This is a genomic window from Streptomyces sp. NPDC103540 (assembly GCF_055584445.1).
The window spans coordinates 55,107-104,215 of sequence record NZ_JBVJMA010000022.1; the positions used below are offsets into that span (position 1 = coordinate 55,107).

A 49,109-nucleotide genomic window follows, 5' to 3' on the forward strand; every position below is an offset into this window, starting at 1 on the left:
CGACGACACCGTCGGCGCCGACGAGGTCTACGACGCCGCCGTCCTGGAGATCCGCCTCATCACCGGCCTGCTCAAGAACGCCTCCTACACCGAGACCACCGGCCAGCGCCTGTTCGCCGCCGGGGCGGAAGCCTCCCGGCTCGCCGGATGGTGCGCGTACGACGCCGGCCGGCACGCTGCCGCCGAACGCCACTTCATCGCCTCCCTGCGCGCCTCCGCCTCTGCGAAGGACCCCACCCTCGGCGCGGTCACCCTCGCCTTCTGGGCCAACCTCCGCTACAACGCCAACGACCCGCACGGAGCCCTCCACCTCATCGACGGCGCGCTCGCCGACCGGCACAAGATCTCCTCCCCGCGGGTTGTGGCCATGCTCCACGCCCGAGCCGCCCGCGCCCACTCCAAGGCCGGACAGCCCACCCCGGCCTGGCGGCAGGTCGACGCCGCCTTCGACGCCTACAGCCGGGCCGACGTCCCCGAGGCGGACCTCGCGTCGATGTACTGGATCAACCACGGCGAACTCCACCAGGTCGCCGCCAGCTCCGCCCTCACCCTGGGCGAGCACCACCGCGCCCTGGAGAACTTCGACGCAGCCCGTACCCACGCCGACCCGTACAACACCGAACGCGAGACGCGCGGCACCGTCATCTATCAGGCCCGCCAGGCCGAAGCCCACCTCGCCCTCGGCGACGTCGACGCCGCCCTCGACGTCGGCCACCAGGTCATCACCGCCATGGGCGGCGTCGACTCCGCCCGCACCACCGCCACCCTCGCCGAACTCCGCGGCCAGCTCACCGGTCACCGGCACATCCGCGCCGTGGCCGACTTCCTCGACTACGCGGCCTGAGCACCCAACGGCACCCGGGCGGGGCTATTACGCCCCGGCGTCCCGCACGGCGCTGACCACGTCGCGGAAGTCGAGCACCTTCACGCCGTCGATCTCCTCGATGCTCCCGGAACCGAAGCGGACCCACATCGGGAAGGCGCCGGCGTCCCGGGCGAAAGCGAGCTTCTGCGCCGAGGACGGGTTCGGGGCCGAGTCGATCTCCACGACGATGTCCGGGATGGTGCTGGGCATCCAGATCACCACATCGAGACGTCCGTAGCGGCCCTTGCCGTCCGGCACCACCGGAAGCCGCAGCTCACGGTAGGTCCGCAGGTAGCGGGCGACCGGCTCGAACACCTCGTCGTCGGTCATGGAGATCACGGCCCGGGTGAGGCTGCGGGTGATCTCAGCGGTCGTGGGGGCCGGGTAGCCGTTCGCCCGGTTCGCCGCCACCCCCTCCGCGGCACCCTCGGCCCACTTTACGAGGGCCTCCTCCAGCAGGAACGAGAAGTTCTCCAGGTCCTCGGCGCGCACCGGCCGGGCTCCACGTCCGGTGAGCTGGTGGAGCCAGCCCTCGGCCCAGTGCGCCTGGTCGACAAGCCGCAGTACGCCCTCGGCCGCCGAGGCACGGCCGGCCTGCTCCTTGGTCGGCAGGTGGGGGTGCCGCAGTCAGGAGCCGCTGGCCGCATCGGACCGCGTCGGGTCCGAAGACGCCGATGACGAGTGCGATCTCGATCAACCACGTTGCAGCACTCTGCTGCATGTGTCCTCCCCTGTGTGAGGTGGTGTCGACGCCCGTCCCCTCCCCCACGGCGCCAGAGGCCGTTTCCATTGGGAGCGGCGGCGGTGCGCAGCAGCTCTTCTACAGGTGGGGAAGGTGCTCGCGTACGGGGCCGGCGAGCTCGGCGTAGAAGTCGGTGCGGTCTTGGGCCTGGAGGATCTGGGCGGCCACGGTCAACAGACCGGTGCGGGCCTCTGGCCGGTCCAGGATTGGGGCGAGCTCGGTTCGGATGTGGGCGGCGGTGGCGGGGACGAGCAGGGCGTACAGGTACAGGGTGGCGGCGTCGTAGCCGTACGGGGCGCGGCCCCAGCCTTCCCAGTCCAGGATGTGCGGGCCGCGGGTGATGTTGCCGTAGTGGAGGTCGCCGTGGGCGGTGCTCCAGGTGATGCGGGTGCCGGCCTGGTGGCCGGTGAACTGGGGGATGACGCGGCGGAGGTACTCCTCGCGTACGGCTTCGCGGTCCGCGGGCGGCGGGACGTCGGCGAGGGCGTCCAGGGCGGCGGTCATCTCCTTCCACCACGTCTCGGGCAGGCCGGGGTCTGCGTCGAGGACGGGGCGCGGGAAGATGATCGGGTCCGGGGCGAAGGCGTACAGCTCGGCCCGGTAGGCGTGCGTGTCGGTGGTCCAGTCCCGGATGCGGAACAGGCCGGGGCGCGGCACCGAGGCGGGCAGGGTGCGGGAGGCGGAAGGGCCGTCCCACAGCGTCCCGCCCTCGGTACCGGTCTCGGCGCAGACCAGGCGGAGCCAGTGGGGGCCGGCGGCCGCCGACACGGTTCGGCCCCGGTACCCCCACACCCGTCGGCCGGTGGCACGCAGGCCGAACTGGTCGGCGGCGTGCCGCTGGGCGGCCAGCATCCGGTCGACGCTGGCGGGGGCGGGGGCCTCGAACATGGCTGGTCCTACCTGTGGGAGACGGCGGCCGCATCCTTGGATACCAGCTCCGTGGCGAGGACCGCGACCTGTTCCACGGTCAGGCCGGGGCGCTCGGCCATACCCCCGAAGGAGAGGCGGGCGCCGGATGCCAGGGCCTCCAGCGCGGGGCGGACGGAGGGGTGGAGCTTCCATTCGTGTCCGGCGGCACGCAGTACGACGGCCTCGTCGGCTTCCTCCAGCGCAGCCCGGGCGGTGGTGAGGGCCAAGACCAGCTGCGGGTCGGCGGGGACGTCGCCGATGTGCGGCAGGGAGGGTGCCGGGCGGCCGGGATCGCGGGCATCCATGGAGTCGGCGAACTCGGCGACCACGTGGTCGTGGAGCGCCTCGGCGACCTCCTTGCGCAGCTGCTCGGCGTAGGCGGCGCGGTCGGCGGGGCCGGCCACGGTGGGCAGGTTCGCGCGCAGGGTGGGGGAGTGGAGGAGCTGTCCGGCCAGCCACACCAGGAGGTGGTGGCCGGTCGCCGGGGCCTCCGGCCACCCCTGCCCCTTCGTCCACTGCCTTCGACAGTACCGGGCGCCTCGGACATCAGGCTCCCGGCGGTCAGGTGCTCTGGGAAAACAGGTCGGCATGCCGGCGGCGGGCGGTCTCCCGGAGGATCGGGATCAGCTCGTGCCGGGATTGGCCAAGGCCTTTGATCCGGTGACAGTTCGGGCAGAGCGCGATCATGTCCACCGCCTCGTCGTCCCCGGTGGCTGCCAGGCCGCCGATGTGGTCGACATCGAGGAGCGGGCCACCCTGGTCGTTGACGTCACCCATGTCGGGGTTCGGGCAGCGAGGGTTCTCGCACAGGCCCTCACTCCGCATGATCACCGCGCGCCGGGCGGCAGCGATGCGTACCGGCTCGTCGCTGCTGCTGCGGCGCTGGCCCCTGTGCTTGGCCAGCTGTTGCTGGGCGGTCTCGACGAGTCGCCGGTACTGACGGGCGCGTTCGGCCTGCGTGACCGTCTGCTTCCGGGGTGTTGGCAAGCGGGCCTCGCCCGGAGTCTTCTGGGGCGGGAGGCCTGCGGCAGGGGCGGTCCCGCGGATGCGGGGGTCCGGGCCCAGGTCCGGCGGGTACGCGCCGTGCACACTCGGTGTCTTCTTCACCTGCCGGGCCGACGCTGCCGGTCGTCGCGCCGAAGCAGGCGGCTGCGCCGGTACGGTCCGCGGGGCAGCCAGGATCGATTCCACGCGGGCCTGCTCGGCCCGGGTCGTGCGCCGCGACCGCACGAAGGTGTCAACGGAGTCGGCGTTGTCCTGGGCGTCGTGACGGGAGCGGTGTTGCAGGGCCCGCACCTGGCTGCGGATGGTGCGGTCCCGCCAGAACGCGGCGTCCTCCCGCCCAATGTGCTCTTCGAGGCTGGGGGTGTTCCGGACGGCGTCTATCTGCGCCTGGTGGTAGAGAACTTCCCAGTCGTTGCCGTTGGGGCGGCTGACGTTCTCCGGTATCAGGGTGTTGACCGCGGCCTTGGACCAGCGCGCGGCGTACAGCTGCGCGGCGGTCACCCACTGCTTGCCGGGCTCGCCCACACCGGACCGCAGCAACAGGTCCTGGCCGGAACGGACCATGGGGGCACGGGGAGTCTTCTTCCGTGCCGGGGCCGCTGGTTTGACCTTGAGGAGGCGGATCTTGGCGGCGGCCTGCTCCGTGAGCTTGACGATCCGTACCCGGGCCTGGTGGCTGCGGAAGAAGCCGGCATGCCGGTAGATCCCGACGCGGGGCCCTAGGGACGGGTCGTCGAGGACGGCGAGGATCTGCGCCCGATGGTAGACCAGGGAACCGTCACCGGACACCCCATCGTGCACGAGAGCGTCGATCGGAGCCTGCTGCCAGCCCATCGCCCGTAGGTGTTCCCCCGTGAAGTAGTCGGCACCCGATGGTGGCCGCCGCACACGGTGGACGTCGGGCTCCGGCGCCTTCTTCCGCTTAGCCACGAGCACCCACCAGCAGGCCAGAACCAAGAAGTCGGGATATCAGGCACGGACAGCTCACAGACTGCTCCCCAGGGGCGGTAGACGAGTGGACGGGGCGCGGCAGGGCATGCTGCTGCGCCCCGTGATGATGCCGTGTCAGGCAGGTGTTGGGGTGGCGTAGTCCAGAGGTCGGGCTGAGGCGTCGTTGCCGCCCGGCCTTGTGCAGGGCCCGCGAGGGCATCGACACCGGACTGAACGTCGCCGGGGTCTCGCCTACCTAAGGGCTGTCCCGCAAGTGATCTCGGACGTGCTCCTCATCGGTCGTTGGCGTAGATCCGCTATCCGGTCAGGGTGAGGTTGTGTAGGCGGGCGATGCCGAGCATGGCGTGGTGGACGCCGTCGCCCTTCAGGCGGCAGTCGTGGAGGATCTTCCAGGTCTTCATGCGGGCAAGGGTGTGCTCGACTCGGGCGCGGACTTTGCGGTGGGAGGTGTTGTGGGCTTCCTTCCAGGCCGGTAGCTCGGTTTGGCCGGGTTCTCGGCGGTGCGGGATGATCAGACCGGTGCCGCGGTAGCCACCGTCGGCGATGACGGTGGTGTTGCCGACCGAGTTCTTAGCTCCGGATAGTTCCCATGCCTTGCAGTCGTTGCGGTTGCCGGGCAGCGGTCGGCCGACGGAGACGACAAGGCGTGAGTCGGCGTCGATGACGACCTGGTGGTTGGTCGAGTAGCGGTAGTTCTTGGACTGCTCCGCCACGCTGTGGTCCCGTGTCGGTACCAGGGTGCCGTCCACGATCAGCACCGTGTCTCTGCGGAAGCGGCTCCGCTGCCGCAGCGCGAGCAACGGCCCGAGCTGGCTCACGATCCGACCCGCGGCCGACTTCGAGACCCCGAACAAGGGAGCCAACTGTCGCAAGGTCAGGTTCGTCCGCCAGTACGCGGCAACCAGCAACACCCGGTCTTCCAGCGGCAGACTCCACGGACGACCCCGGCATGCAAGGGACGGTTCTCCGCGTCGCAGAACGGTGATCAGTTTGCCGAACTGCTTCGGAGTGAGCCCGGAGTACGGCGCTATCCATGACGGCTCCGACGCCGTGATCACAGCCCCCACATGCTGATCATCTCAGTCGTGGGCGGCCTGGCTTCCCGCACGGGTCCAGACCTGCGGGCCCTGGATCTGCCGACCGAGGTCAGTAGAGCCAGCGGTCCAGGTGCGCTGGCCAGAGAAACCCCTCGTAGCCGTTGAAGGCTGCCGGGTCGATCTCCTTCAGCTCCTCTGCCAGCCGGTTCAGCTCGGCGAAGGCCCGCTCTTCCTCGTCTTCGGAGAGGTACTCCTCGGGGCCGTCCGGCTCGCTGAGAAGCTCTGAGGCGGCTACGCGGCTGCCGTAGTGGTGAAGCACGTTGAGCCACACGTCGACACCCGAGTTGGCGAACCATGCCTCCCCATCCGGCATGACGAAATAGACCGTTCCGGACTCCGGCTCAACGCCGAACCATGATCGCTCAGCCGTTCTATGGGGGTCTGTGTCCTCCGTGAGGCGGTAGAGCTGACCCTGGGACGTGTGGAGGACTGGGTCGGCCTCGCTTTGCATCACGACCCGCTCGATGAGGCGCGGAGCCACCGGGATGCCCACCTCGACGAGCTGCGTCTTCATGAACTCCGGGATCCGCCAGCCGGCGACAATGTCCCGTCCGGCTCGCGTGACATGCTCCGGACCGGCCCATTCGGTCAACTGGTCATACGTCGCCATCGAACGATCCTCTTCCGTCGGCTGCGGCCCTGACCCTATCGAGCCGACCTGAGGCCGAGGCGGCATCACGTTTGCGGGACAGCCCTTAGGCGGAGATCCGCGTCCGTCCAACCGGGGCGGTCCGACTCGGCGTCGGCGAGCCGTGGCATCTCGCCGGGCCCCAGCATGGCGTGCTGGTCGACCAGATACCGCGGCGCCGGCGCCACCGATTCTGCGGGCAGGTGTTCGTCGTGAACCAGCTCCGCCTCAACGATCTCCTCGCTGCTCACAACTGCTCCGATGCGGGCCCTGGGGCCTCGGAGAACAGGTCCATGACGACATCGAAGAGGGCGCGGTCAAGTCGGTCGCCCTTCTGTTCGCACAGGTCCAGGAGCCGGTCCTTCATCGCCAGGTCGTGGAGGGCCCGCGCCGGCTGGTGGAGGGCCAGGTACTCGGCCACGTCGTGGTCGGTCGGGCCACCGTGTCCGGTCAGGACGCGAACCGCCGTGCGGCCGTCGACCTGGACGGCGGGCCCGTCCTGCTCCCACCAGCCGCCGGCTGCCGCCTGGGCGACCTCCCGCTCCGCCTCAACTCGGCCTCGTAGAAGTGCGATCCACGTATGGGTGGACGCCGGGTCGACGTACGTCATCGTATGGACGGTCCCTTCGGTCCCTACCGGGCAACGTCGTCAGCGTACGGCTCGATCCGCGCGGCCAGAAGGGACAGGGTCTGGAAGAGCTGCCCCGCCCGGTGTGCCCAATCGGTCGCGGACTCCGTGGACTCCCAGGTGGCCGGCTTGCCCAGAGACAGGCCCATCTCCCGGAGCTGGCGGGCCGTGTCGTCCAGGGCCAGGCGCAGCGTGGCCGCGCAGGCCTCGCCGGGCTCCGGATTGGAATTCCGCAACGAGATGTCGCTGCCGATGCGCGGGGCGGGAGCGAGCTGGCCGGGGAGGAGCCGGACGTAGCCGGTTGTGCGGGGCTTGCCGAAGGCGGTGAAGGGAGATTCGTGCAGCTGCTCGGACATCAGCCATCGCGGACGGCGGCCTCGGCCGTCCTCGCCGACGGTTTCCACCCGCACCTTGCCCGTGTGGAGCAGGACGGCCATCCCATCGCCGAGCGGTCGACGAACACCGGTACTCCGCAGGGAACCTCCTCGTGTTCGATCAGGCCAGGCCCGTGCGAGTGCGGCCGATACCAACCACCAGGTCGTCATCGATGCCGACTGCCGGAGCCGGGCCCTCCGGGCGAAGCTCACCCGGACCGGCAGGGCAGCAGTCAGGGCCCGCAACCAAGTCGGCTCCCGGTCGGCGGACCACCGGTGCTCGCCGACTGGTCTTGGGAGATCCTCGACCGACTCTGGAAGGCGGGCGGCGCCGAGGTCCGGGCCGGCGGCCCCGCCGCGGAATGCGCGCTCCTGGACCTCGCCGAACCATCCTGACTTCCCCACCCGAGAGTGAGGCAGCGCAGCTGGCAGGCAGAGCGTTCGACGAGCCTGAACCGAGCCCCGCTTCCTGAAGATCACTTACGGGACAGCCCTTAGAGGGCGCCTTCGAACGGCACACTGGGGCAGCTACGACAGGCGGGCGCCCGACACGGTCCTGGGCGAGATGCGTGGGGACCTGGCGCGAACGGCCGCCGGGATCTCCGGCCTGGTGGCGATCGTCCAGCGCGACCGCGGCGACCAGGCCGACGCGCACCGCTGGTTCGCCACCGCGGCGAAGGCCGCCCGCGAATCCGGGGACCGGCGGATGACTGCCTGGGTGCTCGGCCGTCACGCCATGGTCGGCCTGAACTACGGCGCTCCCGGGCAGGCAGCCCGTATTGCGGCGCAGGCGGGCCGGGAGGCCGCCGACCGTCCGGCGCGGCCGCGCTGGCGGCCGCCGTCAACGCCCGAGCCCTGGCCGCCTTCGGCGACTTGCCCGGCGCCCGCCGGGCGGTCGACGACGTCCGCACGCTGGCTGAGCAGTTGGACGGCCCGGAGTCTGCGGACACCTGGTTCGGGTACCCGGCCCAGAAGCACGTGGTGCACCTCTCCCAGGCGTATACGCTGCTGGGCGACACCCGCGCCGCGTACCGGGCGCAGGACGACGCCCTGGCCCTGACGACTTCGCCGTCGGTGATGACCCGCGCCCTGATCGCCATGGACACCGCCGCGTGCCTACGGGTCGACGGGGACCCGGGCGCGGCCGCCGCAATGGCAGCCGCCGTCTACGACCGGCTGCCGCCCGCCTACCGGACCGGCCTGGTGCGCTCCCGCGCCCAACTGCTCCACCAGCACCTGGACGGCGCCCCGCGCCGACTGCTTGGCGACGCCCTCGCCTGAGGATCTGGCAGCGAATGGCGCGGTCGCCGTTTCCAATGGAAACGGCGGCCGGCGCGTGGCTTTGATCGCCGGGTGCTGACCTGGCGGATCAGGCGAAGGCCAGCCGATTCAGGTCGGTGACGGTTTGGCTGCGGCGGTTGCTGTGGGTGCGGTTCCGCTTGAGGTTGGAGTAGTAGACGAACTGGCCCGTGGTGGGTTCGAGGAAGTCGATGGTGCAGCTCATGCCGGAGTGGGTGTGGTCGCACAGGCAGGTGCAGCTCTTGTGGTCGACTTTCCAGCCCAATCCGGTGGGGCCGTCGCCGAGGAGCCTAACGAGTTCGGGGCATGGCGGCCCGTCGGTGGTCTCCAGCCGGAAGGATCCGCCGACCGCGTGCCAGGCATCGGTGCCGGTGAACGGGCCGGGGCCGGCTGTCGCCCGGATGCGGCGCAGCAGGGGTGAGAAGAGCGACGGCGGTTCGAAGGGGGAGTTCACGGCTGCGGTGTACGCGGTTCGCTCCGTGGGTGTCCAGTCCGGCTCTTGTTGGAGCAGGCCGTAGTCAGTGGTGAGCCGGTCGGAGATCCGTTCCCACCAGCGCGGGTTGAAGCCGGTGAGCAAGATGGGGGCTGGCGCGCCGGGGCGGTAGAGGCTGATGCCGCCGCTTTCGCGGCGGTAGCGGAGGCCGGCCACCCCCAAGACGCGGTCCTGCGGGTGGTCGCTCTCCTCGCCGGACAGGTGGGGCAGGAGGAACTCGGCCCAGTGGTGAACGACGTACGGCTCGTCGAGCAGACGCAGAGTGAGCTGGTCTTCTTCCGGACGCACCTGGACGATGCCCAGGGGGTGCTCGGAGAGGCTGCCGATCTTGCAGCAGGCGAGGAAGACCGCGGCCTCCAACTGGGCCTGCTCCGGGTGACGGGCCGCCGGGATGGTGAGCGGCTGGTCGGTGTCCGTGAGCAGTGCTTGGAGGGCTTGGTGGGACTCGCCGGTGCAGCGGCGGCGGTCTTGGGCGAGGGCCAGGGTGGCCTGAGGCATCGTGGTCGCTGTTCCGCGCCACACCGGCCCCCGGCGGTGAGCGCTTTGGTGAGGCGGGTCAGCAGGTGTCGTACGGGTGGTGATGCTTCTGGCCGGTCCTCGGCGAAAGGGTGCGGGGGCGTCTTCCATCGCGCGGCCGGGCGTTCACGAGCCCGCGCAGATGAAATCCGCGGGGCGCCAACGGAATCAAGGCGCCACGGCGAAGGATGCCCCCATCGGGTGAGGGAGCATGCCATTTGACGCTGGCGCCTGGCCAACGGCCCCCGCCGTTCCGGGGGAATGAGGTGGCTCAGGGATGGTTGTATGGCGATGCCCGTTCGGATAGCTGTGCCGCTGATGGGCCAGGGGTGCCGGAACAGGCGCGGCGAGATGGAGGCGAACCAGTGGCTGACCGGAGTTTCATTGAGTGGACTGAGGCAACCTGGAATCCAACGACCGGATGTGATCGCGTCTCGTCGGCGTGCGACAACTGCTACGCCCTGACGCTGGCGAAGAGGCTCAAGGCGATGGGCGCGGCCAAGTACCAGAACGACGGCGATCCGAGAACCTCCGGGCCGGGCTTCGACCTCACAGTCCACCTCGACGCTCTGGACATCCCGTACGGCTGGATGAGCCCGCGGACCGCTCCATGTCGGACCTCTTCCATGCCCGCGTCCCGCTCGATTTCGTGCGCCGTGTCTTCGAGGTCATGGCCGACACTCCTGAGCACACCTACCGGGTGCTGACCAAGCAAACCCGCCGCTTGCGGCAGGTCGCCGACCGGCTCGGCCAGCCAACGTGTGGATTGGCGTGTCGGTGGAGACAGCGAAGGAGCCGGCGCGCGTGGACGACCTGCGGCAGGTGCCAGCCGCCGTGCGGTTCCTGTCCTGCGAACCGCTGCTCGGTCCGCTCGACGGCCTGCGCCTGGATGGGCTCCGCCACCGCCGTCCGCACGATTCGCATCCCGCCGCCCGGCACCGCCCCCGCCGCCCCGCGCGGCCGACACACCTCTGGGTACGGCCACGGGCCCGCACCGGGATCCGGTTCAGCCTCGGACGGAGCCCTACGGGCAGCCTGCGGGCTACCTGGAGGCCATTGCCCAGCGGCGGCCGTTTGGACGCGCGGATCGCCCAAGCCGCGCGAGTAGATCCGCACCCGAATCCGCGAGCCTGAGAGCGCCTTCGCCCGCCTGCTCGCGGAGGCCTAACGCCTCCGCGAGCAGGCGGAACGGGAGCAGTCCAGGAGAACCTCGGAGGCCCGCGCCCTGGCTCGGGCACGCGCTGGGAAGCCGACTCGCCCACCTTCGCGCCAGGCCACCCCAGCCGCGTCCGAGCTCCTGGACCGCATCGCATGAAGACCGTGCCCAGTGTGGGAGCGTTGGCTTGCCGCTGCGGCTGGAGGCAGGCGGTGCGGCTGTCTGTCCAGTGGCTCCCGCAGTCGGGGGGCCCGCGCTAAGCGCGGACCTCCCCGCGGACGTTCTCAGCGCTCGTCGATACCGGTGTGGCCGAGTCCGTCGTCCAAGGTGATGCGGATGGTCTCCCCGGAGCCGGTGGTATCGGCCAGTTCGGCCGCGATCCGGTTGTAGGCGGTCGTGGCCAGCGCCCAGTCGGCCTCCAGGACGGTGGCGGTGGTGCGGGTGTTCCAGAGCTCGATCAGGACGGCAATGAGCGAGCGCCCCGAAAGGGCGGCCTGGATGCGGCCCTCCTTGACGTCTTCCACTGCCGGCGGGGTACGGAAGTGGCCGTGGTCGACGGCCAGGGCGGAGAGGAACTCCCAGGTGTCGCGGTGCAGGACCAGCTCGGCGGAGGCCACGCCGGCCGCCTTCAGCAGAAGGACCCCGTGCGCGACCTTCGCGTCCTCAGGCTGGGGGCGCTGTACGGTAGTGGCGGACGTGGGTACGGCGCTGGTGGCCGTGCCGCGGTAGGCGGCCTCGATCGCGTTCTTCAGACCGGCCTCCTCCGCCGGCTCGCTCCCCGTGGCCGTCTGCGGTTCCTGGCCGGCGGTGCGCTCCATGTACTCCCCCTGGTCTTCGTGGCTGGTCGCTGCCTGCTGTGCTGACGGATCGGCGGATTCCACGTCGTCGTCCTGTGCGGGCCGGAACTCAGTTTCGCCTTCGGGCATGGGTGCCTCGATGGCGGCCGGAGCTGCAATTGTGGCGAGGTCACGCAGAATGCCGGCGAGGTCGCGCAGCTGCTGTATCTCCTCCCGCACTTCCTCCCGGTTCTCCTGCAGATCGGTGATCATCTTGTCCTGGCGGCGACGCAGCTCCCGGTTCTCCTCGCGGAGCCCGGTGACGCCGTTCTGGACGACCTCCTGGATCTTCATTCGGGCCTGAGTGAGCTCGCCGTGCAGCGCCGACAGCCCCACCGTGGGGTCATCCAGGCGCTCCAATTGCTTACGTGCCTCCTTGAGTTCCCCCATCGCCTCATCGAACGCCTGTTTCCACTTCACGTGACTCCCGGATTACTTTCAGTTAATGGACCGCCCGTATCTCCCCATAAGCAGTTCAGCCGACACGACGTTTTCCGGTCCTTCTATGGCCGACGAACAGGATTAACGGAGGGCAATCCCTCCTGTGCGGGGCCAGCGAGCTCGGCGTCGTTGGTACGACGCCTCCGCGCTTCGCCTTGCCAGCACGGCCGCCCGCCTCCGAGGTGTACTCGATGCGACCGGTGGAGGGCATGCCGGCCGCCGCCCCCGCCCGCGGCCGTCGCCTGGCCGTGGCCGACTGGCGTGTTCGTGGCGCCGACTTCCTGCCAGCGACGATCCCGAAGGGAATGATAGTTGGCTGGTATCATTGACTCATGCTGTATGAGACTCCCGCACTCGACACCGCCGATCGCAGGGTCCTGGAAGAGGTCGATGGCCTGCGTGAGCGGCTGCGTGACGCGGTGCAACAGGCGCCGATGAAGTGGACCCTGGACCTCAGGAAGGCGCTGACCGCGAGTGCGATCGCGGCGTCGAACACGATCGAGGGCTATCAGGTGGACGCGAAGGACGTCGCGGACCTGATGGACGGCGAGCGCGAGGTCGACGCCAGCGACGAGAACAAGGCGGAGACGCTCGCGTATCAGCAGGCGATGACGTACATCCAGTCCCTCCATGACGTGGGCGACTTCCGCTACAACAAGGAACTGTTGAACGCGCTGCACTGGATGCTCCAAGGCCACCACCACCCGCTGCGCACGGCGGGGCAGTGGCGCAAGACCTCGATCCGGATCACCGCTCCGGGGGACGAGCTCGCCACGGACTACGACGGTCCCGACCACGAGCTCGTACCGGGCCTGATGGCCGAGCTGGTGGATTGGCTCAACGACGGCGACAGCGAGGCGCACGTTCTGATCAGGGCCGCGATGGCGCACCTGAACCTGGTGAAGATCCACCCGTGGTCCGACGGGAACGGCCGCATGTCCCGGTCTGTTCAGACTCTGCTGATCGCCCGCGGGGGCGTTCTGGCACCCGAGTTCTCCTCCATCGAGGAATGGCTCGGGATGCCCGGGAACACGTGGGAGTACTACAAGGTGCTGCGGGAGGTCGGCGGGCCGGTGTACTCCCCGGAGCGCGACACTCTGCCCTGGATCAAGTTCAACCTGCGCGCGTACCACGAGCAGGCGCAGCGGGTGCGGCACCGGGTCGACCGTTCGAACCAGGTCTGGATCGAGCTGATGGAGCACGCCGAGGGGCACGGGATCAGCGAGCGGCAGGTCACCGCTCTCCACGAGGTGGCCATGGTGGGCCGGGTGCGGCGATCGCGTTACGAACGGCAGGAAGCGATCAACACCCAGCAGGCGACCCGTGACCTGCAGGCTCTGACCAAGGCCGGCGTGCTTACCGCGGTGGGGCAGACCAAGGGCCGCCACTACGTCGTGGGTCCGCAGTTCCCGCAGAACGTTCTCGCGATTGCCCGCCGCCCACACCGCATCCTCAACCCCTACGGGTAAAGGGGGGGGCCGGCGTTGGGGCGACGCCCGGGGGCGAAAGGGCCCGTCGCGCGAGGCCTCCGCTGGCGCCGGCGACGAGCCGACCAAGCGACCGCGCCGCCGGCGGCCGGCGTCGGGGCCCCGTGGTCAGGAGGTGGCGGCGGGCTCCGCTTCGTCGCCTGCGTCCCGTAGGGCGTCTTCCAGGTCGGTGAGGGTGGTCTCGGCCGGGGTTCCGTCGGCCTGCAGCGCGAGGATGCTGGTGCCGCAGTAGGAGGTCAGGGCGAGCAGGAGGTCGAGGAAGCGGGCCTGGTCCTGCGCGAGGGTGCGCCCCATGATCTCCACGCCCTGGTCATGGAGCATGCCGCGGATCGTTTCGACCACCAGCGCGCCCACCTCGTCGTCACTGGCCCGCTTCAGGCCGTCGAGGAACTCGTCGAGCGTCTTGTCTCCTCGGGAAGCGAGCTCCGCGCTGAGGCCGAGCGCCGCGAGGGCGAGACCGGCGGCGAGGTTGGTCAGCCGGTCGGCTCCCTGGTCGTCGGCGTCCGCGTGCGCTGCGGACGCGATCAGGCGCCCGGTCGGAAGGTCCAGTTTCGAGACGACGTCTGTGCGGTGGCTCGCCGGATCGAGCGAGGCGCGAAGGAGTTCCATGACGGGCACGTGGGTGAGTTCGCTCATCACGCCATCCTGCCCACCGGGCCGCGCGGCCGGGCCGGAATCGGCAAGACCGGGCTCCTCGTCTGCGGAACGCCCTCGTCGCAGCCCGCCGAGTCGATGGCCGGTGTACCGGCGGGCGTACGGTCGTCCGTTCTTGAGTCGAGCGGGCGGTGCGCTCGGCCCTGATGCTCTGACTGGTCTATCCCGGGCCGTGGTTGTGGGCAGGGGGGAGGGTGCGTTCGAGGAAGCGAATGTGCCCGGGGGACAGCCCGGTAAGGGCGGCGCGGTCCTGGAGGCTGTAGCCGAGGGCGGCGAGTGTGCGGATGGCCTCGTGGTCGGGGGGCGGAGCGGGTGGTGGGGTGGTGTTGATGCGTTGGTGAACCTCGGCGCGCAGGTGTTCCCAGGCGCGGTGTGTGGGTGACGGTTCGGTGATGATTTCTTCCCATGCGGTGAGGATGGAGGCGAAGGCCTCCGTCACGGCGTGTTCGGCTTCGTGGGGGCCCAGGTGGGCGCGGGCGTAGGTGGTGTAGTGGGGTCGCTGGAGGCTTTGGAACGCTTCGAAGGCCAGGCGCTGGGTGGCCAGCCGGCGGTGGTCGTTCATAAGGTCGGGTCCTGGGGTGAGGGGTGGGGTGTCGGGGGAGCCTCTTCGTCCTGATCCGAGGTGATGTCGTCCGGTGCGGGTGGTGGCTGGGCCGCGTGCCACAGGGCTCGGAGTTCCGCGGGGCGGCCTCGTAGGGCGTGGATGACGCGGGTGGTGGTTTCCCAGTCGGGGATGTGGCCGCCGTTGAGGGTGCGGGCGATTTCTCCGATGGTCGGACGTCGACCCGCGCCGGGGATCCTGTTCTGGATGGTCCACAGATCGGGGCTGTCTGCCGCGAGGTACAGGCTCTTGAGGCAGGTATGGAGTTGTCGTGCGGCGGCGGCGGGGTCGGTGGGAGGCGGGGCGGGCAGGTGGCTGGGGGGACGTTGGGCGTTCTCCCACAGGACGCGCAGGGCTGCCTGGTCGGCGTGGCAGACGGCGACGAACTGTCGCACGACGTCCCAGGACGGCCCGCGGCTGCCCGCCAGCAGCCGCGACAGGTGCGAGGGCGAGATCCCCATGTCGAGGGCGCACTCCTTGATGGAGCGCGCGGTTTTGCGTTGGAGGAAGGACATCGCGGTGGCGAGCTGCTGACGGGGCGTCTGGGTCGGCAGTAGGGGGAGCGGCTCGTGAGCGTCGTCGGTGTTGTCCTCGTCGGGTGGTGCGGTGCCGGGGACGGGTGGGGCGGGAATGCCGGGGGTCGTGCGGGCGGCGCGTGCTTTCCGAGCGCGGGTCAGGCGTCGGTCGACGCGGTCGGGTGTCCATCTTTTGCGGAGGTGGTCGGCGGTGTAGTCGGTGCCGTCGACCATGTCCTTCCAGGACTCGCCGCGGGCGCGGCCGCGGGCCACGGCGGCGGCTTTGGCGTCTTCGACCAGAGCTTCGAGGGTGAACAGGTGACGCAGGACCTGCCCCGTGGGCGGGTCGGTGAGCTGCTGTGAGATCAGGCGGGTGATCTCCAGTTGGAGGTCGTGGGAGGCGGCGTGGAGGTCTTGGTCCTGGCGGCTGTGATCCGGTGGGCCGGCGGTCCTCGAGGCGTAGCGGCATTTGTCGGAGCAGTGGTTGCGGGGCCGGCCGGGTCCGATGGGGACCGAGTAGGCGAGGCCGCAGTGGGCGCACTTGCGGAACTGCTGCCTGGGGGCGGGGGTCATGGGTGCCCCTTTCGGGGGAAAGCGTCTGGGAATTTGCCGGCGGTTGTGGTCCCGTGTGGCCGCCGGGCAGGGAAAATCCCCGCCCGGCGACGGGGTCGGGCATGACGGTCTGGCATAGGCCGCCGGCCGGGTGGTCGGGCGGCGGCCTGGGGGGTGGCGAATCTCAGAAGTGACGAACCCGCTTGTAGGCGAGCCGACTGCCCGCCGCGGTCACCGAAATAGCCATGGCCAAAGCCACCAGAACCGAGGGGTCGAAGACCTCCGCGATGAGCACGATCGGCAAGACGGGCAGCGCGATGAACAGCGCCCCGTTCGCCGTGACCGCCAAGTCATCGGCCGTGCAAGTTTCCCTGGATGTAAAAGGGGCCATGATACCGTCGGCACCTGATTCCGGCGCCCGTAAAGGGCGTTGGCGGCGATTGCGGTTGTTCAGCACGAAGTGCTCCTTCGGGACATACGTGTGGAGCGCGATCGAATCGCACGGTTGAACAAGTGCCCTGGCTGTGGATTGGACGCCCGTCGCCAGGGCACTTGCCGTTCCGGCATATACCGGTGAGCGGGACGATAGCTCCCGAGCACTGTGCAGCGCCACGCGCACAGAGGGTTATGGCCGCATGCGCCCAGACGGGCACGCAAACCTCTGTTCACCCCACACGTCTCGGCCGTTCGCTTGGATGCGCGTTTACTTTCACGTTCGACCGGACGCGATCCGATCATTCATCAGAAAGACAATCTGCGCGGCACTTGTCACGAATCGTGGCACTCCGCGGCCCGAAAAGGCATCGTCCGTGGCGCCCGCCTCTCCCCAAAGCGCCCCCGGCGAGTGACCAACGCCATGCCCAGCCACCCCCACGCCACCGCGCGAGAACCGGAGCGCACGCCCTCTCCCCCACCACGTCACGACCGCGCCCCAAACCGAGAAGCAGACTCCCCGACACCACCCGACGACTCGCCGGCACGAACAGCATCCGAACCGTCGACCCGGCCGGCGGAGACCACCCGGTCGAACGCTGGAGGGGAGAACTCCACGCTCACTCAGCCACGTCAGACGCCCACGAAATACGCGACTCCCGGACGTACTGATCTGCCGTTCCGACCGTCGGCGAACCGTCCGGATGGCCGGTCGGGAGCGGGAGAAGCTCCCTGGCTTCGGAGCACTTCTGCGCCGAGATCATCGCCTGTAGTTCGTCGCTGCCCTCGTCGCACGTGCCGGTCAGTGCGGGCGGGCGCCTCGGGCGAGGCCGGAAACGCGGAGCGCCCCGCCCCCAGGTGCGGGGGCGGGGCGCTCCGAGGCTGACCGAGGTCAGCGGAACAGGAAGACAGGAACCTTGATCTTGCCGCTCTTGTAGAGCTGATCCCAGTACACGTCACCGGTCACGATCATGAGACCGAGGCGCTCGGCAACCGCGATGCACTGCGCGTCCCCAAAGGACAGGAAGTTGCCGGTCTGCGGGTCAGGGGGCAGATTCCAGAACTCGGCCGTCCGGACGTCGTCGGCGTCGGTGAACGGCTCGATCTTGATCCCCAGCCGGATGCGGTGTAGTCGGCGCTGGCCGGACGAACCTCCGGCCGGCGCTGGCGGTACCGTCTCCCTCTCGCCGGCTTGTTCGGACGTGTCGATGGCTGCCGATCGGGTGGAGCCCGGCGCGGTCGCCGGCATCGGGGCGGGCGGTGGGAGGAAGGTGGCGGCCATGACAACTCTCCTCCGCCTCCGCGCTCTGGCCGTGGTCGTCGCGGTCTCCTCCACCCTGCTCGCCGGTGCCTGTGGCGCCGAGAAGGCACCGGTGACCGCGGCGCCGGCCGCACCGACATCCCCGCAGGCAACCGCCACCGGCGGCGGGCTCACCGAGGACCAGCGTGAACGTATGACGCTCGTGCCTTTGGCCAAGGTGGCGTGGAACAAGGCCGCCGACACCGCGGTGGCCGAGGTGCCGAAGGGCAGGCTCGTGGAGATCGAACTGACGACCGCCGGCGGCACCGCCACCAACACCGCCCCGGCCGCTCGCCTGCCGGTGTGGGACGTCACGGTGGCTGCCGAGGACGGAACCATCCACGACGTCCAGGTCGATGCCGTGACCGGCAAGGTCACGCGTTCGCGGGTCGAGCCCGGACAGGACGCCGACGACAAGGCCGAGGTCGCCCAGGAGCTGAAGGCGGCGACCACCACCGCCCAACAGGCCGTAAAGACGGCCACGGACCGCAAGTCCGGCACCGTCACGGCCGTGGAACTCGACGACGACCTCTGGTCCGTGGACATCGTCACCCCGGACTGGAACAAGACCACCTACGACATCGACACCGCCAAGGGCACCGTCGTACGCGAGCACATCGACCGAGACTGACACCCTCAAGGCGGCCGGGCCGTGGTTGGCTGCGTAGGGGGGAACCGGGAACGTTTGTTGCCGAGTCCTGGGAACGCTGACTGGCCGCGTAGGTCTGGGATGTTGTCGAGTTTCAGGAACGTGCTTCGGTGTGTCGGGCCGGCCTTGGTGGCTCCAACTCGTGGGGGCCAGTCTGACGGGGCGGGCGTCTGGGTGAATGGGGGCCACCAAGCGCGAGTGAACGGTGATGATGTGAGAAGCCGTGGTCACTGTTCTGGCCCGGGACTTGGCCTGCGGGGTGGGGAGTGGTGGTCTCGTGTGCCCCGGCCCGTTTGGGGCCGGGGCGTCGAGTCAGGCTGTGATGGCGGTGTTCGCCCGTCAGGTGCCTGCGCGGTCCTGGGCGGTGCTCACAGGGCGAGGCGAAGGTAGCTTTCGCCGTTGAAGGCGTAGAACTGTCGTGGCTGGGTGCCGGGGACCTCGGTGAGGCCGCGGGCGCCGGCGAGGAAGTCGGCGGGAGCGTCGGGCCAGCGCCTGGTGAGGTCCCTCTCGGGTACGGCGATGCCTCCGTCCTTGTCGAAGTACGCCCGCTCTTTGGTGCCGTTGATGAGCACGTAGCCGCTGTCGTAGCCGAGGCGGTAGGCGGAGGTGAGGCCGCTTGCGTGGGGGGTTCCCTTGATGGCGGGCCAGCCGTTGGCGATGGAGGCGGGGCCGGAGACGATGCGCTCGTCGGACAGGTGGTAGCGCAGGTACTGGCTGCCCTTGAAGAGGTAGAGCTCGGAGTCCCGGTTGTGGACGCGGGTGGCGGCGTCGATGCCGGAGGTGAAGGCGGTGCCGCGCAGTCCGCTCCAGCCGTCGTGGATGGTGCGGGGGCCGCTTGAAACCTTCTTGTTGGCGAGATCGTAGCCGAGGTACTTGTCCCCCTTGAAGAAGTACAGCTTGGTGCCGTTGCCGTAGGGGACAACGGCGTCGATGCCGGAGTCGAAGCCGGCCTCCTTCAGGCCGGGCCAGTCCTGGGAGATCAGGGAGGGCATCAGCTTCGGCACGAGGGGGGTCTGGCCCGTGTAGTGGACTTCGAGGTCGAACAGGAAGCCGCTCTCGGCCTTGGAGTCGAAGTCCTTGGAGAAGAACACGAAGGCGCTGCCGTGCCCGGCGTTGATGCGGGCGAGGTCCTTGACGCCGAAGGCGAGGGCATTGCTGCCGAGGTAGTCGTCGTCGTTGCGGATGGCTTCCCAGATGGTGGCGAGCAGGCCCAGTCCGGAGTAGAGGTAGCCGAAGAACTCGGTGCCCGGGAGCATGTCGGCGAAGGAGGCGGTGGCCGCGAGGTTGTTGACGAGGGTCTGCAGGGCCTCGCCGAGTGCCTTGTACCAGGCGGAGTTGGACTGGTCGGCTTCCCAGCAGGTGAAGACGATGCTGCCGAGGTTGGCGTTCATGGTGGCGTCGAAGAAGGTCTTGCTGCCGGTCTCGTGGTCGCCCTTGACGGTGTACCACTTGTGGTCGTGGACGGCACCCGTCTCGCTGGTGCGGGTGGTGTGGGTGTACCCGTCGGCGTTGGCGGCGGCCGTCCAGTAGATTTCCGCCCGGCCACCCCACTGGTCACCCGGAGCGTCTTCGCACTTGAACTGCACGAAGTCGAAGGCGGCCCGGAAGGTGTAGGCCCCGTCGGTCGCTTCCCGGGCCTGGCCGGGCAGTGTGCCGGTGTCCTCGGCGTGCGCCCCGGCCGGCTGCGTGAACGCCGCGGGGATGGTCAGGGCGATACCGGTCTCGGACATGGCCTGGCGGAAGGCGGCCGGGGGCGGGGTGTCGGAGGCGGTCAGCTCCTCCGGCGTCACCGCAAGCACGTTCGGCAGGGTGAGGACCTTCTCGCCGAGCGCGGTCATCGCCGTGCGGTAGTCCTCGGCGGTGAACGGCTCCTCCAGCGGGCGGGCGGCGACCGCGGCCGGGACCAGGGACGCGCCACCGGCGCTGGCGTGGGTGGCGAACAGGCGGCCTACCGCCCGGCTCTCCGTCTCGCCCAGGACTGCCGCCATGGGCTCCAGAAGCGTGCGCTCGAACGCGGTCGCCTCAAAACCGGCGTCGGCGCGGGCCGCGGCATGCAGCCACAGCCCCACGGCCCAGTTCTCCTCACCGCCCAGCGCCCGCTTGAGCGGCGCGCGACCGGAGGCGTTGACCAGCGGTGTGCCCGCGATGAGCGCCTCCCACCGCGCGAGGCGCCCATCGGCGGTCAGGGCCGGGCGGCCGTCGTCTTGCGAGGTCTTCGCCTCGTCCACCTGCGTCATGATTCATCTCCCTGTCGTCCGCGTCCTGCCCCGCGCTGGGCAGGACGTCAGCGGGCACACCAGAGGCCGGACCGCACGCGAGATCCTCAGGGACACCGCCTCCGGCCGCCGCGAACACGCTAGTGATCAAGAGGTCACGCTGGGTAGTGGAGTTTTCGGTCAAGATCGGGCTTGACCGTCGGCTGGAATGCAGGCGGACACCCGCAGCAGGCAGGGGTTCCGCCGCCGGTGGGAGCGAGCCGCGGGCGCGTCCCGCTCCCTCGGCTGGGTCTGTCAGTTGGCCAGGCTGAAGTCGCCGCCGATCGCCGCGACGAGCTTGTCGGTGCCGGCGAGACGGGCGTTTGAGACGACCAAAGTGCTGCTGGCGGTGGTGGTGCCGTTGCAGAGCTGACCGGAGCTGTTGTCACCCCAGGAGCGGATCACGTTGTCCCCGCCCAGGATGGCGGTGTGTTCCCGGCCACCGGCCACCAGCATCACGGCCGGCAGGCCGGGAACGGGAACCGGGACGCTGCGCTGCTCGGCGGTCCCGTCGCCGAGCTGGCCCGAGGTGTTGCGCCCCCAGGCGTGCAGGGTGTGGGAGGTGCCGGTGACGGCCAGGCTGTGGTGGGCGCCGGCGGCGATCTGGTAGACCTCGCCGCTCCAGGCGTCGCGGGTCTTGACCGGGGTGGTGCGACCGGTGGTGGTGCCGTCGCCGAGCTGTCCGTGTGTGTTGGCGCCCCAGGCCATGACGACTCCGCCGCTGCGGGGCGGGCCGACCAGGGCCAGGCTGTGGCCGGCACCGGCGGCGATCTGGCTGACGCCGGTCAGGACGTTGACGCGCGTGGGGGTGGTCTGGTTGCCGGTGATGCCGTTGCCGAGCTGGCCGTCGGCGTTGTGTCCCCAGGCCCACACGCTGCCGTCCTCGCGCACGGCCAGGCTGTGGTTGAGGCCCGCGGCGATCGCGATGACCTTGTCCAGGTTCGCGACCGGGACGGGGAGGCTGCTGTCGGTGGTGGTCTTATTGCCGAGCTGGCCGTAGTCGTTGCGGCCCCAGGCCATCACGGTCCGGTCGGCGAGCAGGGCCAGGCTGTGTGACCCGCCCGCGGCGACCTCCGTGGCCCTCGTAATGCCAACGACCTCGCCCGGCGCGTTCCGGCCGAACGTGCTGCCGTCGCCGAGCTGGCCGTACTTGTTGGCACCCCAGGCCTGCACGGTTCCGTCGGTCATCAGGCCCAGAGCGTGACCCGTATCCGGGCCATCACCGCCGGCGGCAAGCTTCGAAAGCGACGCGGCGGACAGCCCCAGAGTCGCCCGAGCCTCTGCACGGAAATCGGTCCACGTACCGTCACCAAGCTGCCCGCTGCGGTTGTTGCCCCAGGCCATCAGCTTCTTCTCTGCCACGTGATGCTCCCTCGATGGTGGACACAGACCGAATCCCGGCGCTCACTGGCCGCATCCGCGAGATCACCCTAGGTGGATGATCCACTGCGGTAGGCAGACGCCGCATGGATGGCCGGCTTTCACCATGCGATGGCCGAACTCGCACCTCCTCCACCCCGGTCGGGCGGGCAGCAATCGTGCGCGAGTCCGCAGGACCGCACACGAAGAAGAGCATGAGGCGTGTCGGCGCGGGTCCGACGGCATCGGCGACGGCATGGGACTCCATCCCGTCACCCCATGCACAAGCTTCGTTCCGAAGCAAGCACTGACGCGTTCCTAGAACTTGCCGATACCGATTCTCCGAGTAGTTTGCCGTTCTTGGAGATAAGCAACAAACGTTTCTGACACTCGCCTACAAAGCCACGTGGTCGACCGACCGCCCCGACGCACACCAGGGTGGCTTCCACTCAACAGGCATGCGCGGCAGCGGGCAGAATCGAACCCGCGATGAACTCTCCGACACCTCCAACTCTGCAGGTTGCCCTCCCTGATGGTGCCGTCCGGCGGCTGCCGTTGCGATCGCGGGTGCGACACGGCAGCCCCAGCTGCGCCGACTACGGCTGCCGGCGGCCGGAGTGCACGGCTGCGGCCCGCCGGGCCCGGGCACGGCGGGCCGCCGCACGCAGCGCCGGTCTTCCAGCCCGCGTGCCCGCCGCCGACGCCGCCGCCTGGGCCGGCGAACTGCAGGGAAGGGGTCTGTCGGCCGGCGACATCGCGGCGATCTCAGGCGTGGCCGTCACCCTTGTGCGGCGGTTGCTGCGCCCCGCCGACGTACGACCTGCCAACATCCACCGCACCACAGCGGACGCGATCCTCGGCATCCCGCTGGACATCGCCTTCCTACGCGGTCGGGCCGTTCCGGGCCTCGTCACCGCCGGTCGAGCCGCGGTGTGTCTGCAGGACCTCGCCGAACGCGGCTGGCCGACCGGCTTCCTCGCCGGCCAGTTGCGGACCAGTACCCACACCGTCGCCGCGGTCCGCAACCGAGAACGCCGGCGCGTGGCCGTGGCCCTGGACCACAAGATCCAGCGCCTGGCCGCGTTCCTGCTCGACATCGACCCGGCCGACCACGGGATCTCGCTACAGAGAAGCCGGCGCGCCCAGGTGGCCGCCATGCAACGCCGAGCCCGGCTCGCGACCGGGGTGACCATCCCCGAGCCTCGCCCCCGGCCCTGACAACTCGGCGTCAAGGCCGCAATCGACCACGACTGTTCTCCGGGTGTGCGTTCGGAGCTCTTTTGCCGTACCGGCTGTCGTGGGCCGGGGATAGTGTGGCGACGGTGCCTCGAGTCGGCCGATTTTCGTCTCGCGCGCGGCATGCGGCCGGGCGGGCACTCCCGGCTGCGTAGCGGGTGGAAGCAGGGGGAAGGCGCGGATTATGGGCAAACAGGATGTTTCATCCGAATGTCTGACCGTCCACGGTCAGATCAGCTGCGCGGAAGCCCGGGAAGCCGTCCAGGACGCCCTCGGCACCCTGCACGTTCCCACGCCGGCGATCGCCGACGTGATGACGGTGGCCAGCGAGCTGGTCTCCAACGCCCAACGGCACGCAGCGGGCACCACCGGTTTCCGGATCCGGGGCGACGCACAGGCTGTGACGATCGAGGTGTCCGACGCCTGCGACCGGCTGCCCGTGCTCCGGCCCTGGGCCCCCGACCACGCCGGCGGGTTCGGCTGGCGGTTGGTGCACGACCTCGCCGACACCGTCACCGTCCACACCGACACACACGGCAAGAAGATCACCGCCACCTTCACCGAGCGGCAGCTCCAACCCTCCGCCCTCCTAGCCAGGGCAGGCGCCCGCACATCTCAGCCGGCCGCCTCGTTGTCGCGAACCTCGAACAACGCCAGCGCCCCGGTCATCTCCAGCAGCCTCCGCAGCTGCTGCGGCAGCGGACCCGCCAGCTGCAGCGGGCGCGTCTGGTGGAGGTGGATCAGTTCGTTGAGGAACGAGGAGTCCGCGAACGCCACCCCGGACACGTCCAGCACCAGTTGCCTGGCGTCCGCGGCCGAGCCCGCGCAGGCCTGGCGCAGCAGACCGACGGAGTCGATGTCGAACTCGCCCGCGCACGCCACCACGGCCAGGCCGTCCGCCTCGGACCGCACCCGTACCGTCGGCGTCTGCATCATCTTCTCCCCGCGTCGATCTTCAGTCGGTGTTCCTCAGGCGACTCGTCTGATGCCCCGACCGTACGCCCTACCCCTACGGACCGGCACCCACCCCCGCCGCCGACAAACCCAACACCTGGATCATGGCCCCGACGAGGGACCCTGCCCGAAGAGAGGCACGTTCTCGGCCGTCATGTCCTGACGCAGGCGGCGAAAGCGCAGGGGATGACGGTGAACGCCACCGTGGTCGACGGCGGTGTCGGCACTGACCTCAGCCACCGGCTCCGGGCGGACCAAGACGACGTCCAAGGCGTCACGCGAGCTCCAGGACGCGGCAAACCGAACCCCTTCCCATGGGTGCCCGGCATCGGCCGGCGCGAGATGCTGGGCGACCTGACGGGCCTGGTCCGGCCGCAAGGCGACCGTCCGGCCCACCGTACGCAACTGCCCCGCGGAGTCGCGGCGGCCGAGGACGAGGAGTTGGGGGTGAATGAGGGTGCCGGTGATCGCACCGATGATCGCTTCGGTGGTGTCCCGTCGTTTGATCTTGATCCAGCCGCGCCTGCCGGGCTGATAGCGCCCCTGCCGGGCCTTGGCGACAATGCCTTCGATCCCGGTGACATCGGTCCACGAATTCAGCCACTCCCGCGCCGTGGCCACATCCGTGGTCATCGGGCACAGCGTCCACGGCGAGGTGATCGCGTGGCCGGCGAACAACACCTCCAGGCGGCGCCTGCGCTCTTGGTAGGGGAGGGTCAGGAGTTCGGTGCCGTCGGCCTGGAGGAGGTCGAAGGCCACGTAGAAGGCCGGGAGGCGTTCCGCGAGGGCGGCGGCCTGGCGGGCGTGGGCGGCGGCCCGGCGTTGCAGACCCTCGAAGGACAGTGCGCCCGCTTCCACGTCCCAGGCGAGGACCTCGCCGTCGAGGACCAGGCCGTCGGGCAGCTGCCGGGCGGCGGCGACCAGGTCGGGGAACGCGTCCTGGACCAGAGCGCCACGCCGTGTCTGCAGCAGCACCCGCCCACCCGGCCCGGTCGGGGTGAACACCAGCAGGCGGTGGCCGTCGAACTTCTGCTCGTAGGCCAGGCCCGGGCCCGTACGTGAGGGGAGCGGGATCTGCTCGGTGGCCTGCGCCAGCATCGGCTCCACCGGGGGATTGAGCACCAACCTGCCGCCCCGCTTCCTCGCCGGCCTGCCACCGCCGGGCGGCTGCGGCAAGTTCGAGCGGCGTCGTTTCGGCGGGAGCGGGACCGGGCCGGTGTGACTACGGGCACCGGCCCGGTCCTGTATGCGTGGGACTGCCGCCGTCCCGTCCGTACCGTCCCACGCGGGAGGGGTTCTCGCACCGAGGGGCAGCCGGACGGGTGAACGACGCCGACACGGTGTCAGCGTGCGATGTCCGCCTGCGGGATTGGCGTGGCGTCGTGGGGGAGTGCCAGTCGCGACCCGATGCGAAACCTCAGCTCAGCGGCGGCGTGGCGGACCGGTTCGGGCTGAGTGACGTCGTCGAGGACTCCGAGAAGGATCATCAAGGCCCGTGCCTCGTCTTGACTGATCACTTTGAGGCGGGGTTCGGTGACCCCGTCAATGAGCATGTCCAGCATCTCGTCCATGCCCTCAACAACGCGGAGGATGTCGCCACGTTGCGCCGTCATCCGGCCTGTGCATGCCATCGTCCGGCCCGCGCCGCGGCGATACGGGTCCGGCGGCGCGGGCCGGGACCCGGCGCGTGGGGTTCGGCTGTCAGACCTGGCCACGCCATTCGCCGGTGGGGGTGCCGCGGTCTTCGATGAAGTGCTTGAAGCGCTTGAGGTCTCCCTTGACCTGCCGGTCGACGAAGCCGAGCTTGTCGCCGATGTTCTCCGCCATCCCCTCGGGGTCGAAGTCCATCATCAGGGTGACCTGGGTATGGGTGGGGTCGATGGGATGGAAGGTGACGATGCCGGACTGTTCCGTCTGGCCGGCGACGGTCACCCAGGCGACCTTGGTGTCGGGGATCTGTTCGGTGATCTCCGCGTCGAACTCCCGCTCGACACCGGCGATCTTGGTCACCCAGTGCGTGAGTGTGTCCGTGCGTTGTTCGATGCGCTCGACGCCGTCCATGAACTTCGGGAACGACTCGAACTGGGTCCACTGGTCGTACGCCGTGCGGATCGGGACGTCGACCTCGATGGATTCCTTGACCTGCGACATGAGCGTCTCCTTCGATCGTGGGGGTTGGGGGAGTCGGGCGGTCTCGGGCCGGCCCGACTCCCGGCGGGGCATCGCATTGGTGCCCGCTCGCCGCCCGCCTGCCCCGGGATCCGGCGGTGACTCCCCGAACGAGCCCACTTTCCCCACCGGACGGAGCCCAGCGTTCGCCACCCGACCGGGCGGGGCCGCGATGCGGTCATCCAAGGCGGCGGTTGGCGTGGGCCCACCCGCGGGGGCGCGCCCCGTGATGGTGGGACGCGACGGTCGGGGTCTTCCGGTCCGGGGCCGCAGCCGCCCCGGACCGGAAGGAAAGGGGTTGCCCTGCCGTGTGGGAACCCCATCGTGGTCGTACGGGTGCCAGGGGGAGGAGCACGGTACGACCCTGCGGAATGGTCTGAGGTGGGAGCGTTTGCCCACCCGATCGGGCCCTACACCCCCGCCGGACCGGTGGCCGGACGCCCGGTGTGGCGAGCGGTCGCAGCGTCGGGGGTGTGCGTGTAATGGCGCATCCTTCGTTTTGGAGGCATTCGCGTGCTGAGTGACCATGTCTGCAACGGTCAGGATCTGATCGTCACCCTGCACACCTCCCTGGGTGTACATCACCGGATCCCCTGGGTGACCGGAATCGAGACGTTGCTGAAGGACCTCGACCCGTCCTGCATGGTGGTGGAGTTCCCCGTACCCGAGGCCGCGGTGTCGCCGGCGACGGTGTCGGCGGTGCTACGAGCCCACGCCCTGGCGGATCGACGCAAGGTGGCGATGGCGGTGGTCTGCCCTCCCGGAACGGCCCGCCACCTGCTGCGGGCCAACGCCCCGACCCTGCCCGTCCACGCCGACCTCGGCACCGCGCTACGCGCCGCCCACCTCCAGGCCCGCCGACTGGGGCAGGACCCGACGGCGTGATCACGGACGGGGAAGGGGATGGTCTTTCGTTTCGTGGGTAGTCTGGGGATAGCCGTTGGCGATACCCGCGCCGTCGCATCCTCATGTGTGGGGGTGCTTTGGGTACGGACCTCCCCGATCACGTGGCCCCCGAAGGACCGCGCACTTCTTCCCCGCCCGTCGGGGGAGGGAGGGCCACCCCACTTTGTTCGGGACGGTCGTCATGAACCCGTACCCCACCAGCAATCCGTCCAGGCCGCCGCCGGCGCGATGCCTGCCGCGCGTGGAACAGCGAACGCTTGCCGCCGTCGAGTGCGTGAACGAGGCCGCCCGCATCGTGTTGCTGAAGGCGAGTGGGGAGTTCGACATGGACACCGCCTACCTCCTCACCGACGCGCTGTCCGCGGTCACCGCCGACCGCGTCATCCTGGACGTCAGCGGCGTCACCTTCGCCGACTCCTGCCTCCTGCACGCCCTCCTCGACGCCCGCCGCAACCACCACCTCGTGTTGGCGGGCCCGCTACCGCGCCAACTCGCCAGGTTGTTGTGGGCGACGGGAACGACCGACCTGTTCACCATCGCTCCGGACACGCGTGCGGCGCACGAATGAAACAGCGCCGATGACCACACGGTTCGGTTACATTCTGTAGCGGTGATCCTCTCGTCCGGCTCTCCCGCGCCTGTTCGCGGGCACCCGCCCCCACTCCGGCACTACTCTGAGAGAGGGGGGGCATGACGCAACGTCGCCGATCTGAAGGGACGGATGGGTGGCGGAAGGGAGATCCCCATGACCGGCGAAGCCGACCGGCTGCCCGTTCGTCGTGCCGCGTTCTCCTCGCGTGACGAAGAGGAGACCACCGCGTTCTTGCGGCAGACCTACGTCGACAACCAGCTGCGCTTCATCGGCCGCCCCCACGGCGAGAACTCCGACTTCACCGCCACCTCAAACACGATCGACCAGATCAGCGCCGACCGCGTCCGCAGCTCGATCGACTTCGACATCACCACCGAGCCGTGGGACTTCCTCCTCCTCACCCACGTCCGCAACGGCGGATACCGCCTGCGCAGCCCCACCCAAGAAGTACGCCTGCGCGCGGGCGACACCTTCGTCTACCCGCTGGGCCTGCCCCTGCGCGCCGACACCCACGACATGGACCTCACCCTGCTGCGCCTGCCCCTCGACAGGGTCGCCGACATCGCCGAGGAGCAGAGCGGCATCGCTCCGGGCGACCTGCGCTTCGAGCACGTCACCCCCCTCTCCCCCGCCAGTGGACGCTTTCTCGCCGAGGTCCTCGGGCTCATCCACCGCGACCTCGACACCGCCGACCCCGCCCTGACCAATCCCCTGATCCACGAACACATGCTCCGCCTGGCCGCCACCGCCGCCCTGGAGGCCTTTCCGAACACATCCATGACCCAGGCGGCCCGCACCGAGCCGGCACCACTGTCGCCCACCTCCCTGCGCCGAGCGGTCGACTACATCGAAGCCCACCCCGAACGAGCGCTGACCGTCGCCGAGATCGCCGCCGCCGCCGGGGTCGGCGTACGGGCGCTGCAGTACGCCTTCCGCCACCACTACGACACCACCCCCCTCCGCTACCTAGAACAGGTACGCCTGCGGCACGCCCACCACGACCTGCAGGCCGGCGATCGGGCCCGCGGTGACACCGTCGCGGCCATCGCCGCCCGCTGGGGCTTCGCCAAACCCAGCCGATTCACCGACCGCTACCACGCCACCTACGGCCGACTCCCCAGCCACACCCTGCGCACCTGACCCCCGCCCGCGCCGCGGTCGCGGTTCACCGGCCTGCAGGCGTGTCGCCCACCGGGGTCCGGCGCGGTGAACTCAGCTCGTCAGGATCGGGTGTTGTCGGTCTCGGGGTGCCATTCACTCAAGACGATGGTGGCGTCGTCCCGCAGCCGGCCGTCGTGGTGGTCGAGGATGGTGTGGACCAGGCGGCGCAGGGCCTCGGGGGCGGGTTCACCGGCGGCGAGTGCGCGGGTGACGAAGTCGACGAGCCGGTCCTCGCCGAACTGGTCGCCGGTCGCGGAACGCGCCTCGGTGACACCGTCGGTGTGGACCAGGACACGGTCGCCCGGCTCCAGCTGAGCCTCGTGCACAGTGCGGGGGGCCGCGTAGCCCGGGCCGAGCCCCAGCGGCAGCTCGCCGGCGCCTTCCAAGGCCCCCGGCACGACGTGCTGCGCACGAATCAAAAGGGGCGGCGGGTGACCGGCGTTGACCCACGACAGTCGCCCGGTGTCCAGGTCCAGGTGGGCGAAGACGCCGGTGAGCAGGCCACCGGGCTGCCAGCGGTGCAGGTCCTCGTCGATCCGCTGGACGATGTCGGTCAACGATCCGCCCGCGCGACGGGTGGAACGGCAACCGGCCAGCGCGACGGCGGAGGCCAGACCCGCCGCCAGGTCGTGCCCCATCGCGTCGACCACGGTCACGTGCAGGCGCCCGTCGTCCAGACCGTGGTCGAAGGCGTCCCCACCGATCTCGTACGCGGGCTCCAGCGCGGCCGTGGACGTCACCCTGTCGGTGCCCAGGGTGCGCGGTGGCAGGAACGCCCACACCATCTCCGCCGCCGTGGTCATCGGGCGGCGGCGGGCGACCCGGCTGAAGAGATCGCTGAACCCGCTCTTGGACACGATCGTCAACGCGGTCACCGCAGCCAGCTGCGTGGCACCGTCCAACATCGCCGGCGTGATGTGGTCGGCCACCACCCGCAACACACCGATCCGGGCGATCCCGTCGATCAGCGGCAGCCACACCGTCAGCGGCGCGCGATGCGACAGGCGCAGCGACATCGTCCGGTACGCCCACCCGGCCACCGTGCCGTCGATCGCCAACTCGTCGCCGTCCTCGTCCTCCCCCGGCAGGGGCAGGGGCACCAGACGGGCCTCCTGCACGTCCGCCAGATAGACCTTCGCCGTCACCATCCCCAGCCGCCGCGCCGCCTCGTCGACCAGCTGGTTAACCTCCTGCGGGGAGGCGGTGTGCGATCGCTCCAGGAACACTGCCAGCGCGGCTCCCACGTCTTGCGCCATTGAGCACCCTTTCGCCGCCTCGGCCCCACCTCAGAGTCTGCGGCCTGCCCATCCCCGATGCGGCATCAACATGCCCTGACGAAGCCGGCCTCTGCGGAATCCGGAATCGCCTTGAGTCGCGCTGTCCCTCCTGCCCCATGCATCCGAAACCCACACAAACCCGCTCCACCGAGCCGAACAGCTCGATATCCGCCTGGCCGACCGTTCAGGACAAGGCCCTCATCAGGTCGTCGCGGGTCATGTGGGAGCGGCCGGGAAGGTTCGCCGCGGCGGCCTTCCTGTAGAGGTCGGCCTTGCTCAGGTCACTGAGGTCTTCCCTCGGGGCCGTACGGATCCGCTTCTTCGCCGCCGGTTTCTTCGCTGCCGCGGTTTTTCCGGAGGCGGTGGCCTTGCCGCCCGAGGTTTTGGCGCTGCCGGCGCGTTCGACGCTGGCGCGCAGAGCTTCCATCAGGTCGACGACCCCGGTCGGCTCGACGGCAGGTTCGGCCCTCTCCACCGTCTCGCCGGCCGGAGATCGCCCGCGCTACCCCACCGGGCGAGCGCTTCATTCTCGACGGCACCCCCTACACCCGCGGCGCGAACCCGGCCGGCGCCGCAGCCCGCGACGCGCAAGGCCGCATCGTGCACCTGGACCGCGCCGAGCACCGCGCGTTCTGGGCCTGGGCGACGGTGGAATTCCTGCGCCACACCGGCGCACGCGTGGAAGAGATGCTGGAGACCACCCACCACGCGATGATCCAGTACCGGCTGCCCACCACAGGCGAGATCGTTCCCCTCCTGCAGATCGCCCCCTCCAAGAACGACTCCGAGCGCGTCCTGCTCGTGAGCCCCGAGCTCGCCGACGTGCTGGCCACGATCATCCGCCGCACACGCGACCCCAAAACCGGCCTCATCCCCCTGGTCACCCGCTACGACAGCGAAGAACGCCAGTGGGACCCGCCCGCTTCCAGTACAACCGCGGCGGCGAGCCCTCCGTCATCCACTCCCAGACCATCCGGGAGATCCTCAAGGAGACCGTCGCCTTCATGCGGCTAACCGACGCCACCGGCCGCCCTTTGGTCTTCACCCCGCAGGACTTCCGCCGGATGTTCATCACCGACGCCATCCGCACCGGCCTGCCACCACACATCGCCCAGGTCATCGCCGGCCACGCCAACATCAACACCACCATGGGTTATAACGCTGTCTACCCCACCGAAACCATCGAAGCCCACCGCGCCTTCATCACCCGCCGCCACACCCTGCGCCCCGCCGAGGAGTACCGCACCCCCACCGACGCCGAGTGGGAGGACTTCCTCGGCCACTTCGAACGCCGCAAACTCTCCGTCGGCACCTGCGCCCGCGCCTACGGCACAGCCTGCATCCACGAGCACGCCTGCGTCCGCTGCTCCCTCCTGCGGCCCGACCCCGCCCAGCGTGGTCGGCTCGTGGAGATCCGCGACAACCTCCTCGACCGGATCGCCGAAGCTGAGCGCGAAGGCTGGCTCGGCGAGATCGAGGGCCTGCGCGTCAGCCTGGCGGGCGCCGAATCCAAGATCGGCCAGATCGACTCGGCGGCACCCGTGGGGACCGTGCTGCTCGGCCTGCCCACGCCGAGAGCGGACCGGCACGGGTGATCAGTCCGCAGGCAGGGAAGGAGCAGAAGGCACGACACAGCAGGTCAAGGTGGTGATCCATGATGGCCAGACCCGTATGGACCGGGGTCGTCAGCTTCGGACTCGTCTCGCTACCGATCGCGCTCTACACCGCAACCGACAGCCACACGATCCGCTTCCACCAGCTCCAGCGGGGCACCGCCGACCGGATCCGCAACCGGCGTGTCAACGAGCGCACCGGCGACGAGGTCGATCTCGGGGAGATCGTCAAGGGCTACGACACCGGGGAGGAGTACGTGATCGTCGAGCCGGCCGAGCTCGACGACATCGCGCCCGGCCGCTCCAAGGCCATCGAGGTCGCCGGCTTCGTCGACCTCGACGCGGTCGAGCCGATCTTCTTCGACAAGACGTACTACCTCGGCCCCCGCGGTGAGCAGTACGGCAAGATCTACGGGCTTCTGGAGCGCGCGCTCACCGAGTCGAACAAGGCCGGGATCGCGACGTTCGTGATGCGCGGCCGCGAGTACCTCGTCGCGCTGAAGGCCGAGGACGACCTGCTGACCCTGCATACCCTGCACTGGGCCGACGAGATCCGCGACCCCCACAAGGAGGTCCCCGACCTTCCGGGCAAGACGGAGGCCACGGCCGCCGAGGTGAAGATGGCCACCCAGCTCATTGACGCCCTCTCCACCGACTGGGACCCCGAGGCCTTCCACGACACATTCCAGGAGAAGGTCAAGGCGCTGATCAAGGCCAAGGCCGCCGGGGAGACCGTCGAGAAGGCCGAACCCGCGGCCACCCCTACCGGCGCCGTGGACCTCATGGAGGCCCTCCGAGCCAGCGTCGAGCGGGCCCGCAGTCCCAAAGACACCGGCCAGAAGGCCGCCACCGGCGGCGCCCGGGCTGCCCGCAGCGAGAAGAAGACCGGGGCCAAGAAACGGGTCACCAGCAGCACCGGCAGCCAGCCGCTGAGGGAACTCACCAAGACCGAGCTGTACAAGAAGGCCACGGCCGCCGGGATCGAGGGCCGCTCCTCCATGACCCACGACCAGCTCGCTGATGCTTTGGCACACTCCGGAGGCCGCCGACGGAAGGCGTAGGGCGGCTTCCGCAGCTGTAGTCAGCAGCCAGGGGAGCCCTGCCACAGACCAGCGCAAATACCTGCTCCCAGCAGGAACCGTTTGCGAGCATGGCTGCAGGTCACTGTGGGCTTCGCATGGGGCGGTCCGGGTTCCGGTCTGGCGAAACCGGATTCGCAAATCGTATAATTTTGGGCATGAAGCCGGTTGAGCCTCGGACCAGCTGGACGTTCGTCACCCACCACGCCCGGATCCTCGCCATGATCTTCAGCGATCCGGACACGCGGCTGCGTGACATGGCCGAGGCCTGCCGGATCACCGAACGCGCGGCCGGCGCGATCGTCAGCGACCTGGAGAGCGCCGGCTATCTCACCCGGGGCCGCAACGGCCGCCGCAACTACTACGAGGTCACGCCAGGAACCCTCTTCCGCCACCCGGCGGAAGAGCGCCTTGAGATCGCTGACCTCCTGCTGCTGCTGACCGGGCAAGGCTCGGTCTCCAGGAACCCTGCCAGGGACGGGGACCATGGTGAGCGCGAAGCACGCGGCTGATCCGCGAACCGCACCTCGCCGCCACCGCCTGCCCGGCCCGGGCCGTTCCCCCCCGCACTGGGGGCGTGAAGGGAGCAAGGCCATGACCTCTCGTCCCGACCACGTCGCCGTGGTCTGCGAACACGGCCCCGAGCGGACCCTGGCCCGAGTAAGCGGCGAGATCGACATGGACGACGCCGCCCAGGTGCGTGAGGACCTCACCGCCGCTCTGGCCTCCAGCGCCAGCGGCCTCGACATCGACCTCGCCGCGGTCACCTTCTGCGACAGCTCGGGCCTGCACATCCTGCTGGACCTGACCAGGGATGCGCAGGAAGCAGGGAAGACCGTCGTGCTCACCGCCCTCAGCCGCTGCGTCACCCGCCTGCTGGACCTAACCGGAACCCGGCACGTCCTCACCGTCCACGCCGAGGATCTCCAGGTCAAGACACGGCAATACGGTCCGACCGTCCACCTCACCTTCACCGGCCAGCTGACGGAGAACACCCGGTCCGCTCTGGAGGAAGCACAGGCCACGGTGCCTGTTCATGGTGTGGATGTGGCGGCCTGCGACATGCGGGACCTGGACCTCCTCGACGTGCGCGGCCTCTACGCCCTGCTGGCCTGGGTACGGCGCCTGGACGCACGGGGCATCGCATGCTTCGCCTACAACTGGCAGCCCCAGCCACACCAGCTCATGGACCTCATGGACGAGCCCTACCCCGCCGCCGACAGGCCCACCCGGCTCCTGCGCCGCCTGCAGGACTTCGCCGCAGCCGCCCGCGCCGCCGGAGCCGCAAGGGCCCATGCGGACGTGCCCGGCCGGACCACGATCACACCTCGCTAGGTACCTGCGTGCACGCCCTGCCGGACACGGTGGTCTGCCGACTGTCGGCGGCCTCTCCGGCGGGCCGCCGTCCTCCTCATTCGCAGGCACGCGTCGCGCAGCGGCCAGGACAGCTGGCTGCCGAGAACGCGGTACCTCGCGTAGTTCAGAGAACTGACCAGCCCAAAGCTCAGATTCCCGGCCCAGACGGGACGCGCCACGGCCGCCACCTCCTCGCGTTCGACCCCCTCGCCTGTGCACGGCCCCTACCCGTTCTCGGGCACCCGACCTGTCGGCGGTGCGGAGGGACGATCTGCCGAACGGGACAGAAAGCGGAATGTCGACTTCCCATCGAGAATCGAACAGAATTACGATTCAAGGGTGAACGACGAGACCTTGCCCCACGACCTCCTCCAGCTGCAGGAACGCCTCCACCGCGCCCACGCCGAGCACCGCGCCTACCTGGCCGCCCTGCCCTGGAGCGTGGAACCGATGAAGGGCTGGGAACGAGGGGAGCGGTACTCCCACCGCGGGGACGTGCCCGACAGCCCCGGCTGGACAGCGGAGCAGAAGGAGACCGTCGGCCGGATGTGGGCCGAGATCCGCCGGCTGTCGATCGACGTCGTCGACCACCCCCACTGGAAGCGCATCCCCACCGAGATCATGGTGGCGAGCCGTATGCGCCTGAAGCGGGAAGCCCGTCCCACCGAAGCCACCGAGGCGGTCTGACCACCGTGCGGGACCCACTTCTGCCCCTGCCTCCGAACCTGGATCAGCTCCTGGTCATACGCCGCTGGCTGGAGCTCACCCTCACCCGCGTCGACGAGAAGATCAGCGTCGTCCGGGCAGCCGAGGAAGAACAGGCCCGCCGCCGACCGCTCCCGAAGCCGCCGCGCTGGTGGATCGAGTACGGCATCGGCGCCACCCGCCGCCCCGACCGCGTGCACACCGGCGCCTGCGGGATCACCAGCCGAGGCAAGCCGGCCACCCGAGAGTCGATCCTCGAAGTCCTGCGGACCGTGCCGTCGGTCATCGCGTGCCCGCTGTGCAGGCCCGACAGCGAGCTCGGCCTCCTCGATTCCTAATCAGGTTGTCAAGCGAGCTGGGTGACGGGCGGTGTGGGGTTGTAGCACCGTCCGTCACGCAGGAGGGCCCACAAGACGTTGACCCGGCGTCTGGCAAGTGCCATGACAGCCTGGCTGTGCCGTTTGCCCTGAGCGCGCTTGCGGTCGTAGAAGCGGCGGGATTCCTCGCAGCAGCGGATGCTGATCAACGCGGAGGTGTAGAAGACGCGTTGGAGGCGTCGGCTGTAGCGGGTGGGGCGGTGCAGGTTGCCGCTCACCTTCCCGGAATCACGGGGCACCGGAGAGACACCCGCGAAGGCTGCCAGCCGGTCGGCGCTGGCGAAGGCGTCCATGTCGCCGCCGGTGGCGGCCAGGAACTCGGCGCCCAGCAGGACACCGATGCCGGGCATGCTTGCGATCACCTCGGCTTTGCGGTGCCGGCGAAACCGGCCCTCTATGAGCTTGTCGGTCTCCGCGATCCTCTCGTTGAGGGTCATGACCTCCCTGGTCAGGGAGTGCACCACGTGGGCGGTCATGTCCTCGCCGGGGACGGTGGTGTGCTGTCCTTCGGCGGCCCGGACGGCTTTGGCGGCGAGTTCGTCGGAGCCGCGGACCTTGCGGTTGTGCAGCCACGTGGCCAGACGACGCTGGCCGGTGCGGCGGATGGCTGCCGGGGTCTGGTAGCCGGTCAGGAGTACCAGGGGGCCAAGGTTGCCCAGGTCGAGTTCACGCTCCAGGCTGGGGAAGATCTCGGTGAGGTGGCCGCGGAGCCGGTTGATGGTCCTGGTGCGGTCGTCGCTGAGGTCACGGCGGTGCCGGGTGAGCACCTGCAGCTCGGACACCAGTTCGTCACCGGGCCGCAGGGGCGTGAGGTCACGCCGGACGCGGGCCTGGTCGGCGATGACCGCCGCGTCTTTGGCGTCGGTCTTGCCGTCACCCCGGTATCCCTCGGAGGCCCGGTTGACCACCCTCCCGGGGATGTAGAGGAGCTGCTGGCTGTGGTTGAGCAGGATCGCGATGACCAGGGCAGCTCCGCCGTCTGCCAGGTCGATGCCCCAGATCGCGTGGTTGCCCAGGGCGAGAACGTCTCCGAGGAGCTGAAGCAGTTCGCTTTCGTTGTTGGCAAGGCGCCGGGACAGCAGCCGCTTGCCGGTCTCGTCGATCACCACGCAGTGGTGATGGGTCTTCCCGGCGTCGATGCCGGCCCAGATCGCTGTCACGCGCTTCTCCGCAGGTCGTTCTCGGGCAGGTACCACGGACGACCTCGCTGTCGAGTCCCTACTGAGCGATCAGTGCCGCAATTCCTAATGAGCAGCCGAGTCGTCGTGGGGTGTCGGGCGGCGAATCGAAGAAAGCCACGGACGGCAGACAGCTGAAAGCCACACCCGACACCCCTGGGTGAGCCAACCCTACGAATGGCTCGCTCATCCCGGTCAACAAGGTAGGGACGGCTGACGGGTGCCGTACGGGGTGAGTGGGTTGCCACTCGTTTCCCTTGCTGGTCGGCAGGCGTTCCGGCCGCACCGGCCTGTCGTCACTCGGCTGCAGGCCGTAGCCATCCCATCGAGCGGGTCGGCAGCTGCATCAGGACCAGACGTGTGTGACCCAGTACTGCTGCGCGCACTTGAGCGGTGAGCCCGTGCTGTAGCCCAGGGTGAAGGCCGTGGTGCGTTCGGACTTGTTGCCGTGCGGTTGGTCTGCGCCGATGGTGGTGTCGCCCGCGGAGACGAGTGCCCGCACTGCCTGCCCCAGGTCGGCGTGGCCGACCAGCTTCTGCTGGGCGGCGCGCTTGGTCCAGGTACCGCTGAAGCAGTCCGCGATGAGCTCCGCCTCCTTCACCGGGATGGTGTTGCCATTCTCGTCCAAAACGGGGGCCCCGTCCTTCATCTCCACGATGGGGGGCAGCTTCAGCTGTGTCATGAACTCCTGGACGACCTCGTGGCCGTACTCGTGCGCCAGCACCGTGGCGACCGCGAATGCGCTGGTGTTGGCCTGCAGACTCATCGCGTTGCCCATGGGCATGTGGATCGCACCCGTGAAGGTCGTTCCCGCCGGATCGGTCCATGTGTCGGCCGAGCAGTAGAAGAAGTTCCGCGTGTCGGTCTGGATCGGTTCAGGCAGACACCGGCTCACGGAATGGTGCCCGGAACCTATGAACACGGAGTACACGGACGGCCCCGTCAGCTTTGCCTGCCTGAAGAAGTTCTTCCAGTACTCATCGATCTTGCCGAAGGTGAACGTCAGATACTTGGCAAGGCCCTCAGGAGTGTCGGTGGGAATCTCCTGCGCGTAAGGCGCCGGAGCGCTGGGGGGTGGGGGCGGCTGCGGTTCCCCCGTCGCGGGACTGACCGCAACGAAGATCAGCGCGGCCGCCAGGGTGGTACACGAGGTTGCAACCTTGCGTCGTCGCATGGCGCACTACCTTTCAGGACCTCCCCCTCTTCCACCGTGCGCCCGCCGGATTTCCCCAGCAACTCCTGCTCACACTGCCGAGGAGCAGAAAGAGACGGTCGACCACCGCACTGCAAGAGCTGGAGGAGCATCGCTGCCTCGGAACCCGTACCTCATGGTGCGGCCCACGCGACAGACCGATGTCCCGGAGCTCGTGAGAGAACTGCGGTCACGAGTCCAAGAGGCGCAGCGCATCCGTGGCGAGTTGATCCGGAACCTGCTCGGCCGTATAGAAAACCTCCGCTATCAGCATGGTTGAGGATGATCCTGAACCTCAGCATCGGGCCGATTCGGACATCGGGGCCGCAACCGTTGTTGTCGCAGCGGAGGTTTTCGCCACGGCCACGGCCACGGCCCCAGACTCCGTCACTGCGTGCCGGGCTCGCCGACGAATTCCTCGGGTACGTCTTCACGCTGGCGACGCAGGGCCGGGTTGCTGAGGATCGGGCGCAGCTTGGCGATCAGTTCGGGTGGCATGGGCGGGGCTGCATCGACCTGGCGGTGGATGTGTGCGATGCATTCGTCGCCGAGTAAGGCTCGGCGTTCGGCGGCGTCCATGATGGTCGTCTCCTTGGGTGGGGGTCTGCTGAGGAAGGCTCAGTGGCGGTTGCCGCCGGCCAGGGCGAGGTCGAGGTTGGTGGAGGAGAGGACGTCGGGGGATTCGACCGGTGGGGGTTCTACTGTCCGTGCGCGGAAGGGGATCACCTGTGCCTCGTGTTCTTCCTCCACGGTGTCGTCGGCCGCGTCTCTTCCGGTGGTGGCATTGTCTTGCCCGGGGGTTTCGGCTCCCCGTGGGGCACCCGGCGAGGTCGTGAGCGGCATGCCGTCGGCGGCGAGCAGCTCGTCTTGACGGGGTGTGGGCGCGTCTTGCCGGCCGGCCTCCAGGCTCGGTGGGCTGGCAGCCAAGAGCAGAGACAGCAGAAGTCCGGCGGATCGGCTGGAGAGGATCTTGGCCGCGTGGATGAGGCGGTGGCGTTGCGCGACGGGTAGGGAAAGGGCCACGCAGCCGACCTCGCCGTCGATGACGAGGGGGACGGCGAAGCAGACCTCGGCGTCGGAGTACTCGAGGATGTCGAACTGGGCGGCGTGCGGGCCGTGGTGGTCGAGGTTGTGGAAAAGGGCCGCGCCGTCGGTGATCGTGCGGCGGGTGAGGGGGATGGGGCGGTGCCGTGAGAGGTGGTCCATCCGTCCCTCGAAGTCGAGCTGGGACAGGAGGCTCTTGCCGACCGCGGTGGCGTGGGCGGCCTCGGTGAAAGCCACCCGTTGGACGACGCCCGGGGTGTCCGGTCCGTCCGACGAGGAGACGATCGAGACTTCGCCCTGGCTGTAGGTGCTGATGTAGACGGCCGCTCCCACGGCAACGCGCAGTGCGTCGAGGACCTGCTCGACGACCGTTCCGGCTTGGCCGGCCTCGGGCAGGGCGATCAGGCGTAGCGCGGGCCCGGGCAGGTATCCGCCGTCGGGTGTGCGCAGGGTCAGGTGTTGCTGGCACAGCCAGACCAGCAGGCGTTGGATGACCTGGTGGGGGAGGCTGGTGGCCCACGCCAGGTACCGTTCGCCGACCGGTCGCCCCGCCCCGGCGATGATCTGCAGCACTTCGAGGACCCGCTGCGCGGACTGCCAGCGTTGCAGTGGCCGACTGGCGGGTGGAACCTGCTGGGCAAGGTGCGTCAGCGACGCGTGGCGTAGGGGGGCAGGCGACCACGTGGCGGACAGGTCCGTTGTGCTCGCCCGCGATTGCGAGGCTGGCACGGCCGGGTCGATGGTCGTGGGCGGGGGGGCGGGGATGGTCTGTGTGCGTCGGGGTTGGGGGATGCGGCTGGTGAACCTGCCGCGTTTGCGGAAGGTGTCCAGAAGAGTCCGTACGTCGGCGGCGAACTCGCCGTCCTGTTTCGAGGTGGTGTTCTCCTGGTTGGCGAGGCCGATGTCGGCGAGATCCCAGCCGGCGTGGCGCAGCAGGGTGCGGGCGTCTTCGTGTCCCCATCGCGCGGCGTTCACGACGAGGGGGAAGGCCTGGGGGGCCGCGTCCGGACCCGACTGTCGCCACAGGGTCACGGCCAGGCGGAACGCGGCGCCGGGGTGGCCGTCCTCGCAGGCCCGCCTGAACCAGTTCCGTGCTCGGGCCAGTTCGCCGGCCCGCAGCGCTTTCGTCCCGAGCCGGTAGCACGAGTTCGCGTGAAGGCGGCGTTCCAGTGCCTCGCCCCGCCACGTCCGTGATGGGCCCCAGTCGCCTTCGGGCCGGTCCCAGAAGTCGGCTCCCCTCAGACCGGACAGCAGGGCGGCGAACGCGGAAGACTGCTCCGCGCCGATGTCGCCCCATTCGCTGTCGTTGACGCTCACATCAATCACCTGAGTCCTCTTCCCGGCGCCGGGTCTTCCTGTGCCGATCGCGGATGTAGAGCTGGACCTGCTCGTCTTCCCTCAGCTCGGCTGCTGCCTTCGTCATCAGGGTCTGGATGCGTGCGGGCTCCCGGTCCATGCGGTCCGCGATGACCTGGTCCTCCATACCCTGGCTGCGCATCTCCGCGACGTCCCTGCGCTGTGTCCTCTTCATCCGCCTGATGGCCGGAATGACCAGTTCCTCAAGGGGGTCCAGGGGGGTGTGCGGTACGAGGCCCGCGTAGTCGCCGTGCAGGTCGGAGGCTCGGCTCGGTCGGGCGACGATCGTGCGTTCGCATTCCTGGAGTCCGGCGTCGTCGAGGGGCTCTGCCAGATCGTCGTAGGCGTCGTTCGCGATGTTGTTCGCGGTCATACGCAGGTATGGCAGAGGGTTGCGGTACTGCTTGTCCGGGTCCTTCTGCCACCTGACGTACGTTCGCACGAGGGCCTCGTGCGCCATGTCGTTCACCCGTGACCGCAGCATCGGGTGCCGGTTCCACAGGCCCGCGGCGATGATGCGGGTCCACTCCGCGACGTGCCTTTCGAAGAGCGTGCGCGCGGCTTCCTGCCACGGCAGTTCCTCGTCGTCCGGGTTGTCTACCACGGGCCGCGCCCCCGTTCACGGGCGTCGTGGGGGGCTATGGTCACCGGTGTCGTCCAGATCGTCATCCGGCCGCCGTCCGGCGGCTCGTACCGCACAGTGACGGACCGCTGGCAGTCGCACGCCCTTTTCAGATCGTGCTCGGCCTGGGGAAGGGATCCCTCGCGTTCCACTCGCCCGCGTAGAGTCCTCGCCCAGGCCTGGCACAGGGCGACAACCGCGGGGGTCACGCCGGCCACGGCCGAGATGAGCCCGGCCACGTCCAGGGCTGTCAATTCACGCTCCACATGTTCGCTCCGAGAGCAACGCATCCGCGTCACGTCTCTCTTACGGCGAGGAGGGCCTCGACTTTCCTCCCGAACGAAACTGATCGAAATCGGCTCTGCCGCGTCGGTCTCTGCCCGCTCCCGACCGGTGCGCGGAGCGCTGCGGATGACTGAACCCTCCAGGACAGGTACGGGTACGGGTACGTACCCGTACCCTTGAGTATGGGAAGGAGCACGACCATGTCCGATGCCAACGTGAGAATTCCAGAGGAAGCCAAGGACCGGCTCGCCGCGATCGCCGCTGCGGAGGGGCTGTCCCTTCGGGCCTACCTGGCCCGCCTCGCCGAGACGATGCTGACGCCTGCCGAACGCGCCGAACGCGCCGAGAAGGCAGCGGCGGCACTGCGGGCGTGGAACGGCTACGACCCGACCGCCGCCGAGCAGCACGCCCTCGACGACGAGCTCGACCGCCGACTCGCCCAGGTGCAGCGCCCGTGAACGAAGCGATGCACATCGTGTTGGACGACACGGCGATGGCGGCGGCCGGGCAGGGCAATGTGCTGGCCTCCCGCCTGATCCACCGTGCCCACGCCGAGCCGGGCTGGTTCCTCTACGCACCCACCTGCGCCCTCGTCGAAGCCGACCGGGCACGCCCCGGCACCGCCGAGCACCTCGCGGCCCTGCCCGGCATCACCGTCCTCGACCTCGACCTGCCCGCCGCACTCGCCGTCGCCCAGGAGGAGACCTGGTCGGCCGCCCACAGCCGGCACGCCGCCCAACCCACCGCGGACCGACCCGATGGTGCGGTCGTGGCCACCACCGACCCGAAACGCTGGGAAGGCCAGCCCGTCCGGATCCTCGACCTCACCCCGTAGACGGTCCCGGGCGCGAATCGTGCAGCCCAGGCGCGTGGGGGACGACCGTAGTTCACCCGCCTTCGAAAGCCCCGACCCGGGCATGGCGCAGAGGCCGCCCGCGGTGATCCGATCCGCCCGGCCGTCCTGCTTGCCGAGCAGAGGGCAGGCAAGGGGGAGGACACGCTCGCGATCCGCGAAGTCACCCGTCGTGCCCGTGCCCGGGTCGGCCCGCGTCGAGGTCGACGGTTAAGACGTGGCGGCGGGCTCCGCTTCGTCGCCTGCGTCCCGCAGGGCGTCTTCCAGGTCGTCCAGGGTGGTTTCGGCGGGGGTGCCGGTGGCCTGCAGGGCAAGGATGCTGGTTCCGCAGTAGGAGGTCAGGGCGAGCAGGAGGTCGAGGAAGCGGGCCTGGTCCTGCGCGAGGGTGCGCCCCATCACCTCCACGCCCTGGTCGTGGAGCAGGCCCCGGATCGTCGCGACCATGAGCTTGTGCACCTCGTCGTCCCCGGCCCGCTCCAGGCCGCCGAGGAACTCCTCAAGTGTCTTCTCTCCCCGCGAGGCGACCTCCGCGCTGAGGCCGAGCGCTGCGAGGGCGAGACCTGCGGCGAGGTTGGTCAGGCGGTCGGCTCCGTTGTCGTCGGCGTCAGCGTGGGCCGCAGCCGCGATCAGGCGCCCGGTCGGGAGATCCAGTTTCGAGACGACGTCCTCGCGGTGGCTCGCTGGATCGAGCGAGGCGCGAAGGAGTTCCATGACGGGCGCGTGCGTGAGTTCGCTCATCACGCCATCCTGCCCACCGGGCCGCACGGCCGGGCCGAAATCGGCAAGACCGCTACGGCAACGCCGTCACCCGGCAACCCGCTCAGGTAGAGCGGCAGACCGCCACGCTACGCACACTGACCTGTCGCGCCTTCCCGGAACCCGACGTTTCGGACCATGCGCCGGCCCCGATCGAGGGCCCGCACCGAGCCCCGCCGCCGGGCTGCCCGTGGGCTCCGGTGTGGACCTCTCGGTACCACCTCAGGTCGCCGTGCAGCAGGGGGAGGGATGTGGTTGTCAGACCGGTGGGGGACGATCCGGGAATGACGACGACGCCCATGACCGAGACGTTGCGCGCGTACCGCTTCGCGCTCGATCCCACACCCGGACAGATCGAAATCCTCCAGCGGTACGCCACCGCCGCCCGCTGCGGTTTCAACTTCGCCCTCGGCTACATGGTCGCCGTGCACAAGATCTGGGAGCGCGGCCGCGACTCTCTGATAGTAGAGGGCATGGACAAGGCCGCGGCGACCAAGGCAGCGCCGAAAGTGAAGGTCCCCAACGCGTTCCGGGCACAGGCGTTCTTCCGAGAGGTCAAGGGCCGGCCGCTGGTTGGTCCCCTGCCCGAAGGCGTGGAGCACTCGGCGCCGTATCCGTGGTGGGAGGGGGTCTCCAACCGTGCCTATTACACGGCGATGGAGGACGCGGCCAGGGCGTGGAAGAACTGGATGGACTCCGCGGCCGGCCGCCGGGCGGGCGGGCGTGTCGGCTATCCCCACTTCAAGCGGCGCGGGCGTACCCGGGAGCGGTTCCGGCTCGTCCACAACGTCAAGAAGCCCGAGATCCGGTTCGAGACGTCCCGGCGGCTGCGGATCCCTGGCGGTGGCGGCCAGCCCGCCTTCACCGTCCGCCTCCACCAGGACGCCCGCGATCTGCTCCGTCTGATCGCTGACGGCCGGGCCGTCGTCAACTCCGTGACCGTCTCACGCGAGGGTCACCGCTGGCACGCCTCCGTCCTGTGTTCCGTCCGGCAACACATCCCCGAAGGTCCCTCCCGCCGCCAGGCCGCCGCCGGCCGCATCGGAGTCGACCTCGGTGTGAAAGTCCTCGCCGCGGTCTCCGACCCCCTCACCCTCACCCCGGCCACTGGGCCCACCACCATGATCGAAAACCCACGCCATCTGGCCGCCACCGAACGCAAACTCGCCCGCGCGCAGCGGGTCATGGCCCGCCGCCACGTCCGCGGCGCCGCCCAGCAGTCCAAGGGCTACATGGAGGCGCGCGCCCGCGTCGCCAAACTCCACGCCCAGCTGGCCGCGCGCCGCACGAGCGCCCTGCACCTGATATCCAAGCGGCTGGTCCAGCAGTACGCCGAGATCGCGCTGGAGTCCCTCAACACCAAGGGCATGACCTCCTCCGCGAAGGGCACCCTGAACAGCCCCGGCCGCAACGTCCGCCAGAAAGCCGGCCTGAACCGGGCGATCCTGGACGCAGGCTTCGGCGAACTCAACCGCCAGATCACCTACAAGGCCGCCTGGCACGGCGCCGCCCTCGCCCGCGTCCCCACCTTCTTTCGCTCCTCCAAAACCTGCTCCGCGTGCGGCTGGATCGACACAGCACAAACCTTGAAGGACCGCGACTTCAACTGCCAGTCGTGCGGTATGGTCCTGGACCGGGACGCCAACGCGGCCCACAACATCAAGAACCACGCAACACCCGTCCGGCCCTGAACCGGACCAGTCCCCTGGAACAGGGGCTGTAACGCCCGTGGACTGCACGTAAGCCCCAGGCGCCGCCCAGTGCGACGCCCGGGCAGGCAGAACGAAGCGGGAAGACCGACGCACCAACAGTCGGCCACCCTGGGACAGTAATGCCCCAGTCATCCCAAAACTCCACAACGTGCGCAAACGGGAACAATGTCCAAATCGGCGAAAGTGGCCGAGCAGACAACCGACCACCCAAAACACCACTGGTCACGAAGGGTGCTGCCCGCACGCGTAGGGATGGTCCCTTCCGCCCAACCGGGTGAACGCAAGCAGGGGGGTGCTGCCCGCACGCGTAGGGATGGTCCCTTCCGCCCAACCGGGTGAACGCAAGCAGGGGGGTGCTGCCCGCACGCGTAGGGATGGTCCCCACAGGTCCGGCTCCCCCCAGCACGGGAGATAGTGCTGCCCGCACGCGTAGGGATGGTCCCAGACCGTGATTCAGGCGGAGTTGACCGCCACCGTGCTGCCCGCACGCGTAGGGATGGTCCCGAGCCGCGCACCTCCCGCACCAGGGCGGGGATCTGTGCTGCCCGCACGCGTAGGGATGGTCCCGTGTAGGTGAACCGGTGGCCGGTGCGCTGATCAGTGCTCCCCGCACGCGTAGGGATGGTCCCGCGCGGGTGGAGGTCGCCGCCCCCGTAGGGGGGTGCTCCCCGCACGCGTAGGGATGGTCCCCAAGGGACGGAATCCCACATGCAGCTACCTCCGTGCTCCCCGCACGCGTAGGGATGGTCCCCCGAGGCGGTTCAAGGCCGCGTACGTCACCTCGTGCTCCCCGCACGCGTAGGGATGGTCCCTCGCCCACCGCCATCAGGTGGAGATGCCCATCGTGCTCCCCGCACGCGTAGGGATGGTCCCAACTCCTGGTGACCGAACTGTCCCACCGGATGGTGCTCCCCGCACGCGTAGGGATTCCCTGGTCGGGCGAGCTCAACCCGGAGATCATCAGGTGTTCCCCACCTTGACCCGCATCGCAGACCAGCCCACCGGCCCTGCCACGGCGGGCTCTGATGCTTCAGCCGGATGCGGGACCGGAACGGCATTGTGAACCCGAGAGGCAGGGTGACGTCGTCCGTGTCACGGTGATGCGGTCCACGGAAGCGGGGCCCGGCCCGCCCGGAAGCCGGTCGGCCCCCGCATGGCGTCGGTTCAGGACAGGGCCGTCCGTGCCGATCAACGAGCAAGTCCCCGGAAAGACCCGGCGCCGGTTCCCTTAGCGGTGATCTCCGGCTTCGCAGGGCCGAAGGGACACCTGGCTCACCCTTGCGGATCCGGCACGCCGTGCCTGGGCTCTCGCCTGCTTCGTGGCGCCGGCTGCATGCGTTTCCGCTCCCGGGCCCGGCCCTGCGATAATCGGTGTGGCGTACGAGCCCTTCCGATGAACGGAGCCCTGGTGTCCGAAGAGCCGATCTACGACGACCCGGATACCCAGCTGGCCCGCCGGGTGGCGGCGCTGGAGCGTCTCGCGGAGACCCAGGACATTCTGGACCGCACCGAGGCCCTGGCCGCGCGCCAGCGTCAGCAGGTCGAGCAGTCGCGTACGCAGCTGCTGGAGAAGATCTCGCGGACCCAGGACGAGCACGGGGCCGTACTGGCCCAGCACGGCGAGATGCTCACCGAGATCCTCGCTCTCCTGCGTAGCACGAACGGGCCCGCTCGCTGAGCGGTCGCCCACGAAGACGGCCTCGACCGGACATGGTCGGGGCCGTTCGTGCGTCCGGGGTCAGTTTCCGGCGCGCAGGTGTTCCTGCCGGGCCTGGACCAGGCGGCGCCACGACGAGCGGACGTGGTCTTCGCTCGTGGTCCAGCGGGTGGTCGACGGCTCCGGTAGGGGCAGGGCGGCCATGAAGTGTGCGATGTCGGTGAAGTAGGCGAAGTCGCCGGTGGCGGTCAGCGCGCGCAGCCGATCGATGGCGGCGGCCAAGTCCTGGTTTTCGCCGCAGACCGCGTGGTGGAAGGCGAGGGCGAGCTCCACGAACCGGTGGAGGAAGGGAAGCCCTGCGGCCTCGATCTCGGCGTTCAGGCTTTGGGCGCGGCCGGTGACGCTGCTGGTTCCGGCGTCCTTGATCAGGGCGACAACTTGGGCAAGGAGGGTGTTCGAGCGCTGGTCGAGGCCGTCGAGAAGCTGGCGGGCAAGGGCGAGCTCATCGTCGGCGCGGGCGGGGTCGGCGAAGGAGACGGCGAGGGCCAGGCGGACCTGCATCATGGCCCGCTCGCCGGCGGCCCCGTGCTGCTCGGCTTCCGCACGGCCGGCTTCGAAGGCTGCGATGGCGGCCGCGGTGTCGGCCTGGGACCAGCGGATGTCGCCGAGGACGCGGTGGTGGCGTCCCTTCCAGCCCAGGGTGGGAACGGCGGCCAGTGCGGTGGGGAAGTCTCCGGCGAGGCGGGCCAGGTTGGCCAGACCGCGCAGAGCCCGGGGCGCGTAGCGGCCACCGGAGTCGGCGACCTGCTGCATTCCCGCGCGGGCGGCCTGGTTCTGGCTGAGGTCCTTGTACGCCTTTGCCCGGTAGTACAGGCCCACTTCGGCGAGTTCGGCGGGCAGCAGGCCGCTGTCGAGGACCGTGGTGAGGCGGTCCGCGGTCCGTTGGCGGTGCTCGTGCTGGCGGCGGGCGATGGCGGTGAGGAGCTCGGCCAAGGCGTCGGCGGGGGTGTTGGGGGCCGGTTCGGTGCTGATGTCCGTGGGCAGAGCGAGGGGCTCCCACACGGAGTCGTCGACGTAGGCGTGGGCGGCGGCGGTGAGCCAGCCCAGGTCGGTGAGGCGGTGGTCGCGGGCCAGGCGCAGGCCCTGGCGCAGGCACGCGACGAGGAGCAGCCGGCTGGGGCCGAGCGTGGTGGCGGTGGTCCACTGCTCGCCGAGGGCGGCCAGGGCGCGGGTGGCGGCCAGGTGCCAGTCGGCCGGAGTCCAGCGGTCGTCGCTGTGCTCGTCGTCACGGACGGCGCTGCGGATGGCGCGGTGCAGGTGGTAGGGCCACAGCGCGTACGGGTTCTCGGTGACCAGGGGCCGCTCGGTCAGGCGTCGGGCCGGAGCCTGCTGGGGGAGGCCGGCGGTGCGGGTGGCGAGGTCGAGGTCGAAGGCGTCCAGCAGGGAGACCGAACGCAGGAGGTGGCGTTCTTCGGGTGTGAGGTCGGAGAGGGTGCGGGCGAGGAGGGCGGGGAAGGTGCAGTCGAAGTCGGCCGGGGTGGGGGTGCGGCCGGTGCGGCGGATTTCCAGGAAGCGGGAGACGGCGAGGTCGAGGTGGAGGGGCAGGCCGTGGGAGCGGGCGGTGATTGCGGCCCGGATGTCGGCGCCGATGAGGGGTTGGCCGTCTTGGACCAGGCGGCGGGCGAGGTGGGTCTCGCAGTCCTCGGGGGAGAGATCGCCGATCAGATATTGCCGGGCGCCAGAGCTGGCTGCCCGCGGCTGCGGAACCGCCATGGAGGTGGAGGCGGAGGAGGTGGCGAGGCCGGGCCAGGCGGCGGGGCCGGTCCAGTCGAGCTGGCCGTGGAGCGCGGGGTCGGCCCACGGCAGCCGGCTGCGGCCGCCGATGACGAAGAAGGCGTTCGGCATGAGCCAGACCAGGCGCTGCAGCAGCCGCTCGAAGTCCCGGTGGCGGTCTGCGGTGTCCTCGAAGGTGTCCAGCAGGATCACCGGGACAATGCGCTTCTTCGCGGGCAGCCGGTTCAGGTCCCACGCGAGCAGGTGCGGGTAGTAGGACAGTGCCTCCAGGTCGGGGGTGGCCTCCAGCAGGGCTGCCGTCCGGCTGGCGCCGGCCAGGGCCTGGGCGCGTTCGTGGCGCTCGCGCAGCGCGTTGACCAGCGCCGAGGTGAGCTGTCCGGCGGCTGAGCCGACCATGCCGGGCAAAGCAAGGGCGGCGGCGACCTCGCCGGCGCCGGCCTGTAGTTGCTGGGGCAGCAGTTCCGCGAACTTCCCGGCCAGGCCGGACCGTCGGATGTACTCGTCCAGCGGCTCGCCGGGGTGGACGTGCTCCCAGTAGTTGCGCAGCGCCACGTCGAAGGAGGGCATCGGCCGGCCCAGGGCCCCGGCGAGGGCGAGGCGGGTCGTCAGGATGACGCGCTCGAAGTCCGAGCCGGTCGACGCGGCCCTGGACAGGTCGATCCGGACGGGCAGCACGCGGTCAGTCCAGGTGGGGGCTCCCCACTGTTCGGGGCGGTGCTCAGCGGCGGTGAGCGCGGCCTCGACCTTGCGGAGCAGGGTCGACTTGCCGACTCCGCCCACGCCGTGGAAGACGAGGACGTTGCTGCGGGGGGCTTCGAGGTCCTCGACGTCGAAGGAGGGGCCGGCGGTGCGGCGCAGGTGTTCCTCCAGCGCGGTGGCCACCATGACCCACTGGTTGTGGCGGTCGGTGAACGCCTCCGCGACGTCGAACGACGACGGGTCGTTGGAGCTGAACAGCGCACGCAGGTCGGCCATGGTCCCCCCACAGGTGATGGTCTCAACTGCCCAATCTATGCCGCGTGTCGGCGTCGGTGCCGAAACGGCCCCCTTGGCGGCTGGCGCCTGGCCGCCAAGGAGGCGGGGCGCTAGTTGGTTCCGGTCGCGCCGGTCTTGCGGATGATCAGCACCATGATGGCGCGGGCGTGGTTGGCCACGGCGCGCAGGTGCTCTCGGATGGTCTCCGCCTCCTTCTTGGCCTCGTGACCGCACGGGGCGTGCGGGTCGGAGGCGAGGGCGACGAAGGAGATGGTGCCCATCGCGAGCGGGACGGTCTGGTTGATCAGGTCGAGCACGGGATTCCCCCTGGCGAGTTGTGAGTTCGGTGTGTGCCGGGCGCCTCGGCACGGCTCCAGAATCACGGCGGGGAAATCAAGATCGCAAACGGCCGGTCGGGCCTCGCGGAAAGTCTCGGAGGGGGTGGTGTGTGTTGTTGTCCCTACTCCGTACGGAGTAGGGAAAACAACACACACCACCCCCTCCGAGACTTTCCGC

At 69.7% G+C, this 49,109-nt stretch carries 52 protein-coding genes, 2 pseudogenes and 1 CRISPR repeat array (1 of these 55 only partly in view); of the genes and pseudogenes, 22 read left to right on the forward strand and 32 right to left on the reverse strand.

Annotation, left to right across the window (positions count from 1 at the left end):
* On the forward strand, positions 1-844 hold the 3' portion of the coding sequence (locus tag ACZ6ZI_RS36310) for a transcriptional regulator (RefSeq protein WP_469528470.1). The gene continues 518 nt to the left of window position 1, outside the view; 844 of the gene's 1,362 nt are visible here — the last part of the coding sequence; its start codon lies beyond the left edge, outside the window; the stop codon is at positions 842-844.
* A gap of 27 nt (positions 845-871) precedes the next feature.
* Here the strand turns inward: ACZ6ZI_RS36310 and ACZ6ZI_RS36315 are convergent, their stop codons facing one another.
* From ACZ6ZI_RS36315 to ACZ6ZI_RS36355, 9 genes are all read right to left on the reverse strand, one after another.
* A complete protein-coding gene (locus ACZ6ZI_RS36315) occupies positions 872-1,357 on the reverse strand; it encodes a hypothetical protein (RefSeq protein WP_469528471.1) in 486 nt (161 codons plus the stop codon).
* Between the two features lie 328 nt (positions 1,358-1,685).
* A complete protein-coding gene (locus ACZ6ZI_RS36320; protein ID WP_469528472.1) occupies positions 1,686-2,495 on the reverse strand; it encodes a hypothetical protein in 810 nt (269 codons plus the stop codon).
* A gap of 8 nt (positions 2,496-2,503) precedes the next feature.
* On the reverse strand, positions 2,504-2,977 hold the full coding sequence (locus ACZ6ZI_RS36325; RefSeq protein ID WP_469528475.1) for a hypothetical protein: 474 nt from the start codon (positions 2,975-2,977) through the stop codon (positions 2,504-2,506).
* 100 nt (positions 2,978-3,077) lie between these two features.
* Positions 3,078-4,355, reverse strand: a complete 1,278-nt coding sequence (locus ACZ6ZI_RS36330) for an HNH endonuclease signature motif containing protein (protein ID WP_469528477.1) — start codon at positions 4,353-4,355, stop codon at positions 3,078-3,080.
* A gap of 413 nt (positions 4,356-4,768) precedes the next feature.
* A complete protein-coding gene (locus ACZ6ZI_RS36335; RefSeq protein ID WP_469528480.1) occupies positions 4,769-5,539 on the reverse strand; it encodes a transposase in 771 nt (256 codons plus the stop codon).
* Positions 5,540-5,618: 79 nt separating this feature from the next.
* Positions 5,619-6,179: an SUKH-4 family immunity protein gene (locus ACZ6ZI_RS36340; protein WP_469528483.1), complete on the reverse strand. Its 561-nt coding sequence runs from the start codon at positions 6,177-6,179 to the stop codon at positions 5,619-5,621.
* 65 nt (positions 6,180-6,244) lie between these two features.
* Entirely contained in the window at positions 6,245-6,448 is a 204-nt protein-coding gene (locus ACZ6ZI_RS36345) for a hypothetical protein (RefSeq protein ID WP_469528484.1), read from the reverse strand.
* On the reverse strand, positions 6,445-6,807 hold the full coding sequence (locus ACZ6ZI_RS36350; protein ID WP_469528486.1) for a DUF6221 family protein: 363 nt from the start codon (positions 6,805-6,807) through the stop codon (positions 6,445-6,447). The genes ACZ6ZI_RS36345 and ACZ6ZI_RS36350 overlap by 4 nt, the downstream gene beginning before the upstream one ends.
* Before the next feature lie 23 nt (positions 6,808-6,830).
* Positions 6,831-7,262, reverse strand: a complete 432-nt coding sequence (locus ACZ6ZI_RS36355) for a hypothetical protein (protein WP_469528488.1) — start codon at positions 7,260-7,262, stop codon at positions 6,831-6,833.
* 810 nt (positions 7,263-8,072) lie between these two features.
* Between ACZ6ZI_RS36355 and ACZ6ZI_RS36360 the strand changes: the two genes are divergently transcribed.
* Complete coding sequence (locus ACZ6ZI_RS36360; protein ID WP_469528491.1) at positions 8,073-8,480, forward strand: hypothetical protein; 408 nt, start codon at positions 8,073-8,075, stop codon at positions 8,478-8,480.
* An 88-nt stretch (positions 8,481-8,568) separates the two neighbouring features.
* Here the strand turns inward: ACZ6ZI_RS36360 and ACZ6ZI_RS36365 are convergent, their stop codons facing one another.
* Positions 8,569-9,489: a hypothetical protein gene (locus ACZ6ZI_RS36365; protein ID WP_469528493.1), complete on the reverse strand. Its 921-nt coding sequence runs from the start codon at positions 9,487-9,489 to the stop codon at positions 8,569-8,571.
* Positions 9,490-9,695: 206 nt separating this feature from the next.
* On the opposite strand from ACZ6ZI_RS36365, the pseudogene ACZ6ZI_RS36370 reads away from it, so the two are divergent.
* Together ACZ6ZI_RS36370 and ACZ6ZI_RS36375 are read left to right on the forward strand one after the other, a co-directional pair.
* Positions 9,696-10,192, forward strand: a pseudogene (locus ACZ6ZI_RS36370) (DUF5131 family protein); the annotation flags it as partial.
* Between the two features lie 119 nt (positions 10,193-10,311).
* A complete protein-coding gene (locus ACZ6ZI_RS36375; protein WP_469528495.1) occupies positions 10,312-10,641 on the forward strand; it encodes a hypothetical protein in 330 nt (109 codons plus the stop codon).
* A gap of 306 nt (positions 10,642-10,947) precedes the next feature.
* On the opposite strand, the gene ACZ6ZI_RS36380 is transcribed toward ACZ6ZI_RS36375, so the two are convergent.
* Complete coding sequence (locus ACZ6ZI_RS36380) at positions 10,948-11,859, reverse strand: hypothetical protein (RefSeq protein WP_469528497.1); 912 nt, start codon at positions 11,857-11,859, stop codon at positions 10,948-10,950.
* 413 nt (positions 11,860-12,272) lie between these two features.
* Between ACZ6ZI_RS36380 and ACZ6ZI_RS36385 the strand changes: the two genes are divergently transcribed.
* Positions 12,273-13,409 carry a Fic family protein gene (locus ACZ6ZI_RS36385; protein ID WP_469528499.1) on the forward strand — a complete coding sequence of 379 codons (1,137 nt, stop codon included), beginning with the start codon at positions 12,273-12,275 and terminating at the stop codon, positions 13,407-13,409.
* Between the two features lie 126 nt (positions 13,410-13,535).
* Here the strand turns inward: ACZ6ZI_RS36385 and ACZ6ZI_RS36390 are convergent, their stop codons facing one another.
* From ACZ6ZI_RS36390 to ACZ6ZI_RS36410, 5 genes are all read right to left on the reverse strand, one after another.
* On the reverse strand, positions 13,536-14,063 hold the full coding sequence (locus ACZ6ZI_RS36390) for a hypothetical protein (RefSeq protein WP_469528500.1): 528 nt from the start codon (positions 14,061-14,063) through the stop codon (positions 13,536-13,538).
* A gap of 178 nt (positions 14,064-14,241) precedes the next feature.
* The gene (locus ACZ6ZI_RS36395; RefSeq protein ID WP_469528502.1) at positions 14,242-14,643 is read right to left on the reverse strand and encodes a hypothetical protein; all 402 of its coding nucleotides are present in this window, start codon (positions 14,641-14,643) and stop codon (positions 14,242-14,244) included.
* Positions 14,640-15,770 (reverse strand): helix-turn-helix domain-containing protein, encoded by a 1,131-nt coding sequence (locus tag ACZ6ZI_RS36400; protein ID WP_469528503.1) that lies wholly within the window; start codon positions 15,768-15,770, stop codon positions 14,640-14,642. Before ACZ6ZI_RS36400 ends, ACZ6ZI_RS36395 begins: the two co-directional genes overlap by 4 nt.
* Before the next feature lie 163 nt (positions 15,771-15,933).
* Complete coding sequence (locus ACZ6ZI_RS36405) at positions 15,934-16,206, reverse strand: hypothetical protein (RefSeq protein ID WP_469528505.1); 273 nt, start codon at positions 16,204-16,206, stop codon at positions 15,934-15,936.
* Between the two features lie 867 nt (positions 16,207-17,073).
* The gene (locus ACZ6ZI_RS36410) at positions 17,074-17,463 is read right to left on the reverse strand and encodes a hypothetical protein (RefSeq protein ID WP_469528506.1); all 390 of its coding nucleotides are present in this window, start codon (positions 17,461-17,463) and stop codon (positions 17,074-17,076) included.
* Here ACZ6ZI_RS36410 and ACZ6ZI_RS36415 point away from each other — a divergent pair.
* Positions 17,462-18,112, forward strand: a complete 651-nt coding sequence (locus tag ACZ6ZI_RS36415) for a PepSY domain-containing protein (protein WP_469528508.1) — start codon at positions 17,462-17,464, stop codon at positions 18,110-18,112. The genes ACZ6ZI_RS36410 and ACZ6ZI_RS36415 overlap by 2 nt on opposite strands.
* 386 nt (positions 18,113-18,498) lie before the next feature.
* Here ACZ6ZI_RS36415 and ACZ6ZI_RS36420 read toward each other — a convergent pair whose 3' ends face one another.
* Both ACZ6ZI_RS36420 and ACZ6ZI_RS36425 read right to left on the reverse strand, forming a co-directional pair.
* The gene (locus tag ACZ6ZI_RS36420) at positions 18,499-20,367 is read right to left on the reverse strand and encodes a hemopexin repeat-containing protein (protein ID WP_469528510.1); all 1,869 of its coding nucleotides are present in this window, start codon (positions 20,365-20,367) and stop codon (positions 18,499-18,501) included.
* 273 nt (positions 20,368-20,640) lie between these two features.
* On the reverse strand, positions 20,641-21,729 hold the full coding sequence (locus ACZ6ZI_RS36425) for an RCC1 domain-containing protein (protein WP_469528619.1): 1,089 nt from the start codon (positions 21,727-21,729) through the stop codon (positions 20,641-20,643).
* A gap of 786 nt (positions 21,730-22,515) precedes the next feature.
* On the opposite strand from ACZ6ZI_RS36425, the gene ACZ6ZI_RS36430 reads away from it, so the two are divergent.
* Both ACZ6ZI_RS36430 and ACZ6ZI_RS36435 read left to right on the forward strand, forming a co-directional pair.
* Positions 22,516-22,962 (forward strand): hypothetical protein, encoded by a 447-nt coding sequence (locus ACZ6ZI_RS36430; protein WP_469528512.1) that lies wholly within the window; start codon positions 22,516-22,518, stop codon positions 22,960-22,962.
* A 202-nt stretch (positions 22,963-23,164) separates the two neighbouring features.
* Positions 23,165-23,476: pseudogene (locus ACZ6ZI_RS36435) on the forward strand (ATP-binding protein); the annotation flags it as partial.
* A gap of 119 nt (positions 23,477-23,595) precedes the next feature.
* Here ACZ6ZI_RS36435 and ACZ6ZI_RS36440 read toward each other — a convergent pair.
* From ACZ6ZI_RS36440 to ACZ6ZI_RS36455, 4 genes are all read right to left on the reverse strand, one after another.
* Entirely contained in the window at positions 23,596-23,913 is a 318-nt protein-coding gene (locus ACZ6ZI_RS36440; RefSeq protein ID WP_469528514.1) for an STAS domain-containing protein, read from the reverse strand.
* A gap of 123 nt (positions 23,914-24,036) precedes the next feature.
* Positions 24,037-25,032: an ATP-dependent DNA ligase gene (locus ACZ6ZI_RS36445; RefSeq protein ID WP_469528622.1), complete on the reverse strand. Its 996-nt coding sequence runs from the start codon at positions 25,030-25,032 to the stop codon at positions 24,037-24,039.
* A gap of 245 nt (positions 25,033-25,277) precedes the next feature.
* Positions 25,278-25,505, reverse strand: a complete 228-nt coding sequence (locus ACZ6ZI_RS36450; RefSeq protein ID WP_469528517.1) for a hypothetical protein — start codon at positions 25,503-25,505, stop codon at positions 25,278-25,280.
* A gap of 130 nt (positions 25,506-25,635) precedes the next feature.
* Positions 25,636-26,085 carry an SRPBCC family protein gene (locus tag ACZ6ZI_RS36455; protein ID WP_469528518.1) on the reverse strand — a complete coding sequence of 150 codons (450 nt, stop codon included), beginning with the start codon at positions 26,083-26,085 and terminating at the stop codon, positions 25,636-25,638.
* Positions 26,086-26,616: 531 nt separating this feature from the next.
* Between ACZ6ZI_RS36455 and ACZ6ZI_RS36460 the strand changes: the two genes are divergently transcribed.
* From ACZ6ZI_RS36460 to ACZ6ZI_RS36470, 3 genes are all read left to right on the forward strand, one after another.
* Entirely contained in the window at positions 26,617-26,988 is a 372-nt protein-coding gene (locus tag ACZ6ZI_RS36460) for a hypothetical protein (RefSeq protein WP_469528520.1), read from the forward strand.
* Positions 26,989-27,250: 262 nt separating this feature from the next.
* Positions 27,251-27,577: an STAS domain-containing protein gene (locus ACZ6ZI_RS36465; protein ID WP_469528523.1), complete on the forward strand. Its 327-nt coding sequence runs from the start codon at positions 27,251-27,253 to the stop codon at positions 27,575-27,577.
* 177 nt (positions 27,578-27,754) lie between these two features.
* Positions 27,755-28,741 (forward strand): AraC family transcriptional regulator, encoded by a 987-nt coding sequence (locus ACZ6ZI_RS36470; RefSeq protein ID WP_469528525.1) that lies wholly within the window; start codon positions 27,755-27,757, stop codon positions 28,739-28,741.
* An 80-nt stretch (positions 28,742-28,821) separates the two neighbouring features.
* On the opposite strand, the gene ACZ6ZI_RS36475 is transcribed toward ACZ6ZI_RS36470, so the two are convergent.
* Together ACZ6ZI_RS36475 and ACZ6ZI_RS36480 are read right to left on the reverse strand one after the other, a co-directional pair.
* Positions 28,822-30,018, reverse strand: coding sequence for a PP2C family protein-serine/threonine phosphatase (locus tag ACZ6ZI_RS36475; RefSeq protein WP_469528528.1), 1,197 nt, complete (start codon positions 30,016-30,018; stop codon positions 28,822-28,824).
* Positions 30,019-30,223: 205 nt separating this feature from the next.
* Complete coding sequence (locus ACZ6ZI_RS36480; protein WP_469528530.1) at positions 30,224-30,466, reverse strand: hypothetical protein; 243 nt, start codon at positions 30,464-30,466, stop codon at positions 30,224-30,226.
* A gap of 173 nt (positions 30,467-30,639) precedes the next feature.
* On the opposite strand from ACZ6ZI_RS36480, the gene ACZ6ZI_RS36485 reads away from it, so the two are divergent.
* The 7 genes from ACZ6ZI_RS36485 to ACZ6ZI_RS36515 all read left to right on the forward strand — a co-directional run bounded on the left by ACZ6ZI_RS36485 (position 30,640) and on the right by ACZ6ZI_RS36515 (position 35,130).
* Positions 30,640-31,053, forward strand: coding sequence for a hypothetical protein (locus tag ACZ6ZI_RS36485; protein ID WP_469528531.1), 414 nt, complete (start codon positions 30,640-30,642; stop codon positions 31,051-31,053).
* On the forward strand, positions 30,948-31,634 hold the full coding sequence (locus ACZ6ZI_RS36490; protein WP_469528533.1) for a tyrosine-type recombinase/integrase: 687 nt from the start codon (positions 30,948-30,950) through the stop codon (positions 31,632-31,634). The genes ACZ6ZI_RS36485 and ACZ6ZI_RS36490 overlap by 106 nt, the downstream gene beginning before the upstream one ends.
* Before the next feature lie 59 nt (positions 31,635-31,693).
* Complete coding sequence (gene ku / locus ACZ6ZI_RS36495; protein ID WP_469528536.1) at positions 31,694-32,713, forward strand: non-homologous end joining protein Ku; 1,020 nt, start codon at positions 31,694-31,696, stop codon at positions 32,711-32,713.
* A gap of 176 nt (positions 32,714-32,889) precedes the next feature.
* Positions 32,890-33,243, forward strand: a complete 354-nt coding sequence (locus ACZ6ZI_RS36500) for an ArsR family transcriptional regulator (protein ID WP_469528538.1) — start codon at positions 32,890-32,892, stop codon at positions 33,241-33,243.
* An 82-nt stretch (positions 33,244-33,325) separates the two neighbouring features.
* Positions 33,326-34,066, forward strand: a complete 741-nt coding sequence (locus ACZ6ZI_RS36505; protein WP_469528540.1) for an anti-sigma factor antagonist — start codon at positions 33,326-33,328, stop codon at positions 34,064-34,066.
* A 360-nt stretch (positions 34,067-34,426) separates the two neighbouring features.
* The gene (locus ACZ6ZI_RS36510; protein WP_469528543.1) at positions 34,427-34,774 is read left to right on the forward strand and encodes a hypothetical protein; all 348 of its coding nucleotides are present in this window, start codon (positions 34,427-34,429) and stop codon (positions 34,772-34,774) included.
* Positions 34,775-34,779: 5 nt separating this feature from the next.
* The gene (locus tag ACZ6ZI_RS36515) at positions 34,780-35,130 is read left to right on the forward strand and encodes a DUF6233 domain-containing protein (protein ID WP_469528546.1); all 351 of its coding nucleotides are present in this window, start codon (positions 34,780-34,782) and stop codon (positions 35,128-35,130) included.
* An 8-nt stretch (positions 35,131-35,138) separates the two neighbouring features.
* On the opposite strand, the gene ACZ6ZI_RS36520 is transcribed toward ACZ6ZI_RS36515, so the two are convergent.
* The 5 genes from ACZ6ZI_RS36520 to ACZ6ZI_RS36540 all read right to left on the reverse strand — a co-directional run bounded on the left by ACZ6ZI_RS36520 (position 35,139) and on the right by ACZ6ZI_RS36540 (position 40,543).
* Complete coding sequence (locus ACZ6ZI_RS36520; protein ID WP_469528549.1) at positions 35,139-36,329, reverse strand: IS110 family RNA-guided transposase; 1,191 nt, start codon at positions 36,327-36,329, stop codon at positions 35,139-35,141.
* Positions 36,330-36,693: 364 nt separating this feature from the next.
* Complete coding sequence (locus tag ACZ6ZI_RS36525; protein ID WP_469528552.1) at positions 36,694-37,521, reverse strand: neutral zinc metallopeptidase; 828 nt, start codon at positions 37,519-37,521, stop codon at positions 36,694-36,696.
* A gap of 405 nt (positions 37,522-37,926) precedes the next feature.
* Positions 37,927-38,118 (reverse strand): hypothetical protein, encoded by a 192-nt coding sequence (locus ACZ6ZI_RS36530; protein ID WP_469528555.1) that lies wholly within the window; start codon positions 38,116-38,118, stop codon positions 37,927-37,929.
* Positions 38,119-38,157: 39 nt separating this feature from the next.
* Positions 38,158-39,900 (reverse strand): IclR family transcriptional regulator domain-containing protein, encoded by a 1,743-nt coding sequence (locus tag ACZ6ZI_RS36535; RefSeq protein WP_469528556.1) that lies wholly within the window; start codon positions 39,898-39,900, stop codon positions 38,158-38,160.
* A gap of 1 nt (position 39,901) precedes the next feature.
* Entirely contained in the window at positions 39,902-40,543 is a 642-nt protein-coding gene (locus ACZ6ZI_RS36540; protein ID WP_469528558.1) for an RNA polymerase sigma factor, read from the reverse strand.
* A 503-nt stretch (positions 40,544-41,046) separates the two neighbouring features.
* Between ACZ6ZI_RS36540 and ACZ6ZI_RS36545 the strand changes: the two genes are divergently transcribed.
* Both ACZ6ZI_RS36545 and ACZ6ZI_RS36550 read left to right on the forward strand, forming a co-directional pair.
* The gene (locus tag ACZ6ZI_RS36545) at positions 41,047-41,304 is read left to right on the forward strand and encodes a hypothetical protein (protein ID WP_469528559.1); all 258 of its coding nucleotides are present in this window, start codon (positions 41,047-41,049) and stop codon (positions 41,302-41,304) included.
* A gap of 8 nt (positions 41,305-41,312) precedes the next feature.
* Complete coding sequence (locus ACZ6ZI_RS36550) at positions 41,313-41,681, forward strand: PIN domain-containing protein (RefSeq protein ID WP_469528623.1); 369 nt, start codon at positions 41,313-41,315, stop codon at positions 41,679-41,681.
* A gap of 228 nt (positions 41,682-41,909) precedes the next feature.
* On the opposite strand, the gene ACZ6ZI_RS36555 is transcribed toward ACZ6ZI_RS36550, so the two are convergent.
* Entirely contained in the window at positions 41,910-42,437 is a 528-nt protein-coding gene (locus tag ACZ6ZI_RS36555; protein WP_469528562.1) for a hypothetical protein, read from the reverse strand.
* A 302-nt stretch (positions 42,438-42,739) separates the two neighbouring features.
* Between ACZ6ZI_RS36555 and ACZ6ZI_RS36560 the strand changes: the two genes are divergently transcribed.
* Together ACZ6ZI_RS36560 and ACZ6ZI_RS36565 are read left to right on the forward strand one after the other, a co-directional pair.
* A complete protein-coding gene (locus ACZ6ZI_RS36560; protein ID WP_469528565.1) occupies positions 42,740-44,146 on the forward strand; it encodes an RNA-guided endonuclease InsQ/TnpB family protein in 1,407 nt (468 codons plus the stop codon).
* Between the two features lie 252 nt (positions 44,147-44,398).
* Positions 44,399-45,040: a CRISPR direct-repeat array (repeat unit 29 nt; unit sequence GTGCTGCCCGCACGCGTAGGGATGGTCCC).
* Between the two features lie 535 nt (positions 45,041-45,575).
* Entirely contained in the window at positions 45,576-45,845 is a 270-nt protein-coding gene (locus ACZ6ZI_RS36565) for a hypothetical protein (protein ID WP_469528566.1), read from the forward strand.
* Between the two features lie 60 nt (positions 45,846-45,905).
* On the opposite strand, the gene ACZ6ZI_RS36570 is transcribed toward ACZ6ZI_RS36565, so the two are convergent.
* Positions 45,906-48,593, reverse strand: a complete 2,688-nt coding sequence (locus ACZ6ZI_RS36570; protein ID WP_469528568.1) for an ATP/GTP-binding protein — start codon at positions 48,591-48,593, stop codon at positions 45,906-45,908.
* A 110-nt stretch (positions 48,594-48,703) separates the two neighbouring features.
* The gene (locus ACZ6ZI_RS36575; RefSeq protein ID WP_469528571.1) at positions 48,704-48,910 is read right to left on the reverse strand and encodes a hypothetical protein; all 207 of its coding nucleotides are present in this window, start codon (positions 48,908-48,910) and stop codon (positions 48,704-48,706) included.
* Positions 48,911-49,109 lie beyond the last annotated feature (199 nt).

What these genes read in the sequence shown, in the direction of transcription:
- ACZ6ZI_RS36320 (WP_469528472.1), bottom strand. Translation starts at nt 2,495, where the DNA reads ATGTTCGAGGCCCCCGCCCCCGCCAGCGTCGACCGGATGCTGGCCGCC.
- ACZ6ZI_RS36330 (WP_469528477.1), bottom strand. Translation starts at nt 4,355, where the DNA reads ATGGGCTGGCAGCAGGCTCCGATCGACGCTCTCGTGCACGATGGGGTG.
- ACZ6ZI_RS36340 (WP_469528483.1), bottom strand. Translation starts at nt 6,179, where the DNA reads ATGGCGACGTATGACCAGTTGACCGAATGGGCCGGTCCGGAGCATGTC.
- ACZ6ZI_RS36350 (WP_469528486.1), bottom strand. Translation starts at nt 6,807, where the DNA reads ATGACGTACGTCGACCCGGCGTCCACCCATACGTGGATCGCACTTCTA.
- ACZ6ZI_RS36355 (WP_469528488.1), bottom strand. Translation starts at nt 7,262, where the DNA reads ATGGCCGTCCTGCTCCACACGGGCAAGGTGCGGGTGGAAACCGTCGGC.
- ACZ6ZI_RS36365 (WP_469528493.1), bottom strand. Translation starts at nt 9,489, where the DNA reads ATGCCTCAGGCCACCCTGGCCCTCGCCCAAGACCGCCGCCGCTGCACC.
- ACZ6ZI_RS36385 (WP_469528499.1), top strand. Translation starts at nt 12,273, where the DNA reads ATGCTGTATGAGACTCCCGCACTCGACACCGCCGATCGCAGGGTCCTG.
- ACZ6ZI_RS36390 (WP_469528500.1), bottom strand. Translation starts at nt 14,063, where the DNA reads ATGAGCGAACTCACCCACGTGCCCGTCATGGAACTCCTTCGCGCCTCG.
- ACZ6ZI_RS36395 (WP_469528502.1), bottom strand. Translation starts at nt 14,643, where the DNA reads ATGAACGACCACCGCCGGCTGGCCACCCAGCGCCTGGCCTTCGAAGCG.
- ACZ6ZI_RS36400 (WP_469528503.1), bottom strand. Translation starts at nt 15,770, where the DNA reads ATGACCCCCGCCCCCAGGCAGCAGTTCCGCAAGTGCGCCCACTGCGGC.
- ACZ6ZI_RS36415 (WP_469528508.1), top strand. Translation starts at nt 17,462, where the DNA reads ATGACAACTCTCCTCCGCCTCCGCGCTCTGGCCGTGGTCGTCGCGGTC.
- ACZ6ZI_RS36410 (WP_469528506.1), bottom strand. Translation starts at nt 17,463, where the DNA reads ATGGCCGCCACCTTCCTCCCACCGCCCGCCCCGATGCCGGCGACCGCG.
- ACZ6ZI_RS36420 (WP_469528510.1), bottom strand. Translation starts at nt 20,367, where the DNA reads ATGACGCAGGTGGACGAGGCGAAGACCTCGCAAGACGACGGCCGCCCG.
- ACZ6ZI_RS36425 (WP_469528619.1), bottom strand. Translation starts at nt 21,729, where the DNA reads ATGGCCTGGGGCAACAACCGCAGCGGGCAGCTTGGTGACGGTACGTGG.
- ACZ6ZI_RS36440 (WP_469528514.1), bottom strand. Translation starts at nt 23,913, where the DNA reads ATGCAGACGCCGACGGTACGGGTGCGGTCCGAGGCGGACGGCCTGGCC.
- ACZ6ZI_RS36445 (WP_469528622.1), bottom strand. Translation starts at nt 25,032, where the DNA reads ATGCTGGCGCAGGCCACCGAGCAGATCCCGCTCCCCTCACGTACGGGC.
- ACZ6ZI_RS36450 (WP_469528517.1), bottom strand. Translation starts at nt 25,505, where the DNA reads ATGGACGAGATGCTGGACATGCTCATTGACGGGGTCACCGAACCCCGC.
- ACZ6ZI_RS36455 (WP_469528518.1), bottom strand. Translation starts at nt 26,085, where the DNA reads ATGTCGCAGGTCAAGGAATCCATCGAGGTCGACGTCCCGATCCGCACG.
- ACZ6ZI_RS36470 (WP_469528525.1), top strand. Translation starts at nt 27,755, where the DNA reads ATGACCGGCGAAGCCGACCGGCTGCCCGTTCGTCGTGCCGCGTTCTCC.
- ACZ6ZI_RS36475 (WP_469528528.1), bottom strand. Translation starts at nt 30,018, where the DNA reads ATGGCGCAAGACGTGGGAGCCGCGCTGGCAGTGTTCCTGGAGCGATCG.
- ACZ6ZI_RS36480 (WP_469528530.1), bottom strand. Translation starts at nt 30,466, where the DNA reads ATGGAAGCTCTGCGCGCCAGCGTCGAACGCGCCGGCAGCGCCAAAACC.
- ku (WP_469528536.1), top strand. Translation starts at nt 31,694, where the DNA reads ATGATGGCCAGACCCGTATGGACCGGGGTCGTCAGCTTCGGACTCGTC.
- ACZ6ZI_RS36500 (WP_469528538.1), top strand. Translation starts at nt 32,890, where the DNA reads ATGAAGCCGGTTGAGCCTCGGACCAGCTGGACGTTCGTCACCCACCAC.
- ACZ6ZI_RS36505 (WP_469528540.1), top strand. Translation starts at nt 33,326, where the DNA reads ATGACCTCTCGTCCCGACCACGTCGCCGTGGTCTGCGAACACGGCCCC.
- ACZ6ZI_RS36525 (WP_469528552.1), bottom strand. Translation starts at nt 37,521, where the DNA reads ATGCGACGACGCAAGGTTGCAACCTCGTGTACCACCCTGGCGGCCGCG.
- ACZ6ZI_RS36530 (WP_469528555.1), bottom strand. Translation starts at nt 38,118, where the DNA reads ATGGACGCCGCCGAACGCCGAGCCTTACTCGGCGACGAATGCATCGCA.
- ACZ6ZI_RS36545 (WP_469528559.1), top strand. Translation starts at nt 41,047, where the DNA reads ATGTCCGATGCCAACGTGAGAATTCCAGAGGAAGCCAAGGACCGGCTC.
- ACZ6ZI_RS36550 (WP_469528623.1), top strand. Translation starts at nt 41,313, where the DNA reads ATGCACATCGTGTTGGACGACACGGCGATGGCGGCGGCCGGGCAGGGC.
- ACZ6ZI_RS36555 (WP_469528562.1), bottom strand. Translation starts at nt 42,437, where the DNA reads ATGAGCGAACTCACGCACGCGCCCGTCATGGAACTCCTTCGCGCCTCG.
- ACZ6ZI_RS36560 (WP_469528565.1), top strand. Translation starts at nt 42,740, where the DNA reads ATGACGACGACGCCCATGACCGAGACGTTGCGCGCGTACCGCTTCGCG.
- ACZ6ZI_RS36570 (WP_469528568.1), bottom strand. Translation starts at nt 48,593, where the DNA reads ATGGCCGACCTGCGTGCGCTGTTCAGCTCCAACGACCCGTCGTCGTTC.